General features: G+C 69.3%; 49 protein-coding genes, 1 tRNA gene and 2 pseudogenes (1 of these 52 cut by a window edge). 26 read left to right on the forward strand and 26 right to left on the reverse strand.

Translation table 11 applies throughout. The features are described from left to right. From ACVTJA_RS05300 to ACVTJA_RS05335, 8 genes are all read right to left on the reverse strand, one after another. On the reverse strand, window positions 1–206 hold the beginning of the coding sequence (locus tag ACVTJA_RS05300) for a hypothetical protein (protein WP_465834331.1). The gene continues 301 nt to the left of window position 1, outside the view; the window shows 206 of its 507 coding nt (coding positions 1–206); its start codon is at window positions 204–206; the stop codon falls past the left edge of the window. Between the two features lie 99 nt (window positions 207–305). After that, window positions 306–1,649 carry a short-chain fatty acid transporter gene (locus ACVTJA_RS05305; RefSeq protein WP_465834332.1) on the reverse strand — a complete coding sequence of 448 codons (1,344 nt, stop codon included), beginning with the start codon at window positions 1,647–1,649 and terminating at the stop codon, window positions 306–308. Between the two features lie 106 nt (window positions 1,650–1,755). Then, the gene (locus ACVTJA_RS05310) at window positions 1,756–1,941 is read right to left on the reverse strand and encodes a hypothetical protein (RefSeq protein WP_465834334.1); all 186 of its coding nucleotides are present in this window, start codon (window positions 1,939–1,941) and stop codon (window positions 1,756–1,758) included. Window positions 1,942–1,978: 37 nt separating this feature from the next. After that, window positions 1,979–2,051: transfer RNA gene (locus ACVTJA_RS05315), tRNA-OTHER, on the reverse strand. Between the two features lie 33 nt (window positions 2,052–2,084). Continuing rightward, window positions 2,085–3,419, reverse strand: coding sequence for a hypothetical protein (locus ACVTJA_RS05320; RefSeq protein WP_465834335.1), 1,335 nt, complete (start codon window positions 3,417–3,419; stop codon window positions 2,085–2,087). Between the two features lie 94 nt (window positions 3,420–3,513). Continuing rightward, window positions 3,514–4,203, reverse strand: a complete 690-nt coding sequence (locus ACVTJA_RS05325; RefSeq protein WP_465834337.1) for a hypothetical protein — start codon at window positions 4,201–4,203, stop codon at window positions 3,514–3,516. A gap of 144 nt (window positions 4,204–4,347) precedes the next feature. Beyond that, window positions 4,348–5,922 (reverse strand): ATP-binding protein, encoded by a 1,575-nt coding sequence (locus tag ACVTJA_RS05330; RefSeq protein ID WP_465834339.1) that lies wholly within the window; start codon window positions 5,920–5,922, stop codon window positions 4,348–4,350. A gap of 122 nt (window positions 5,923–6,044) precedes the next feature. After that, window positions 6,045–6,710 (reverse strand): hypothetical protein, encoded by a 666-nt coding sequence (locus tag ACVTJA_RS05335; protein WP_465834341.1) that lies wholly within the window; start codon window positions 6,708–6,710, stop codon window positions 6,045–6,047. 84 nt (window positions 6,711–6,794) lie between these two features. On the opposite strand from ACVTJA_RS05335, the gene ACVTJA_RS05340 reads away from it, so the two are divergent. From ACVTJA_RS05340 to ACVTJA_RS05375, 8 genes are all read left to right on the forward strand, one after another. Then, a complete protein-coding gene (locus ACVTJA_RS05340) occupies window positions 6,795–8,267 on the forward strand; it encodes a DUF7125 family protein (RefSeq protein ID WP_465834343.1) in 1,473 nt (490 codons plus the stop codon). Between the two features lie 28 nt (window positions 8,268–8,295). After that, complete coding sequence (locus ACVTJA_RS05345; protein WP_465834345.1) at window positions 8,296–8,661, forward strand: response regulator; 366 nt, start codon at window positions 8,296–8,298, stop codon at window positions 8,659–8,661. A gap of 8 nt (window positions 8,662–8,669) precedes the next feature. Next, window positions 8,670–9,488: a hypothetical protein gene (locus ACVTJA_RS05350; protein ID WP_465834346.1), complete on the forward strand. Its 819-nt coding sequence runs from the start codon at window positions 8,670–8,672 to the stop codon at window positions 9,486–9,488. Between the two features lie 731 nt (window positions 9,489–10,219). Beyond that, the gene (locus ACVTJA_RS05355; RefSeq protein ID WP_465834347.1) at window positions 10,220–11,053 is read left to right on the forward strand and encodes an iron-containing redox enzyme family protein; all 834 of its coding nucleotides are present in this window, start codon (window positions 10,220–10,222) and stop codon (window positions 11,051–11,053) included. A 136-nt stretch (window positions 11,054–11,189) separates the two neighbouring features. Next, entirely contained in the window at window positions 11,190–11,408 is a 219-nt protein-coding gene (locus ACVTJA_RS05360; protein ID WP_465834349.1) for a tautomerase family protein, read from the forward strand. Window positions 11,409–11,498: 90 nt separating this feature from the next. Next, a complete protein-coding gene (locus ACVTJA_RS05365; RefSeq protein ID WP_465834351.1) occupies window positions 11,499–12,572 on the forward strand; it encodes a fatty acid desaturase family protein in 1,074 nt (357 codons plus the stop codon). Between the two features lie 5 nt (window positions 12,573–12,577). Further along, window positions 12,578–13,450 (forward strand): MBL fold metallo-hydrolase, encoded by an 873-nt coding sequence (locus tag ACVTJA_RS05370; RefSeq protein WP_465834353.1) that lies wholly within the window; start codon window positions 12,578–12,580, stop codon window positions 13,448–13,450. Continuing rightward, window positions 13,447–14,988 carry a pyridoxal phosphate-dependent decarboxylase family protein gene (locus ACVTJA_RS05375; protein WP_465834354.1) on the forward strand — a complete coding sequence of 514 codons (1,542 nt, stop codon included), beginning with the start codon at window positions 13,447–13,449 and terminating at the stop codon, window positions 14,986–14,988. Before ACVTJA_RS05370 ends, ACVTJA_RS05375 begins: the two co-directional genes overlap by 4 nt. A gap of 20 nt (window positions 14,989–15,008) precedes the next feature. On the opposite strand, the gene ACVTJA_RS05380 is transcribed toward ACVTJA_RS05375, so the two are convergent. The 6 genes from ACVTJA_RS05380 to ACVTJA_RS05405 form a co-directional block, all read right to left on the reverse strand. Then, window positions 15,009–15,455, reverse strand: a complete 447-nt coding sequence (locus tag ACVTJA_RS05380) for a hypothetical protein (RefSeq protein WP_465834356.1) — start codon at window positions 15,453–15,455, stop codon at window positions 15,009–15,011. A 30-nt stretch (window positions 15,456–15,485) separates the two neighbouring features. Beyond that, window positions 15,486–15,905, reverse strand: a complete 420-nt coding sequence (locus tag ACVTJA_RS05385; RefSeq protein WP_465834358.1) for a hypothetical protein — start codon at window positions 15,903–15,905, stop codon at window positions 15,486–15,488. 58 nt (window positions 15,906–15,963) lie between these two features. Then, window positions 15,964–16,398: a DUF3291 domain-containing protein gene (locus tag ACVTJA_RS05390; protein WP_465834360.1), complete on the reverse strand. Its 435-nt coding sequence runs from the start codon at window positions 16,396–16,398 to the stop codon at window positions 15,964–15,966. A gap of 262 nt (window positions 16,399–16,660) precedes the next feature. Beyond that, window positions 16,661–17,587, reverse strand: coding sequence for a hypothetical protein (locus ACVTJA_RS05395; protein WP_465834362.1), 927 nt, complete (start codon window positions 17,585–17,587; stop codon window positions 16,661–16,663). Continuing rightward, window positions 17,584–18,180: a tetratricopeptide repeat protein gene (locus ACVTJA_RS05400; RefSeq protein ID WP_465834363.1), complete on the reverse strand. Its 597-nt coding sequence runs from the start codon at window positions 18,178–18,180 to the stop codon at window positions 17,584–17,586. The genes ACVTJA_RS05395 and ACVTJA_RS05400 overlap by 4 nt, the downstream gene beginning before the upstream one ends. Further along, entirely contained in the window at window positions 18,152–20,248 is a 2,097-nt protein-coding gene (locus tag ACVTJA_RS05405) for a serine/threonine-protein kinase (RefSeq protein ID WP_465834365.1), read from the reverse strand. The genes ACVTJA_RS05400 and ACVTJA_RS05405 overlap by 29 nt, the downstream gene beginning before the upstream one ends. Window positions 20,249–20,398: 150 nt before the next feature. On the opposite strand from ACVTJA_RS05405, the gene ACVTJA_RS05410 reads away from it, so the two are divergent. The 11 genes from ACVTJA_RS05410 (at window position 20,399) to ACVTJA_RS05460 (ending at window position 35,341) form a co-directional block, all read left to right on the forward strand. After that, window positions 20,399–20,713: a hypothetical protein gene (locus ACVTJA_RS05410; protein ID WP_465834367.1), complete on the forward strand. Its 315-nt coding sequence runs from the start codon at window positions 20,399–20,401 to the stop codon at window positions 20,711–20,713. Window positions 20,714–20,909: 196 nt separating this feature from the next. Next, window positions 20,910–26,804, forward strand: a complete 5,895-nt coding sequence (locus ACVTJA_RS05415) for a HAMP domain-containing protein (RefSeq protein WP_465834369.1) — start codon at window positions 20,910–20,912, stop codon at window positions 26,802–26,804. Next, the gene (locus ACVTJA_RS05420) at window positions 26,801–27,634 is read left to right on the forward strand and encodes a CheR family methyltransferase (RefSeq protein ID WP_465834371.1); all 834 of its coding nucleotides are present in this window, start codon (window positions 26,801–26,803) and stop codon (window positions 27,632–27,634) included. Before ACVTJA_RS05415 ends, ACVTJA_RS05420 begins: the two co-directional genes overlap by 4 nt. Then, window positions 27,631–28,188, forward strand: a complete 558-nt coding sequence (locus tag ACVTJA_RS05425) for a chemotaxis protein CheB (protein WP_465834373.1) — start codon at window positions 27,631–27,633, stop codon at window positions 28,186–28,188. Before ACVTJA_RS05420 ends, ACVTJA_RS05425 begins: the two co-directional genes overlap by 4 nt. Further along, window positions 28,185–29,327: a response regulator gene (locus ACVTJA_RS05430; protein WP_465834375.1), complete on the forward strand. Its 1,143-nt coding sequence runs from the start codon at window positions 28,185–28,187 to the stop codon at window positions 29,325–29,327. Before ACVTJA_RS05425 ends, ACVTJA_RS05430 begins: the two co-directional genes overlap by 4 nt. 30 nt (window positions 29,328–29,357) lie before the next feature. Then, window positions 29,358–29,765 (forward strand): hypothetical protein, encoded by a 408-nt coding sequence (locus tag ACVTJA_RS05435; protein ID WP_465834377.1) that lies wholly within the window; start codon window positions 29,358–29,360, stop codon window positions 29,763–29,765. Then, on the forward strand, window positions 29,758–30,018 hold the full coding sequence (locus tag ACVTJA_RS05440; RefSeq protein WP_465834379.1) for a DUF5985 family protein: 261 nt from the start codon (window positions 29,758–29,760) through the stop codon (window positions 30,016–30,018). Before ACVTJA_RS05435 ends, ACVTJA_RS05440 begins: the two co-directional genes overlap by 8 nt. Window positions 30,019–30,028: 10 nt before the next feature. Next, the gene (locus ACVTJA_RS05445) at window positions 30,029–30,301 is read left to right on the forward strand and encodes a DUF5985 family protein (protein WP_465834381.1); all 273 of its coding nucleotides are present in this window, start codon (window positions 30,029–30,031) and stop codon (window positions 30,299–30,301) included. Window positions 30,302–30,398: 97 nt separating this feature from the next. Continuing rightward, entirely contained in the window at window positions 30,399–31,571 is a 1,173-nt protein-coding gene (locus tag ACVTJA_RS05450) for an alkaline phosphatase PhoX (protein WP_465834383.1), read from the forward strand. A 79-nt stretch (window positions 31,572–31,650) separates the two neighbouring features. Beyond that, window positions 31,651–32,640 (forward strand): aldo/keto reductase, encoded by a 990-nt coding sequence (locus tag ACVTJA_RS05455; protein ID WP_465840315.1) that lies wholly within the window; start codon window positions 31,651–31,653, stop codon window positions 32,638–32,640. Window positions 32,641–32,797: 157 nt separating this feature from the next. Further along, window positions 32,798–35,341, forward strand: coding sequence for a GAF domain-containing protein (locus ACVTJA_RS05460; RefSeq protein WP_465834385.1), 2,544 nt, complete (start codon window positions 32,798–32,800; stop codon window positions 35,339–35,341). Here the strand turns inward: ACVTJA_RS05460 and ACVTJA_RS05465 are convergent. From ACVTJA_RS05465 to ACVTJA_RS05490, 6 genes are all read right to left on the reverse strand, one after another. Then, entirely contained in the window at window positions 35,298–37,532 is a 2,235-nt protein-coding gene (locus tag ACVTJA_RS05465; RefSeq protein WP_465840317.1) for a S41 family peptidase, read from the reverse strand. The two genes, ACVTJA_RS05460 and ACVTJA_RS05465, sit on opposite strands and share 44 nt — an antisense overlap. A 120-nt stretch (window positions 37,533–37,652) precedes the next feature. After that, window positions 37,653–38,471 carry a hypothetical protein gene (locus tag ACVTJA_RS05470; RefSeq protein ID WP_465834386.1) on the reverse strand — a complete coding sequence of 273 codons (819 nt, stop codon included), beginning with the start codon at window positions 38,469–38,471 and terminating at the stop codon, window positions 37,653–37,655. After that, on the reverse strand, window positions 38,468–39,814 hold the full coding sequence (locus tag ACVTJA_RS05475) for an AAA family ATPase (RefSeq protein WP_465834388.1): 1,347 nt from the start codon (window positions 39,812–39,814) through the stop codon (window positions 38,468–38,470). Before ACVTJA_RS05475 ends, ACVTJA_RS05470 begins: the two co-directional genes overlap by 4 nt. A 135-nt stretch (window positions 39,815–39,949) precedes the next feature. Beyond that, on the reverse strand, window positions 39,950–40,351 hold the full coding sequence (locus ACVTJA_RS05480) for a DUF779 domain-containing protein (RefSeq protein WP_465834390.1): 402 nt from the start codon (window positions 40,349–40,351) through the stop codon (window positions 39,950–39,952). A 3-nt stretch (window positions 40,352–40,354) separates the two neighbouring features. Beyond that, on the reverse strand, window positions 40,355–41,881 hold the full coding sequence (gene exaC, locus ACVTJA_RS05485; RefSeq protein WP_465834391.1) for an acetaldehyde dehydrogenase ExaC: 1,527 nt from the start codon (window positions 41,879–41,881) through the stop codon (window positions 40,355–40,357). Between the two features lie 137 nt (window positions 41,882–42,018). Beyond that, a complete protein-coding gene (locus tag ACVTJA_RS05490) occupies window positions 42,019–42,885 on the reverse strand; it encodes a hypothetical protein (RefSeq protein WP_465834392.1) in 867 nt (288 codons plus the stop codon). A 309-nt stretch (window positions 42,886–43,194) separates the two neighbouring features. Here ACVTJA_RS05490 and ACVTJA_RS05495 point away from each other — a divergent pair, with 309 nt between their 5' ends. The 5 genes from ACVTJA_RS05495 to ACVTJA_RS05515 all read left to right on the forward strand — a co-directional run bounded on the left by ACVTJA_RS05495 (window position 43,195) and on the right by ACVTJA_RS05515 (window position 49,320). After that, entirely contained in the window at window positions 43,195–44,232 is a 1,038-nt protein-coding gene (locus ACVTJA_RS05495; RefSeq protein WP_465834393.1) for an alpha-hydroxy acid oxidase, read from the forward strand. Between the two features lie 144 nt (window positions 44,233–44,376). Further along, on the forward strand, window positions 44,377–45,165 hold the full coding sequence (locus tag ACVTJA_RS05500) for an ABC transporter ATP-binding protein (RefSeq protein WP_465834395.1): 789 nt from the start codon (window positions 44,377–44,379) through the stop codon (window positions 45,163–45,165). Between the two features lie 4 nt (window positions 45,166–45,169). Continuing rightward, window positions 45,170–45,973, forward strand: coding sequence for an ABC transporter permease (locus ACVTJA_RS05505; RefSeq protein WP_465834396.1), 804 nt, complete (start codon window positions 45,170–45,172; stop codon window positions 45,971–45,973). Window positions 45,974–46,234: 261 nt separating this feature from the next. Further along, on the forward strand, window positions 46,235–46,780 hold the full coding sequence (locus ACVTJA_RS05510) for a hypothetical protein (RefSeq protein WP_465834397.1): 546 nt from the start codon (window positions 46,235–46,237) through the stop codon (window positions 46,778–46,780). 701 nt (window positions 46,781–47,481) lie between these two features. Continuing rightward, window positions 47,482–49,320, forward strand: coding sequence for a protein kinase domain-containing protein (locus ACVTJA_RS05515; RefSeq protein WP_465834398.1), 1,839 nt, complete (start codon window positions 47,482–47,484; stop codon window positions 49,318–49,320). A 12-nt stretch (window positions 49,321–49,332) separates the two neighbouring features. Here the strand turns inward: ACVTJA_RS05515 and ACVTJA_RS05520 are convergent, their stop codons facing one another. The 4 genes from ACVTJA_RS05520 to ACVTJA_RS05535 all read right to left on the reverse strand — a co-directional run bounded on the left by ACVTJA_RS05520 (window position 49,333) and on the right by ACVTJA_RS05535 (window position 54,954). Next, window positions 49,333–49,740: a response regulator gene (locus ACVTJA_RS05520; protein WP_465834399.1), complete on the reverse strand. Its 408-nt coding sequence runs from the start codon at window positions 49,738–49,740 to the stop codon at window positions 49,333–49,335. A 305-nt stretch (window positions 49,741–50,045) separates the two neighbouring features. Beyond that, the gene (locus tag ACVTJA_RS05525; protein ID WP_465834400.1) at window positions 50,046–51,380 is read right to left on the reverse strand and encodes a hypothetical protein; all 1,335 of its coding nucleotides are present in this window, start codon (window positions 51,378–51,380) and stop codon (window positions 50,046–50,048) included. After that, window positions 51,377–53,206 (reverse strand): hypothetical protein, encoded by a 1,830-nt coding sequence (locus ACVTJA_RS05530; RefSeq protein WP_465834402.1) that lies wholly within the window; start codon window positions 53,204–53,206, stop codon window positions 51,377–51,379. Before ACVTJA_RS05530 ends, ACVTJA_RS05525 begins: the two co-directional genes overlap by 4 nt. Window positions 53,207–53,541: 335 nt before the next feature. Then, window positions 53,542–54,954: a hypothetical protein gene (locus ACVTJA_RS05535; RefSeq protein ID WP_465834403.1), complete on the reverse strand. Its 1,413-nt coding sequence runs from the start codon at window positions 54,952–54,954 to the stop codon at window positions 53,542–53,544. A gap of 479 nt (window positions 54,955–55,433) precedes the next feature. Between ACVTJA_RS05535 and ACVTJA_RS05540 the strand changes: the two are divergent. Both ACVTJA_RS05540 and ACVTJA_RS05545 read left to right on the forward strand, forming a co-directional pair. Further along, window positions 55,434–55,547: pseudogene (locus ACVTJA_RS05540) on the forward strand (chemotaxis protein CheB); the annotation flags it as partial. Window positions 55,548–55,563: 16 nt separating this feature from the next. Then, a complete protein-coding gene (locus ACVTJA_RS05545; RefSeq protein ID WP_465840777.1) occupies window positions 55,564–55,947 on the forward strand; it encodes a hypothetical protein in 384 nt (127 codons plus the stop codon). A 200-nt stretch (window positions 55,948–56,147) separates the two neighbouring features. On the opposite strand, the pseudogene ACVTJA_RS05550 reads toward ACVTJA_RS05545, so the two are convergent. Further along, window positions 56,148–56,381, reverse strand: a pseudogene (locus ACVTJA_RS05550) (CheR family methyltransferase); the annotation flags it as partial. 17 nt (window positions 56,382–56,398) lie between these two features. Continuing rightward, window positions 56,399–56,812: a CheR family methyltransferase gene (locus tag ACVTJA_RS05555; protein ID WP_465834405.1), complete on the reverse strand. Its 414-nt coding sequence runs from the start codon at window positions 56,810–56,812 to the stop codon at window positions 56,399–56,401. Window positions 56,813–56,827: the final 15 nt, after the last annotated feature.

Here is a 56,827-nt window from a genome sequence, read left to right on the forward strand (position 1 = left end):
GCCACCTCGGTGCACAGCTTGGCCTCGACCAGCACCGGACCCTGACCCTGGCCCTTGTAGAAGTAGTTCCACGTGTCGCGAACCGCGTCCGCGCTCGGCACCTTCGCGGGCTCCTTGGCCGGAGCCTCGGCGGCGTCCTGCGCCATGGCCAGCGACGACATCCCCAGCACCGCGCACACCACGCTCCGCGTCAGCATCTTCTTCATGATTCGGGGTCCCCTCGTTTTGTTGGTGAAGGCCAGCCCCCAGGGCCCGCCTTGCTGGCCAACTGTCTAGCACGGAACGGGCCAGGTCTGCCCAAGGCCTCACCCGAAGAGGAAGAAGGCCAGTGTCACCAAAGGCAGGTAGGTCAGGAACGCCACCAGGAGGAAGCCGAGGATGTCCTTGAACTCCAGGCGCGCCACGCCGAGCAACGGCAGGGCCCAGAAGGGCTGGATGAGGTCGGTGGCCATGTCACCCCAGGCGTACGCGAGCACCACCTTCTCCGGCGCGACGCCCAGCGTCTTCGCGGCGTCGAGGAGGTAGGGCGCTTCGATGGCCCACTTGGAGCCGCCGGAGGGGACGAAGTAGTTCACCACGCCGCTGTAGAGATAGACGATGGCGGGGAACGTCTCCTTCGTGGAGAGCGAGACGAAGAGCTCGCCGATGCGGTCCGTCAGGCCGGTGACCTTGAAGATGCCGTAGATGCCGGCGTACAGGGGGAATTGGAGGACGATGCCGTGCAGCACGCCGGCGGCCTCCTCGCTGGCCTTGAGCAGCCGCGCGGGCGTGCCGTGCAGCAGCACCGCCGTCACGAGGAAGGTGAAGTTGACCACGTTGAGGTTGAGCGCGCGCCAGCCTCCGTTCATCCACAGGTGGCGTCCCAGCCACAACAGGCCCAGGCCGCCGAAGATGAGGTTGAGCAGGCGCGAGTGGTCCATCCAGAGAGCGGGGCTCTTCTCCGCGGGGCGCTCGGGCGGGACGAAGTCCGCGAGCTTCTCCAGCACGGCGGGGTCCACGCGCACCGTGTTCTCGGGCTTGGGGTGCAGGGCCCAGGCGAGCAGCGTCAGGCCGGCGACGACGACGACGGTGAGGCCGACGTTGAAGGGGGAGAAGAGCGTCCGGTCGATGGGGAGCACGCCGATGCTCTTCTCCAGGAAGTGGCCGGGCGTGGCGACGAGCAGCGGCGCGGAGGCGGACAGGCCCGCGTGCCACGTGGCGCCGAGGCCGAAGTACGCGCACGCGACGAGCAGCCGGTAGTCCACGTCCGGCCGGCGGCGCACCATGAAGCGCACCAGCATGGCGCTGGCGACGAGGGACAGGCCCCAGTTGATGTACGCGAGGCCCATGGAGACGAAGGCCATCAGCGTCACCGCGCCGCGCGGAGACTTCGCGAGCCCGGCTACGCGCTCGAGCAGCGCGCGTACCGGGCGGGTGAGGGCGAGCAGGTAGCCGGTGAACATCACCAGCGCCATCTGCATGGAGAAGGTGAGCAACTCCCAGAAGCCGCTGCCCCACGCGTCGAGGACCTTGGGCGGCGCCGCGCCCGCCCAGCCCATGGCGAGGCCCATGGTGAGCAGGCTGAGCAGCACGGCGATGGCGAAGGCGCTGGGCACGAAGCGCGCGGAGAAACGGCCGAGTCCTTCTGCGATGCGGACGAGGGTCTCCACGCGGCGGACGCTCCTGTGCGGTACCGGCCCTGGAATGGGCAGGGGAGGGCAGTTCTACACTCGGGGGCTTCAGCCGCGAAGAATGGCGACGGGCCTGGCTCGGCGCTCAAGTCAGCTCATCCACGAGCAGGGCGAGGAAGCACGAGCCCACGTCGCCGTGGTCCTCGGGCCCCAGGCCTCTATCGTGGTCGAAGAGACGCAGCTCGCCGGTGACGGGGTGGAAGACGTAGAAACTCGCGAGCCCCACGTCGATGGGCGCGCACAGCTCGGGCGAGTAGTCGAAGACCAGCATGGGCTCGGGGACGCCCGCGTCTGGGGAGGAAGAAGCGCTCCGGAAGCAGGGCTCGAACCTGCGTCCAGCCGGAAATCGAGCCGGCCGCTCTACCACTGAGCTATTCCGGAGCCTTCACATGGTGACGCGCGCGGGCGGGCCGGTCAATCCCTCGGCTTGAGCGGCTTGCCGGAGAACCACCCCGCCTTCCTGAGCGCCAGGGCCAGCTCGGGGTGCGCAACAGTCACTCCGTGCACCAGCTCCGGCGTCAGCGTGAAGGGGACTGCGTGGCGCATCCTGGGCGGCGTCGTCCAGCCCTTCGCCGCCGGGTCCACGCCGTGCTTCCGGCAGGCACGCTCCACGTCGGCGCGCGTGCACGTCGCGTGGCCGGTGAGCACCTCCCACGGTGCCGGTAGCTCGGCCCAGACGGCCGTGTCGGGCTCGAGCGAGCCTCCGGACTCGCGATGCCAGAAGGCGACGTCCGCGGCCATCAGTCGCATGACCTTGCCCAGGCAGAAGGTGTCCACCATCTCCTCCATGCCGAGCACGTGGGCGAGGCCCAGCCAGCCCTGACGGGCCGCGTTCCAGGCCCCGGCCGAGGCATTCCAGGTGCTCGAGTCGTCGCCGCGCTTCACAATCATCGTCTCGCGGTTGAAGTGACTCTTCTCCCACGTCACCCGCAGCAGGTCCGCGATGTCGTGGAGGACGGACAGCCAGGTGGCGAAGAGCGCCAGCTTGTCCGCGTCGTGAAGGTGCCTGACGACAAGAATGTCCGGCATCACGTGGGCAATGGCTCGCCACCCCTCCGCGCGGGGCTGCTGCTTGAAGCGCTTCAGGAGCATCTCGCCAATCTCGTCGAAGGCGCGGTCCTGGCTCGTGTTGGTGAAGACGCTCCGGCGGTTCCGCCGCGCGGTGAAGTACGCGATGAAGCACGCGGCGTCGCGCGAGGCCGAGAAATCCGCCCAGGAAATCTTCGTGGCCAGGCTCGACTTGGAGATGCGCGTGGCCTCGTACTTGCGCTGCTCGAAGCGGTACGTCTCCAGCTTCCGCTCGAAGCGCGCCAGGAAGCGGAAGAGCTTGTTGTAGCGCCGCCGCGAGAGCTCCAGCCCGGCGCGCTTGCGGGCCTCGCGGGTGAGCCGGTCACTCTTGAAGTCGCTCTTCGTGAGCTCCTTGCGGATTTCACCTCCGAGGTGCTGCACGAAGGCGCTCACCTTGTCCACGTCGGCGCAGTCCTCGTCCGAGAGGGGCACGGCTGTGGTGAACAACTCCACGGCCTTGCGCGCCTGGCGGGCGGGAGGAACGGGGCGCTGGAAGTCCCGCGCCATGGAGGTGAACTGGAGCACGTCCTGCTTCAGCGAACCCCGTGTTGCCTTTTGCAGGACGTCCAGCTCCGCCGGGGACAGCTCCGGGCCGAGCTCGGCGAGGACGAGCTCCGCGACATCTTCCGGGCGCAGACGCCTCTGGAGGGAGTCGTACAGGGCTCGCAGTGTCGAGGACATGGGGCCCACTGTAGCCCTGTTCCCCGAGCCGGTGAGCAGCGGTGTGGAGCGAGCGCCGCTCACACCGCCGCCGTACGCCGCGCCGCCGTGATGCTCAGCGCCCGCTGCCTCCGTAGGCGCGCACCTGCGAGTCCAGTTGCTGCCACTTCGCCTGCGACTGGCGCTGCTGTTGGAGCAGGGATTCCACCTCCTGCTGCTGCTGTGCGGCCTCGCTCCGCGCCTTCGACAGCGCGTTGTCGAAGTCCTCGGCCTTGAGCTTCTCGGCCCGGGTGTCTCCGCTGTTGACGAGCGCCTGGTACTCCGTCCTCGACAACTCCGCGTCCGCCACCGCCAGCTCGCGGGTGCGCATCTTCTCCATGGCCTCCCGCGTCTTCACCACCTGCTTGCGGTAGTCGAGCTCAGCCAGGGCCGCCTGGTGCTCCAGCTCCGCCGCCTGCTGCCCCTGCTGCGCCTGGGCAACGCCCTTGTTCTGGCCCATGTTGCTCGCGGCCGCCACCGCTGCCTTCTCCGCGTCCACGCGGGTCTTCGCGGCCTTCTCGTTCTTCTCCGCCACGCTCAGCTCGCGCTTCGCGTCCTCCAGCGACACCCTGGCGCGCGTCGTCTCGTCCTGTGCCTTGTTTTGCGTGAGCCGTGCCACGTGCACCGGCTCCATCTGCTCCGGAGGGACGCGTGCCAACCAGGATTCATCCACCTTCGTGTTGGCACGTCCCGAGCTGCATCCTCCCAGCAGCAGTGTCGCCCCCAGCAGTCCCGCGAGGACCCGATGCCCACCCGCTTGGACCATGTCTTCCTCCCATGCCGTGTGTCCTGTTTCACGGTAGGCATGTGATGGACGCCGGACACCACCTCGCGAGCTCGCACGCTCGTGGGCACCGTGCGCCCGCAGGCCCGCTCCCGTGTGTCCCCGCATGCGCGGCCAGCCGCTCGCTCACACGCGCGCTTCGTGCAGCGGCTGCGCGGCCAGCACCGGCAGCGAGACGTGGAACGTGGAGCCGTGCCCCAGCTCGCTCTCCATCCAGATGTGGCCGCCGTGCCGCTCGACGATGTCGCGGCAGATGTAGAGCCCCAGCCCCAGGCCTCCGAAGCCAGACACCGGCGCGTTGCGCGCGCGGAAGAAGCGCTCGAAGAGGTGCGCCTGCTCCTCCTTCGGAATCCCGATGCCGGAGTCCGCCACCGTGATGACGGCAGCGCCTCCGGCGTGCGTGAGCGACACGCGCACCTCGCCGCCCGTCGGGCTGTACTTCAGCGCGTTCTCCAGCAGGTTCGTCAGCACCTGCGCCAGCCGGCCCCGGTCGCCCAGGACGCGTACGTCCTCGTCGGGGGCGTCATACGTGAGCACATGGGGCTCGCTGACCGTGAGGAAGTCGGAGAACACCTCGCGCACCAGCTCCGGCAGGGACATGGGCATGCGCTGCAGCTCCATCCGCCCCGCGCCCACGCAGGAGGCGTCCAGCAGGTCGTTCACCAGCGCCGACAGCCGGCGCACCTGGCCCAGCGCCTTGTCCACGCGCTGGGGCGTGACGGGCTGGTCCGCCTCCAGGGCTTGCTTCAACATCTGGAGGTTGAGGCGCAGCGGCGTCAGCGGCGTCTTCAGCTCGTGCGAGGCGATGGAGAGGAAGTCGTCGCGCACCTGGATGGCCTCGTGCGCGTCTCGCAGCAGTTGCTCGCGCTCCTGCTCCGCTTGTACGCGCGGGGAGATGTCCCGGAAGCTCCAGACGCGGCCGGTGACGACGCCGCGCTGCCGCTGGGGCAGCGAATAACGCTCCATGATGCGCCCGTCGCGCAGCTCGATGACGTCGAAGCTCTCCGCATCCGGCGTGGAATACACCTCGCGCACGCGCGCCATGAAGGCGTCCGGGTCCTTCACCTTGGCACGCACTGAATCGAGGAGGGGGGCGTCCGGCGAGCCCACCCGCGTCCCGTCCAGCCCCCATATCTGGTGGAACCGCTTGTTGGACGCGAGCACGCGCCCATCGAGTGCCACCACCAGCAGCCCATCCGCCGTCGAGTCGAGCGTGGCCTCCAGCAGTGACACCGCCTGCTCCAGGTGCTCCTGCGTCCGGCGCTGCGCGGTGACGTCCACCATGATGCCGCGCAGCCGCCGGGGCCTGCCGTCCTCGCCGGGCAATACCGTGACGATGTCCCGCAGCCAGACGACACGCCCGTCCGCCGCGAGCATCCGGTACTCCAGCTCGTGGGGCAGGCACTGCTCCGCCGCCTCGCGGCAGTGGCTGGCCGCCCACTCCCGGTCGTCCGGATGCAGGTGCTTCAGCCAGAAGCCCTGCTCGTACCAGCACCGCACCGGATACCCGAGCAACCGCTCCGCCTGCCTGCTCACGAGCGTGAAGCAGAAGGAGGGGTCGGCCTCCCAGACGATGCCGTCGACGCTGTCGATGAGCGCCTCGTGCTCACGCCAGGCGCGCGACAGCTCCCGCGCCGTCTCCTGGAGGTCCGGGGCTCCAGCCGAAGGCGTGCTCGCCGGGTCTGGCTGGATGTCTGCCATCGCGCTCCTCCATGAACCAACATTTCATCGGTCCGGGGAACGCCGCAGGGCCCGGCTTCACGGGCGGCGCCCCGAGGCCCAGGCGGCCAGCGGGGCGCGTGCGCCCGTGCGCGTGCACCGCGCTACGGACACTCGTCGGTCAGCGTCAGGTCCTCCACCCACGTCCAGGCGGCGCCCTCCAGGCGGCGGAAGATGCGGAACGTCTCGTTGAGGTCGTCCACGCAGCTGCTGTAGGCGAGCTGCTCGCCCGCCTTCGTGAAGACGCGTGTGTTGGCCATGCAACCGTCCACCAGCGTCTTCAGCGACGCGTCGTCCATGTCCCCGCCCTGGGTGAGGCGCTGCTTCAGCGCCTCGGTCAGCTCCGCGGGCGGCGCGCCGGTGGCGGGCGTGAAGCCCGCGGGCACCTCCACGAAGAGGGTGCCCTTCGGCGTCTTCTTCTTGAGCTTCCCCACCACGGTGGACTTCGACAGCCACGCCATGGGGTGGCTGCCGCAGCCCTCCAGCTTCGGCACCGCCGGCTTCGTGGGCTTCTTCGCGAGTGCGAAGGAGGGGAGCGCCTCCGGCCCCTGGAGGAAGAAGAAGGAGTGGCCCTGCGCGCCCTTCCAGTCGCGCTCCAGCTTCAGGAAGGTGGCGGCGGCGAGCCGGGGCTGCGTCACCTTGCCGGTGGGAAAGAGGGCGGCGGCGCCAGGCACCGCGTGGAGCTTTCCGTCCACGACGATGACGAGCTCGGCGTGGGAGGGAAGCGACGGGAGGCAGAGGGCGGCTGCGGCGAGGAGGGCTCTTCTCATGGAGGGGCCGCGCCCACCTGGGGGCGACGTTTCGGGTTCAATAGGGCGGCGCGGCAGGGGCGTTTTACGGTATGAGCGGCCATCATGTCCTCTTCCGAGCAGCCCGCGCGAACGGACGCGCGTGTCTCCACGGGTGTGCCAGGGCTCGACTCCGTGCTGGGCGGCGGCCTCGTGCCGTCCGCCGTCTACATCGTCGTGGGTGAGCCCGGCGCGGGGAAGACGCTCCTCGCCAACCAGCTCTGCTACCACCAGGCGCGCGGAGGTGCGCGCTGCCTCTACGTCACGCTGCTGGCCGAGTCGCACTCCCGCATGCTGTCCAACATGCGCGACATGGCGTTCTTCGACTCCGCGCTGCTGCCCGAGGGCGTCTACTACGTCAGCGGCTTCCGCACCCTGGAGGAGCAGGGGCTGCCGGGCCTGCTGGAGCTCCTGCGGCGCGAGGTGCGCAACCACAACGCGAGCATCCTCGTGCTGGACGGGCTGGTGCAGGCGCAGGAGGCGGCCGGCAGCAACCGCGACTTCAAGAAGTTCATCCACGAGCTGCAGGTCGCCGCGGGCCTGGCGCGCTTCACCTCGCTGATGCTCACCAGCGATGGCCCCACCGTGCACCCGGAGTACACCATGGTGGACGGCATCCTGGAGCTGCGCGAGCGCACCGCGGGCGTGCGCTCGTGGCGCGAGCTGCAGGTGCGCAAGTTCCGCGGCAGCCCCACGCTGGCCGGCGTCCACAGCTTCCGGATTACAAGCGCGGGCCTGGAGGTGTTCCCCCGCCTGGAGGCGCGCGTGCGCCGCGCGCCGCCGCCGGACCCGGGCGCCCACCGCGTCCACTTCGGCATCCACTCGCTGGACGCGCTCTTCCCGGAGGGGCTGGCCGCGGGCTCCACCTCGCTCGTGCTCGGTCCTCCCGGGGTCGGCAAGACGATGATGGGCAGCAGCCTGCTCGCCGAGGGACTGAAGCAGGGCGAGCCCTGCCTCCTCATGGGCTTCTACGAGCCACCCAACCGGCTGCTCAACAAGGCGGCGTCCGCGGGAATCGACCTGAGGAGCGCGGTGGACGACGGGCGGCTGAACATCATCTGGCAGCCCCCCGCCGAGTGCATCCTCGACGTGCTCGCGGACCAGCTCCTGTCGGACGTGCGCAAGCGCAAGGTGAAGCGCGTCTTCGTGGACGGCCTGAGCGCCATGAGCCAGTCCACGCCGGAGACGTCGCGCATGGCGTCCTTCTTCGCGGCGCTCACCCAGGAGCTGCGCTGCGAGGGCACCACCACCCTCTTCGGCCTGGAGACGCCGCGGCTCTTCGGCCCGGTGCTGGACGTGCCGCTGGAGACGGGCCCGTCCGCGGTGGCGGAGAACCTCTTCTTCCTGCGCCACGTCGAGCTCGAGGGCCGCCTGCGCAGGCTGCTGTCCATCTTCAAGCTCCGGGACACCGACTACGACCCCACCCTGCGCGAGTTCGTCATCTCGCGTCAGGGTATCGAGGTATTGCCTCCCTTCAGCGTCGCCGTGGACACCCTGCTGACTGGCCTTGCCCGGCATCCGGGCGGTGGCCATTCCTGAACGAACCGCGAGGAGCAACCCCGCCCGTATGGAGACGGTCCTGGTGGTGGATGACGAGCAGGGCATCCTGGAAGCCCTGGCGGACCTTCTCCGTGAGGAGGGCTACCGCGTCGTGGCGGCCTCTCATGGCCGTGAAGCGCTGGAGCGCATGGCGGAGCTCCGCCCCGACCTCGTCCTCACCGACTGGATGATGCCGGTGCTGGACGGGCCGGCCCTCATCGCGCGCATCCGCGCCGAGCCGGCGTACCAGCGCGTGTCCCTGCTGGGGATGAGCGCCGTGGACGTGACGGTGCTGCGCCGGCAGTACCCGGACGTGCCCTTCCTGCAGAAACCCTTCGACATCGGCACGCTGCTGAAGCAGGTCCGCAAGGCCCTGGATTCGAAGCAGCGCTGAGAGGTCCCATGTTCCACCTGCTCAAGCTCGGCCCCGTGCCCCTCAGCCAGGGCACCACCCAGGTGTACCTGCGCATCTCCGACACGGGCGAGCCGTCCGCGCCCGTCTTCGAGGCGGACGACGAGGCGGGTGTGCGGGCCCTGCTGGAGGGCGTGGACGTGGAGGACGTGCGCTGCGAGCCGGACCTGGCGGAGGCCGGGGCGGCGCTCGGGGTGCAGGTGGCGGAGCCTCCGCAGGCGGCGCTCTCGTCGCGCGCGGCGATTGCGACGTTCCTCGCGTGGGGGCAGCGGGGGTTGTCCGGGCTCGGCTCGGACAAGGCGCTGCTCTTCGTGCAGGCGGCCACGGAGTACTGGGATGCGCGGCCGTGGACGCACTGGGATGACAGCCAGGCCTTCGAGATAGTGGTCTCCGGGCCGCTGACGCACACCTTCGAGGGCTGCGTGTTCCACACCGGGGACGGGCGCGCGGGACTGGCGCTGTACTTCAAGCCGGGCGCGCTGCAGATGCTGATGGAGATGCAGGCGCGAGGGCAGGGGGATGCGGCCACGCAGCTTCCCGCCATCGCCGTCACGCTGGACACGACTCCCGCGTACGCGGTGGAGGCGCTGTCCGCCGCCGGCCGCGTGCCCCGCCTGCCCATGCCGCTGAAGACGGGGCCGGACGGCATCAGCGTGCCCAACCCCACCGAGGCGGTGCTGCTGGTGGCCACGCTGCGCGCCGTGGCGCGGTTGTCACCGGCGCAGCAGGAGGTGCTGAGCACGGTGGTGGCCGGTGAGGCCCAGATGGAGGTTCGTGTTCGCGCCCCCGCCCCGCGTGTTCGTCACTGAGGGTGGCTGAGCCGCGGCTCGCGTGGAGCGCGACGTGGGCGGGCTTCTCCGCGGGGGCATGGTGTGCGCGGAGAAGAAGACGGCCGGCGTTGCCCGCGAGATTGCGCGCTGGGAGAAGTGCCCTTCGAGGTTGATGACGCATCGCAGATGACGCTCTGCGTATGCGGGAGCACGTCCTCGCGCGTCATCCCCCGCCCGCGGTGCACGTCAGCGCATGGCCGCGGTACCCGGTGACGAGGGTGAACGGCTGCGGGAATTAGTTGTCACCGTCGTTGTTGCTTTCAGAATCACGGCGGCCGTTGCAACCTGCGAGTCGGTGACCGCTTGCGCCATGACATAGCGCGGCAGATTTCACTCGGATTGTAGTGTTTTCAAGCTTTCCAAGGCTGAGTCTCGCATGGTAGAGCCTGTGCGCCGCGACCGAAACTTAGGAGGGGGGGCGGTGCGTCATGCAAACAATTAACTTCGGGCCTCCTCCTCGCGAGGGAAGTCGAATGTCGACGCAAAGCAATCCTCAAGGCCTCCATGCGCAAGTGAAGGCATGGCTTTACTCCCGAGATTTTGATGGTACGCCCGTGGGCGCGCGTAATCAGCTTCGGGAGCAGGTGGAGCTCCTGGGGCGGAATGCCTTTCAGGGGGGCGACGAGGCCGCGCTGACGGAGGCGCACCGTGTTCTGTATGCCATCAACATGGCGCAGCTCACCGCGCCCTGGGAGGTGGAGCGCCTCAATGTGGGGGACCTGCTATTTACCCAGCTCAAGGGAATCCTGGAGAAGTGTTGGCACCAGGCATCCCTGAAGAAGTACGAGCCCATCCTCAAGTCGTTGCCGCCGGCCTCTGAGTTCCGGGAGTGGGTGACGAAGACGGTCCGCTCCCACCCGTCCAACGTCACGCACCCCATGTTCGCGTTCCTGCGCGACAAGGCCACCTTCGAGCAGATGCGTGAGTTCTTCCTCCAGGAGACGCCGCTCGAGGTGCTCTTCGGTGACATCATCGCGTTGATGCTGCCGGGCGTGTATGGCGGCATCAAGCTGGAGCTGGCGAAGAACTTCTGGGATGAGGTCGGCCACGCGCAGGACCCCCGGGTCCACCGCAACATGCGCTTCAACCTCATGGACTTCCTGGACCTGCCCAAGGATGTCTATACGGAGCGGATGGATCTGCTGGTGCGCGAGGAGTTGGCGCTCGTCAACATGTACATGAGCATGGCGACGAACCGCTCCCGGCTCACGGAAATCCTCGGGGCGCTCCTGGCGACCGAGACGATGATTCCCGGCCGCTTCGAGTGGCAGATTGAAGGCTGGCGCCGGCTGGGGGTGGACGACAAGCCGCTGGCGTACCTCCTGGAGCACACCACCGTCGACGTGGAGCATGCCAACGCCTGGATGGGCGAAATCATCGTCCCGCTGCTGGCTCGCAACCCGGGAGCCATGCCGGAGCTCGTCCTGGGCATCATGCTCCGGCTGGATACCGCGGGCGCCGTCGTCGACAAGCTCTATTCCCGGATTCAGGGCATCAAGGAGGCCTCTGTCGGTCCCTACCGGGGTGCCCACAAGGTCCCCTGATGGTAGGGGGATGACCCAGCCACCGTTGTCTCACGCGGGATGACGCGGCGGCCAGGTCTGTCATGGGCCTGGCCGTCCGTTCCCGCCATTCTCAGGCGAGCCCTGCTCGCATCTTGTTTTGTCCGAGGATTAGAAATTGCCATACGTCAACATCCAGCTCACCGGGGACAAGCTCGCCACGGAGCAGAAGCTGGAGCTCATCCAGCGCATCACCCAGGTCTTCGTGGACGTGTTGCAGAAGGACCCCGGGACTACGTTTATTGTCATTCAAGAAATCGAGCCGGAGAACTGGGGCGTCCACGGAACGAGTGTGGCGTTGCGGCGCGCGGCCCGGGCCCGTGGTGAGAAGCTCTAGGCGTCCGCCTTCCCGGGCGTGAGGTGGGGAATGACACAACCAGAATCCAGAGCGGTTGAGCTCGCGGCCGAGGGCGGTCGCGAATGGCCTGTGCTCGGCTCCCAGGCCAGCCATCTGCTTCCCAAGGAGGCCTGGCAGCAGGTGCGTGCGCTGCACAAGGCCCGGCCCTGGCGCAGCGTGTTGCTCTACGCGACAGTCTATGCGGCCATCGGGCTTGCCATCGCGGCGGAGGCCTACTTCCGCCATCCCCTGGTGACGCTCCTCGCCATCGTCTTCATCGCGGGGCGGCAGCACTCGCTGTACATCCTGAACCACGATGCCAGCCACTACGGCCTCTTTCTCTCCCACAAGGCCAACGTCGGCATCGGCACCGTGCTGTCGAACCTGGTGATGTTCCATCACCCGGAGGCCTGGTCCTTCGTCCAGTGGAGACGGGTGCACCTGCTGCATCACCGCAACCTGTTCACCCCGGAGGACCCCAACTGGCTCGGGCGGCAGCTTCGCGGGGACACCACGCGCCCGTACTCGCCGGGACGTCTGGTGTGGACCTGCGTCAGGGCGGGGCTCTTGAGCGTGCTCGAGTTCTTCCGGGGGCGTCAGGACTACGTACCGCCCAAGGGGGACGTCACCATCAAGTGGCGGGACAACCACCTGCGGGCCTTGTTCCTCCCGTTCCGGGATGACCCGGAGATGGAGCGGGAGCGGCGCATCAAGCTGGTCTTCTTCGCTGTCGCGCTTGGCGCCGTGGCGTACTTCGACCTGTGGCGCCCCTTCCTGCTGCTGTGGATACTCCCGATGTACACCGTCTACCCCATGATTCTCACGCTCATGGACCTGACCGAGCACCGGTGGACGCTGGAGTCGGACGACCTCAATGTCAACGCGCGGTCGACCCGGCTGGGACTGCTCCCGCGCCTGTTCATCAGCTACCTGCCGCGCACGCTGCACCGGGAGCACCACGTGTTCCCGGGCGTCGTCGCGGTGGACCTCCCCCTCCTGAGCGCGCTCCTGTGCAAGGCGGGACTGTCCCCCGAGCCCGCCAGGGGCCTGCGAGCCCTCTACCGTGAGCTCGCGCGAATGGCCGCGGACGCGGGCGAGGCCGCTCGGCCCGGCGCTCCTTCCGGGCCCTCTTCCGTCGTCCCAGAGCCTTCCTCCACCCGGTGAACCCCATGCCACTCGAGAGCAAGTCCTCCGCCCCCGCCGCGTTCAAGGTCCACGTCGTCAACTCGGGATGTGAGGGGTTGTTCACCAATGCCTTCGCCGTCGAGACGCCGCGCTCGGTCGTCGCCATCGACGCGATGATGCGGGTCTCCGACGCGCGGGCGTTCCGGGCGATGATTGACTCCATCGGCAAGCCGCTCGTCGCCCTGCTCATCACCCACGGGCACCCGGACCACTACAACGGCGCGCACGAGGTCACCGCGGGCCTGGATGTGCCCATGATTGCCACGAAGGGCGTGGACCAGGTCATCCGGCGCATCGACGACGCCAAGGAGAAGCAGTGGAAGCCCGTGTTCGGCGCCGACTGGCCGGCGAAGCGGCGGTTTCCCAACCGGTTCGTCAAGGACGGCGAGACGCTCTCCTTCGATGGCGTCCCCTTCACCGTGGGGGAGGTGGGCGAGGGCGAGTCCCACTGGGACAGCTACTGGGTGGTGGGCTCGGACGCGCCCGTGGCCTTCCTGGGAGACATCATCTTCAACGGCGTCCACTCGTTCATGAACGACGGGCACTCGGCCCTGTGGTTGAAGAACCTGGACATCCTCGAGAAGAAGCTCGCCGCGTGCCGCACCCTCTATTCGGGACATGGCGAGGGCGCCGCTCCGAAGGAGCGCCTGGAGACCCAGCGCCGCTACCTGCACGCCTACCGCGAGGCGGTGCGCAAGCTCGCCAAGGGACGCCCCACCCTGGATGACGAGGCGAAGGCGGAGCTCACCCGGGTCATGAAGGCGCACCTGCCCACGGACTACCTGGAGTCGTTCATCACCGCCGGTGCCAACGCGGTCGCGGCCGAGCTGGCCAAGGCCGACGAGGCGCATCCATGACGGAGTCCGGCGACTCGCGAGGCCGCTCGGACAGCGCTGCCATGTCCGCCGCCGAGTTTCGTGCCCTGGGGCATCAGCTCGTGGACCAGCTGGGGGACTACCTCGCGGGGCTGCGCGAGCAGCCCATCCGCTCGGAACAGGCCGCCCCCCGGATTCGGGAGTTGCTGGACGCCGACCCATTTCCCGAGGACGGGACGGCGTCCGCGCAGGTGCTGGAGCGGGCCTTCTCCCTCCTCAGCCAGAACGCCGTCTCCACGGCCCACCCTCGCTTCTGGGCCTACATCATGGGGGCCCCCAGCCCGCTGGGGGCGCTGGCGGACCTGCTTGCCTCGGTCGTCAATCCGCCCGTCACCAGCTACCCCACCTGCGCCATCACCGTGGCCATGGAGGCGCAGACGGTGCGCTGGCTCGCGCGGCTGGTGGGCTTTCCCACCGACTGCGGCGGGGTGTTCCTGGGCGGTGGTTCCCTGGCCAACCTGGTCGCGGTGCGCGCGGCGCTGCACGCCAGGGCCGGCTGGGACGTACGGAGCCAGGGCGTGACGGGCAGCGCGGGGGAGCAGCTGTGTCTCTACGCGAGCGGAGAGTCACACACGAGCATCCAGTCCGCCGTCAACATCTGTGGGCTCGGCGCCAGGGCGCTCCGCAAGGTGGACACGGAGCGTGACGGGCGCATGCGCGTCGCGGAGCTGGAGCAGCGAATCCAGGCGGACGTGCGAGCCGGCCTCAAGCCGTTCATGGTCGTCGCGACGGCGGGCACCACGGGCACCGGTGCGGTGGACCCGCTGCCCGAGATTGCCGCCGTCTGTCAGCGGTACGGGCTCTGGTTCCACGTGGATGGCGCCTACGGCGGGTTCGCGGTGCTGTCGCCGGACGCGCCCCCGGAGCTGCAGGCCCTCCGCCTGGCGGATTCGCTGGTCATCGACCCTCACAAGTGGATGTACATCCCCGCCGACGTCGGGTGCCTGCTGACCAGGGACCGGCGCGTGCTGTACGACACGTTCCACCAGGGGGCGGCCTACTACGCGAGCAGCGAGGAGCAGGCCCTCCTGGGGGGCCCGGAGACTCTCCAGCTCCGGGACCTGGGCCCGCAGACGACGCGCAGCCTGCGCGCGCTCAAGGTCCGCCTGTGTCTGCAACGCGAGGGCAGGTCCGGCTATGCGCGGATGATTGGAGATGACATCCGGCTCGCCCGCCACCTTCATGCCCGCGTCCAGGAGGAGCCGGAGCTCCAGGCCATGACGCAGGGGCTGAGCATCACCACGTTCCGCTATGTGCCCGCGGACCTCGCGGCGGGCGCGGCGGAGCACCGCGACTACCTCAACACGCTGAACAAGAAGCTCCTCCAGCGGTTGCAGCGCAGTGGCGCCGCCTATCCCTCGCATACCGAGGTGGACGGGATGGCCGTCCTTCGGGTCTGCATCGTGAACAACAGCACCACCCTCGCCGACATCGAAAGCCTCCCGGCGATGGTGAGGCAGCTGGGGGCCGAGCTCGATGCGGAGCTGCGGCCCGGACGGCCCCGGCGCGAGGTCGCCTGAGTGGGCGGCGCTCCGCGCCGCTATCGGCCGGGTGCCGGGGCCTCGTCGTCCAGGCCCACGGTGTTCTCACACAGATAGATGCGGCCTCGCGCCCGGTTGGAGGCGTCCAGGACGCCTTCCATGAGGCCGAAGGCGTTGTTCAGCCAGGCGTAGTCCGGGTCGGCGCTGCGGAACATGACGGAGGCGGTGCAGACGCGCGCCGCGTCGGCGGCTCTCAGGAGCGAGACGCCATTCATTTCCACGAAGACCTTGGTGTCCGCCCGGGTGGTGAGCACGCCCTTGAGCGCGGGGAGGTTCACATTGTCGGGCCGCTTCACCGGCGCGTTCAAGAACCGCACGGCGCCCGCGAGCCGCTCGCCGGTGAAGGCACCCTCGACAATCGAGAGGTATTGGCCGCCCGAGCCAAAGTCCAGGTACTCCAACCACGTGTAGCTCAGCTCGAACTCGGCGAGCGCAGTGAGTCGCACAGGTGCTCCTTGACGGATGGGGAGACAGTCCTACCGGGGGCCGTGGTTCGCCATCCACGTCTCGTGGATGTGCAGCCAATGGACTCCGCCAGGCGCCTCCGCCGCGCGGAACAACACGGAGGCATACCTGCCCGTCGTCTGCCCACCGGACTTCCGCCACTCGATGTAGCTCACCAGTGCGACATCGTCGCGAGACCACACCGGGGCGAAATTGTCGATGGTGATTTCCATGTCTGGTTTGGAGCCGTGGGCCTGGAGGAGCCGGCCCAGCAGCACGGCCTTCTCCTCGGCCACACCGCCGGGGGCGACGAGGACGCACTGGGGACCGAGTGCGTCCCCCATGCGCGAGGCCTCCGCGGTGGAGCGGGGATTCGCCCCCCGCAGCCACGCTTCGAGCACGCGGTGGAATTCAATGACCTCCCGCTGGCTGAGTTCGACGATGCCTGACATGGCTTGATGCGCTCCGCTGGCTGACGTGTTGCGTCGGGTGGGACTGCGCTGAGCCGGCTCAGGCGGCGTCTGTCTTGCGCGGCTTGGGGGCCGCCGTGGGCACCAGTTCCTGGCCCGGCGGAGGGAAGCGGTGCCGGAAGTCGAAGGCCTCGGCGGATGGCCCCTCGCGCTGGAGCTGCTCCAGCCGCTCCTTGGCCTCCGCGACCGTGGGCTGGTGCCCGGCGGGGACCCACCAGAGCACGTAGGGCGGCCCCTCGACCGGGAGGAACCACTTGCGGCGCTCACGGAAGGGCACGACGTGCTCGCTCCGGTAGACGAAGTCGAAGAGCGTCTCGATGGACGTCCACGTGGACATGTTCAGCAGGATGAGCGGGTTGTCGAACCCGCGCACGCCCGTGGCATTGCCTTCGCCCGTCTGGAGGCGCCAGACGAACCCGGGCGAGCGGTCCGCCAGCTCATTCACCGGGCGGAGCTGCGCGACAAAGTCTTGCATCAATGGATGATCAAGAGGCTCGCGGGCGAGCGAAATCGCTAGCTGAGCAAGGTGGTAATTGCCAGTCGTCATCGAAAATTTCCTGATGCCTCAAAAGGGGCCGCGACTATATCCAGCTGATACTTCGGGGCAATGCTTTCAATGACGCTGCGTGTGGTGTTGCGTCATTGTCTTTCTTGAGGTCGCACGCAAGACCGACGCGGGCCGTCATGCCCCGGGTCTGGCGGTGGAGTGCGCCTGCCCGGATTCGGTGGCGCTCCCGTCACAACAGCACGCACTGTCCGCTTCGACAGCTGAGCAGTCCGGGGCAGAGCTCGCCGGTGCCGCAGCGGCAGCCCCCGTTGCCGCAGTTGTCGGCCTTGTTCGTCTGGGTGCAGTCGGTGCAGTCGGCCCCGTTGATGCCGCAGGCGCCCACCGTGTTGCCGTTGCGGCAGGAGGCGCCGTCGCAGCAGCCGGCGCAGGTGTCCGGGTCGCAGACGCAGGTGTCCCCCTCGCAGCGCTCACCCTCGCCGCATGGCGTGCCCCGGGTGCCGCACGAGCAGGCCCCGCCCGCGGTGCACTGGTTGGCGCGGCCGTCGGCGACGCAGTCGACACACGCCACGCCGCTGCCTCCGCAGGCGCGCGCCGACGTGGCGGGCACGCACCCGCCACCCGGCTGGACGCAGGTGGTGCAGGTGCCGCCGCCCGCGTCCGGGAGCCCCGCGTCCGGCGTTCCCCCGTCGTCGCCTCCAGCGTCCGGCAGTCCCGCGTCGTCTCCGCCGTCCGACGTGCCTCCGTCCGACGTGCCCCCGTCGGAGGTGCCACCGTCAGGCAGGGGGCCGGGGTCGTCAGGCAGGCGGGACAGTGTCACCCGGAGCTCCACCTCTTCGCCCTTGCGCGGCGTGGCCTCCACGCGGGCGCGGGCGAAGGGCACGCCCTGGGCGAGCGCGTCGACCTGGAGCTCGAAGGGAACGTCGGACGGAGTGTTGAAGCGCAGGCGCAGCGTCTGCTCTCCAGTGAAGGGCGTGCCCTCCTGCTCGGGGCGGCGCTCGGGGCCGAAGAAGGGCTCGCCGTCGCGCAGGCCGAGGACTTCCAGCTGCGTGGCACCGTCCGCGCCTTCGACGCGCAGGAAGAGGGATGTGTCGCCGTCGCTGCACGACACAGCGGCGGTGAGGAGCAGCGCGAAGAGGACCCGGCTGGCGCGGCTCATGGCACCGTCACCGTGCCCAGGTTGGCGCGCGGCTCACTGGAGCGCGTGAGCAGCACCGCGGTGGTGGCGCCGACGGCGACGACGCCCACGCCCGCCCAGAACCAGCGGCTGCGCAGGAAGGCGGGGCCGGAAGGCCTGGGCTCCGTGGACTGCTGCTCGGGCGTCAGGGGCACGGCGAGCGGCGTGGTGGGGCGGGACTTCTGCTCCAGCTCGGCCTGCTTCGCCTCCATCTGCTGGATGAGCTGGTTGACGAGCGGCGCGTCCGGCGACCCCGGGTCCAGCGCGAGATAGCGGCGGTAGAAGAACGCGGCGCGCTCGTACTGGCCGAGCTGCCGGTGGCACTGGCCGATGTTGAAGAGCAGCGCGGGCTCCGGCACGAGGCGGTACGCCTCCGAGTAGCCGCTCAGCGCGTCGTTGAAGTTGCCGAGGTCGTACTCGCGCTGCGCACTGTCGAAGAGCGCTCGCGCCTGGGCCCTGAGGTCCTCCTTCTTGCCCGGGGGGCCCGGCTTCGGCGGCTCGGCGGATGCAGTGGCGGCGAGCAGGAGCAGGGCGACGGGCAGCCAGCTACTTCTGGAACGGATTGAGGAGGCCATCGGTGGACTGGAGTCTAGCGCCTCGCTTCGGTGGCTTGCCTCCTGTCGTGGCCTTGTTCGGAGCCAATGTCACGTCGACGTGGGCGCCCGGCTCGGGCCTCGCCGTGGCCTGCGCCGGACGGTAGCCGCGCAGCTCGAAGCGCAGGTCGCGTGGCGCGGACACGGAGAGCTGGAGCGGGGTGACGCCGAGTGTCTCGCCCGTGTCGTCTTGAATCACCTTCGCACCGGAGGGCGTCGAGCGGACTTCGAGGACGACCTCGGTTGGCGTGGGCGCTTCGAGCGGTGTCGCGACGGGCTGCGCCACCTCCACGAGTGGCTCCACCTGCTTCCTGTCCCCGGTGGTGACCACCGGTGAGGTCACCGGAACGCTCGGTGCTTCCCCGCGCGACCACACCATGGCGCCCGGAATGGCGAGCAGTGCCGCGCCCGCGACCGCGAGCCACGGCCACCGGCGCTTGCGCGACGCGGGCTCCATCACCCGAGCCAGCACGGGCAGCGGAGTCGGCGTTGTCACCTCCACCGACGACTGCGCGGGCACGAGCGCCGGAGCTGAAGCACCCACCGCCAGCTGCGTCGAGCCCGCCACCGGCGTGACGACCGCCGGTACCACGAGCGGAATGGGCCCGTGCGCGAACGGCCGCAGTGCTGCCGCGAGCGCGTCCATCGAAGCGAAGCGGTCCTCCGGCGCCTTCTCCAGACAGCGCAGCACCACGGCCGCGAGCTCGGGCGGAATCGGCTCTCCCGCGGGCGTCGTCTCCGGCAGCGGCGGAGGAGGCTTCACGATGAGGTCCACCGCCCACGTGCCCAGGTTCGTCGGCTCGAAGGGACGCTTCCCGGTGAGCAATTCGTACAGCACCGTGCCCACCGCGTAGAGGTCCGCGCGCCCATCCACCTCCAGGCCCGATGCCTGCTCCGGCGCCATGTAGCCCGGCGTGCCAATCACCGCGCCCGCGAACGTCTCAGGATTCTTCGCCAGCCGCCCGCTCGTCAGCTTCGCCACGCCGAAGTCGAGCACCTTCACGAAGTCCGGCTCATTGCCTCGCGCCGTGATGAAGACGTTGTCCGGCTTGATGTCCCGGTGCACGACGCCCGTCCGGTGCGCCGCCCCGAGCGCCGCGCAGAGCTGCTCGACGATGCGCACCGACCGCCGCACGGAGAGCGCCTCTCGCTCCAGTAGCGCGCGCAGGCTGACGCCCTGGAGCAACTCCAGCACGCAGTAGATGCGCGGAATCGCCTGCGCGGGAGCGGGCTCCTCCACGAAGTCGAAAATCTCCACGATGTTCTCGTGGTTGATGGCGTTGACCGCCCGCGCCTCCTGGAAGAAGCGCTGCACCAGCGAGTGGTCCACCACGTGCTGCGGCTTCAGAATCTTCAGCGCCACCCGCTTGTCCAGCCGCACGTGCCGGGCCTCGTACACCACGCCCATGGCGCCTTCGCCGAGGACGCGCTCGAGCTGGTAGTTGCCGAGCACCTCACCCAGGTTGGCCACCGGGCTCGTACCGGCCGGCCGTGGCGGAGGCACCGGTGTCTCCGGAGGAGGCGGCGTGCGGAACCACGTCGCCTCCATTCCACCGGACTCCACCGCCGAGCGCAGCGCCTTCCGCGCCTCTTCCAGATCCGCGAACCGCGCCTCCGGCTCCGCGTCCAGGCAGCGGAAGAGCGGCGCGTTCAGGGACGCCAGCTCACCCTCCAGTGGCTGCGGCGGTGTCCCCGGAGGCTGTCCCGACGCGGCCTCGTAGAGCAGCGCCCCGAGCTGCCGGACGCGCTCTCTCGGGGCCGCGGGCGCGACGCCCGCACCGGGCACCAGGGACGCGGACAGCCGCGCCAGCCCCTCCTCCAGCACCACCCGGTCCGCCGTCAGCGCGCTGCCCGCGGGCGCAGCCGCCTGCTCCAGGAAGACGCTCAGCGGCTCGACGAGCTCCAGCACCTCGCGCGCGGAGAGCCGGCCGATACCTCGCAGGTATGCACCCAGCGTGTGAGCCGGCTGCGGCGTGGGGGGCTCGGTGGGCGCGTCTTGGGGCGTGGGCCCATCGCGCCGGGCACCCGATGCGTCTTCGGTCGATGCCATGTGCTGACAACGTCATTGTGAAGCCGCGCTGCCCCGTCGTGCAAGCCGCTGTCATCTGGCGGACGGTGCACATGCGGGGGGTGGGTAGCCAACCCGACGAGCGAGGTCCTAGCTTGGGGGCCGCGTGGGCCGGTGGCGCCTGGAGGCAACATGGAGACCCTTTCCCGCTCCGTCTACGACAGCGCCCTGAACCGCCAGCTCACGCTCCTGCGCGAGGTGCTGGCCTCACGGACACTGGACGCGGAGGCGGTGGAGGCCCTGGAGTCGCTGGCGCGACGGCTCGTGGATCGCAGCCAGCGCCTGCGCACGCTCGGGCAGATGCTGAAGGGGACGCCTCCGCCGATGCACGCCCCCGTCGAGCCCGTCACGCCCGCGTACATCAAGGCCACCGTGGAGCGCTCCGACGAGGAGCTTCTTCAGGAGCTGCCCCGCCTCATTGAGCGGCTGCGCGCGAAGGGGTCCTGAAGACCCTCCCTCCGCTGAATCGCGCCGATGTCCGCTGCCGGACATTGAGGCTCCGCACTGTCGGCTGGTGACCAGGCGGCACTGTCCGGGGGGCTGGCTCAAGTCCGCGTCAGTGCGAGAGAACTCGCCACGCCAGGAGATTCCCGTCCCACGGCAGCCGAAGGCTCCGCCGTTCCCGGACCGACCAGGGGCTCACATGACCACCAAGAAGGTTCCCTCCCGCCGCACTCGTGCGGTGGCCCCTCCACCCCCATCACGGACACGCGAAGAAGACGACGCCAACACGCTGGACTCACGCCAGTTGCTGCGCGTGCTCACCGCCGTGCGCAAGGGCGACTTCTCCCAGCGCATGCCCATGGACAAGGTGGGCAGTGCCGGCAAGGTGGCCGACACGCTGAACGAAATCATCGAGCTCAACGAGCGCATGGCGCGCGAGTTCGAGCGCATTGGCACCGTGGTCGGCAAGGAGGGCCGCATCACCCACCGCGGCAACGTGGTGGGCGCGGTGGGCTCCTGGGCGGACTGCGTGGAGTCCGTCAACACGCTCGTCGCGGACCTGGTGCAGCCCACCACCGAAATGGGCCGCGTCATCGGCGCGGTGGCCAAGGGCGACCTGTCCCAGACGATGGCGCTGGAGGTGGACGGCCGTCCGCTGAAGGGCGAGTTCCTCCGCACCGCCCGCCTGGTGAACGGCATGGTGGAGCAGCTCGGCGCGTTCGCCTCGGAAGTGACGCGCGTGGCCCGCGAGGTGGGCACCGACGGAAAGCTCGGGGGTCAGGCCAAGGTGAAGGGCGTGGCCGGCACGTGGAAGGACCTCACGGACAACGTGAACTCCATGGCCTCCAACCTCACCGCGCAGGTGCGCAGCATCGCCGAAGTCACTACGGCCGTGGCCCGCGGTGACCTGTCGAAGAAAATCACGGTCGACGTGCGCGGCGAGATTCTGGAGCTGAAGAACACCATCAACACGATGGTGGACCAGCTCTCGTCGTTCGCCTCGGAAGTGACGCGCGTGGCGCGTGAAGTGGGTACGGAAGGAAAGCTGGGCGGCCAGGCCGTCGTGAAGGGCGTGGGCGGTACGTGGAAGGACCTCACGGACAACGTGAACTCCATGGCCTCCAACCTCACCGCGCAGGTGCGCAACATCGCCGAGGTGACGACGGCGGTGGCCAACGGTGACCTCTCCAAGAAGATCACCGTGGATGCGAAGGGCGAGGTGCTGGAGCTGAAGAACACCATCAACACGATGGTGGACCAGCTCAACAGCTTCGCGTCGGAGGTGACGCGCGTGGCCCGCGAGGTGGGTACGGAGGGGAAGCTCGGCGGTCAGGCCATGGTGAAGGGCGTTGCCGGTACGTGGAAGGACCTCACCGACAACGTGAACAGCATGGCCTCCAACCTCACCTCGCAGGTGCGCAACATCGCCGAGGTGACGACGGCCGTCGCGAACGGTGACCTGTCCAAGAAGATCACCGTGGACGTGCGCGGTGAGATTCTCGAGCTGAAGAACACCATCAACACGATGGTGGACCAGCTCAACAGCTTCGCTTCGGAAGTGACTCGTGTGGCGCGCGAGGTGGGCACCGAAGGAAAGCTGGGCGGCCAGGCCGTGGTGCGCGGTGTCGGTGGAACGTGGAAGGACCTCACCGACAACGTGAACAGCATGGCGTCCAACCTGACGTCGCAGGTGCGCAACATCGCCGAGGTGACGACGGCGGTGGCCAACGGTGACCTCTCCAAGAAGATCACCGTGGACGTGAAGGGCGAGGTGCTGGAGCTGAAGAACACCATCAATACGATGGTGGACCAGCTCCGCGCGTTCGCCTCGGAAGTGACTCGCGTCGCGAAGGAAGTGGGCACCGACGGAAAGCTCGGGGGGCAGGCCGACGTGAAGGGCGTTGCCGGCGTGTGGAAGGACCTCACCGACAACGTGAACAGCATGGCGTCCAACCTCACCTCGCAGGTGCGCAACATCGCCGAGGTGACGATGGCGGTGGCCCGTGGCGACCTGTCGAAGAAGATTACGGTCGACGTGCGCGGCGAGATTCTGGAGCTGAAGAACACCATCAACACGATGGTGGACCAGCTCAACTCGTTCGCCTCGGAAGTGACGCGTGTGGCGCGCGAGGTGGGTACGGAAGGAAAGCTGGGCGGCCAGGCCGTGGTGCGCGGTGTCGGTGGCACGTGGAAGGACCTCACCGACAACGTGAACAGCATGGCGTCCAACCTGACGGCCCAGGTGCGCAACATCGCCGAGGTGACCACGGCCGTCGCGAACGGTGACCTGTCGAAGAAAATCACCGTGGACGTACGCGGCGAAATCCTGGAGCTGAAGAACACCATCAACACGATGGTGGACCAGCTCAACAGCTTCGCGTCGGAAGTGACGCGCGTGGCCCGCGAGGTGGGCACCGAAGGAAAGCTGGGTGGTCAGGCCGTCGTGAAGGGCGTTGCCGGTACGTGGAAGGACCTCACCGACAACGTGAACTCGATGGCGTCCAACCTGACGTCGCAGGTGCGCAACATCGCGGAAGTCACCACGGCGGTGGCTCGCGGTGACCTGTCGAAGAAAATCACGGTCGACGTGCAGGGCGAAATCCTGGAGCTGAAGAACACCATCAACACGATGGTGGACCAGCTCTCGTCCTTCGCCTCGGAGGTGACTCGCGTTGCCCGCGAGGTGGGTACGGAAGGAAAGCTGGGCGGTCAGGCCGAGGTGAAGGGCGTCGCGGGTACGTGGAAGGACCTCACGGACAACGTGAACAGCATGGCCTCCAACCTCACCACCCAGGTGCGCGGCATCGCCAAGGTGGTGACGGCGGTGGCCAACGGAGACTTGAAGCGCAAGCTGGTGGTGGACGCGAAGGGCGAAATCGCCGAGCTGGCGGACACCATCAACGGCATGATTGACACGCTCGCGGTGTTCGCCGACCAGGTGACCACGGTGGCCCGCGAGGTGGGTATCGAAGGAAAGCTGGGCGGCCAGGCCCGCGTGCCCGGCACCGCCGGCATCTGGCGCGACCTCACGGACAACGTGAACCAGCTCGCCGCCAACCTCACCACCCAGGTGCGCGCCATCGCCGAAGTCGCCACGGCGGTGACGAAGGGTGACCTCACGCGGTTCATCACCGTGTCCGCGCAGGGCGAAGTGGCCGCCCTCAAGGACAACATCAACGAGATGATCCGCAACCTGAAGGACACCACGCGGAAGAACACGGAGCAGGACTGGCTCAAGACGAACCTGGCCAAGTTCACCCGCGTCCTCCAGGGACAGCGTGATTTGCTCACGGTGTCCAAGGTCATCCTGTCCGAGCTGGCGCCGCTGGTGGACGCGCAGCACGGCGTCTTCTACATCTCCGAGCGCGCCGAGGGCGGCGAGGCCGTCCTCAAGCTGCTCGCCTCGTACGCGTACCGCGAGCGCAAGGGGCTCTCCAACACCTTCAAGTACGGCGAAGGGCTCGTGGGCCAGTGCGCCCTGGAGAAGGAGCCCATCCTCCTGTCGGACGTGCCGGACTCGTACATCCGCATCTCCTCCGGCCTGGGCGAGGAGGTGCCGCGCAACATCGTCGTGCTGCCGGTGCTCTTCGAGGGTGAAATCAAGGCCGTCATCGAGCTGGCCTCGTTCCACCGCTTCAGCGAGGTGCACCTCGGCTTCCTGGAGCAGCTCACCGAGTCCATCGGAATCGTGCTCAACACGATTGCCGCCAACATGCGCACGGAGGCCCTGCTGAAGCAGTCGCAGGCCCTCACCGACGAGCTCCGCAAGCAGCAGGAGGAGCTCACGGAGACGAACAAGCGCCTGGAGCAGCAGGCCACGTCGCTCCAGCAGTCCGAGGAATTGCTCAAGCGGCAGCAGGAGGAATTGCGCCGCACCAACGAGGAGCTGCAGGAGAAGGCGAAGCTGCTCTCCGAGCAGAAGACGGAGGTGGAGCGCAAGAATGGCGAAGTGGAGCAGGCCAAGCGCGCGCTCGAGGAGAAGGCCGAGCAGCTCAGCCTCACGTCCAAGTACAAGTCCGAGTTCCTCGCCAACATGAGCCACGAGCTGCGCACGCCGCTCAACTCGCTGCTCATCCTCAGCCAGACGCTCAGCGACAACGTCGACGGCAACCTCACCACGCGGCAGGTGGAGTTCGCCAAGACGATTCACGCGTCCGGCGCGGACCTGCTGGAGCTCATCAACGACATCCTCGACCTGTCCAAGATTGAGTCCGGCACCATGGCCGTGGACGTGGGGCCGCTGCGCTTCAGCGACCTGCGCGAGTTCGTGGACCGCACCTTCCGGCAGGTGGCGGACAAGAAGGGGCTGGAGTTCACCATCGGCCTGGCGGACGCGCTGCCCGGCGAGCTGGAGACGGACGCCAAGCGCCTCCAGCAGGTGCTCAAGAACCTGCTGTCCAACGCCTTCAAGTTCACCGAGTCCGGCTCGGTGTCGCTGCGTATCGGCATGGGGAAGGCGGGCTGGTCGGCGGACCACCCGGTGCTGTCCAAGGCCCCGTCGGTGGTGTCCTTCTCCGTGGTGGACACCGGCATCGGCATCCCCAAGGACAAGCACCAAATCATCTTCGAGGCCTTCCAGCAGGCGGACGGCTCCACCGCGCGCAAGTACGGGGGCACCGGCCTGGGTCTCTCCATCAGCCGCGAAATCGCGCGCCTGCTGGGCGGCGAAATCCGGCTGGAGAGCGAGGTGGGCAAGGGCAGCATGTTCACCCTGTACCTGCCGCTGGACTTCGTGGCGGAGCAGCGGCCCTCGCCGGAGGCGAAGGCCCGCGAGTCGCTGCCGCCGCCGCTGCCCGCGCGGCTTCCCACGGAGCCGGAGCCCTTCCCGTCGGTCCGCATCGACATCGAGGACGACCGCGGCGACATCCACCCGGGGGACCGGGTGCTGCTGGCGGTGACGCAGGTGGCGGACCACGCGGCGCGGCTGCGGGCCGCGGCGCAGGGCTCGGGCTTCAAGGTGCTCGTCTCCACCGAGGTGGAGGGAGCGCTGGACGCCGTGCGCAACGCGCGCCCGGTGGCGGTGGCCGTGGACCTGGACCTGCCGGAGATGGCGGGCTGGGTGGTGCTCGACAGGCTCAAGCACGACGCCGCCACGCGCGCCCTGCCGGTGTACACGGTGTCGGACGGCGACCACCGCGAGCGCGCGCTCAACCTGGGCGCCATCGGCCACCTCCAGGCGGCGGCGGACCCGGAGCTTGCCCAGCAGGCGCTGGAGTCGCTGAAGAGCTTCGTGGAGCGCAAGGGCCGCTCGCTGCTCCTCGTCGAGGACGACGACGTGCACCGTCAGTCCCTGGTGGAGTTGTTGGGCAGCGAGGACGTGCGCACGGTGGCGGTGGGCACCGGCGCGGACGCGCTGGGCGCCCTGGCCGAGCGGCGGTTCGACTGCATGGTGTTGGACCTGGGCCTGCCGGACATGACGGGCACGGAGCTCATCCGCCGCATCCGCGAGCTGCACGGTGCGGGCGGGCCGCCCATCATCGTCTACACGGGCCGCGAGCTGACGCGCACCCAGGAGACGGAGCTGCGGCGCGTGGCGGAGGCGATTGTCGTCAAGGACGCGCAGAGCCCCGAGCGACTGCTGGAGGAGACGAGCCTCTTCCTGCACCGCGCGCCCGCGCAGCTCACCGAGCCCAAGCGCCGCATGCTGGAGAAGGCGCGCGAGCGAGACCCGCTCCTCGTCGGCCGCAAGGTGCTGGTGGTGGACGACGACGTGCGCAACATCTTCGCCCTCAACACCGTGCTGGAGCGCTACGGCATGCGGGTGGCCTTCGCGGAGAGCGCGCGCGAAGGGCTCACGCTGCTGGAGAAGGACATCGACATCGAGCTGGTGCTGATGGACGTGATGATGCCGGAGATGGACGGCTACCAGGCCATGCGCGCCATCCGCCGCATGGAGCGCGTCAGCCACCTGCCGATTCTGGCCCTCACCGCCAAGGCGATGAAGGGTGACCGCGAGAAGTGTCTGGAGGCCGGCGCGTCCGACTACATCACCAAGCCGGTGGATATTGAAAAGCTGCTCAGTCTGCTGCGCGTGTGGCTGCACGCGCCGCGCGGCGCCCTGCCCAAGGGGCCGCGCACGGAGGTCTCCAGTTGAGCGCTGGGATTCCAGGCGCGGAGCTGGAGTCCATCGAGGTGGACCTGCTCCTCGAGGGCGTGGCCCGGCAGTGGGGCTTCGACCTGCGCAGCCATGCCCGGCCGCTGTTGCTCCGGCGGCTGCGGCGGCACCTGCGCGAGGAGCGGCTGGGCACCTTCTCCGAGCTCCAGGCCCGCGTGCTGCACGACGGCGAGGCGCTGGAAGGCCTGTTGCGCACGCTGTCCTGCACGCCGACGTCGCTGTTTTCGGACCCGGCCTTCTTCCGCGACTTCCGCGCGCGGGTGGTGCCGGTGCTGCGCACGTGGCCCTCCGTGCGCGTGTGGCACGCGGGCTGCGGCACGGGCGAGGACACCTATGCCCTGGCCATCCTCCTTCAAGAGGAAGGGCTGTGGGGCCGGTGTCGGCTGTACGCGTCCGACTTCAGCGAGGGGCTGCTGGCGGACGCGCGCACCGGCGTGCTGCCGCTGCCCACGGAGGACGACGCGCGCCGCTACGTGGAGGCGGGAGGGAAGGGCGCCCTTTCGGACTACTACACGCGCGACGGCAACTGGGCGCTCCTCCAGCCCAGGCTGCGCGACGGCATCTTCTTCACCCAGCACAACCTCGCGACGGACGGCTCGTTCAACGAGTTCCACGTCATCGTCTGCCGCGACACGCTGCTGACGTTCAACCGCACGTTGCACAACCGCGTGCACGGGCGCCTCTTCGAGAGCCTCGCGCGCTTCGGCTTCCTGTGCCTGGGGCGCAAGGAGTCGCTGGCGCGCACGCCGCACGCCGCGGCGTACGAGGAGCTGGAGGGCTCGGGCCGCATCTTCCGGAGGTTGGCGTGAGCTCCATCGGCATCCTGGTGGTGGGTGCGCCTCGCGCCGCGGCGGCGGACGTGGAGGCGCTGCTGACGATGCTGCCCCGCGAGCTGGCCGCGCCGGTGGTGCTGGCGCTGCACCGTGGGCCGCATGACGCGCTGGCCGCGCCGCTGGGGCGCCGCTGCGCGCTGCCGGTGGTGGAGCCGGACGACAAGGATGATTTGACGCCCGGCCGCGTGTACCTGGCTCCCTCGGGCTACCACCTGCTGGTGGACAGGGGCAGCGTGGCCCTGTCCGTGGAGCCTCCCGAGCACGGGCAGCGGCCCTGCCTGGACGCTCTCTTCGAATCCGCCGCGGACAGCTACGGCCCGCGCGCCGCGGGGCTGCTCTTCACCGGGCACGAGGACGGCGCGGCGGGACTGGCGCTGCTCCAGGCGCGAGGCGGCCGCGTGGCGGTGGTGGGCGAGGACTGGGAGGGCGGCGGCGGACAGGACGGCCCGATGGAGCGGCTGTCGATGGCCTCCATAGGCCCCTGGCTGGCGCGGCTGGCGTACGTGCCTCGCGCGCGGGGGCTGCCGTGAGCTCCACGCCCTCGCGCGAGCGGCTGCCGGCGGTGATGGTGGAGCCCGCCTCGGTTCTCCTCGTGGATGACCAGGCGGAAGGGCTGCTGGCGCTGGAGGCCACGCTGGCGCCGCTGGGGCAGCGGCTGGTCACCGCGCGCAGCGGCCGCGAGGCGCTGCGCCACCTGCTCACCCGCGACTTCGCCGTCGTCCTCCTGGACGTCGTCATGCCGGAGATGGACGGCTTCGAGACGGCGCAGCTCATCCGCGAGCGCGAGCGCAGCCGTGACACGCCCATCGTCTTCCTCACCGCGCTGTCGCAGGGGCAATTGCCGGAGCTGCGCGCCTACGCGGTGGGCGCGGTGGACTACCTCCTCAAGCCCTACGAGCCGGAAATCCTCCGCTCGAAGGTGAGCGTCTTCGTGGAGCTGTACCGCAAGACGGAGATGGTGCGGCGGCAGGCGGAGGCGCTGCGCGAGGCGCAGAAGCGCGAGCACGAGCGCGAGCTGGCCGAGGCCAATCGTCGCGCGGAGTCCGAGCGCGCCCGCGTGCGCGAGGAGCTGCTGCGGCGGGAGATGGAGACGAGCCGCAGCCAGTACCGCTGGCTGGAGGCCGTGCTGGCTTCACTGCCCACGCCGTTGGCGCTGGTGGAGCCCGACAGCGGCCGCACGCTGCTGGCCAACCGGGCGGCACAGAGTCTGGCCGGAGGGTGTCTGGCGTACCGCGAGGCGAGGGACCTCTACCCCGACGCCGTCTTCCGGGGCGCGGACGGACAGCCCCTGCCCGAGGCCGCACTGCCGCTGATGCGCGCCGCGCGGGGTGAAGCCCTTCAGGGACTCCAGGTGGAATGGGAACTGGGAGGCCAGCACGGAGCGGCGCTCGCCTTCAGCGCGATGCTGCCGCAGATGCACGGCCGCCCGGAGACGGTGCTGCTCGCGCTCCTGGACGTGTCCGCGCTGCGCTCCACCGAGCGTGAATTGCGGCGGGCCCTGCTGGCGGCGCGGGACACCCCCCTCGACGCGACCCGGCTGGTGGAGGGCCTGCGCAACCTGCCGGCCCCGGAGGCTTCAGAGGGCGGCTCTCCCCCAGCGGCGGACACCGGGCAGGCGTCCATGTCCGCCATCCCCACCGCTGAACATCCGAATGAGGGAAATGGTTGACGCCCCAAAGAACATGGGCAAGGTGGGCGTGTGAGCGATGCCGGACTTCCACCGCGGGTCCAGCGCTTCATCACGACGCATATCGACTCCCTGGAGAAGCTGGAGGTGCTCCTCCTGCTTCGCGCGCGAGCGGACCGGGAGTGGACGGCGTCAGCGGTGAGCCTGGAGCTGCGAATCACAGAACTCTCGGCGACGGCGCGGCTGGCGGACCTGGCCGCGCACGGTCTGCTGGTGGGCAACGCGGAGAGTCCGCCCACGTACCGCTACAGTCCCTCGAGCTCGGAGGACGTACAGGCGGTGACGGAATTGGCGGCGGTGTATGGAGCGAAGCGGGTGAGCGTCATCACCTTCATCTTCTCCCGGCCCCTGGACAAGGTCCGGGGCTTCGCGGACGCCTTCGTGTTCAAGAAGGACAAGGACGGAGGGGGCCATGGCTGAGGCCGTCTACATCCTCTGTGCCCTGACCAGCGTGGCCTGCGCGGTGCTGCTGCTGCGCGCGTACAAACGCACGCAGTCGCGGTTGCTGTTGTGGAGCGGCCTGTGCTTCGCGGGGCTGGCTCTCAACAACGTGCTGCTCTTCGTGGACCTGGTGCTGCTGCCCACGGCGGTGGACCTGTACGTGCCCCGCCTCATCACCGGCGTGGCCAGCGCGGCCATCCTGCTCTACGGCCTCATCTGGGATGCCTCGTGAAGGTGGACGCATGAATCCCCTGCTCAATGGCATGACGGCGATGGCGTGGCTGGCGTCCTCGCTGTTCTTCCTCCGCTTCTGGCGGCAGTCGCGAGACAGGCTCTTCGCCTTCTTCTCGCTGACCTTCTTCCTGCTCGCGGGCAACGCGGTGGCGGCCGGGCTGCTCGACGTGGACGACGAGCGGCGCTACTACATCTACGTCGTCCGCCTCTTCGCGTTCCTCCTCATCCTCTACGCCATCTGGGACAAGAACCGCGCCGTGCGCCGCGGCTCCGGCGGGTAGATTGACCCGGCCGTCAGCGGCTCCTTACGGGGTCGTCACGATTGTCACAGTGAATCCATGAAATACGGTTGCTCCTTCTTTTTCTGGAGGAGCATAGATGCATCTGCACCGTCGTGACTTCCTTCGTCTTTCCGCGCTGGGGGGTGGAGCGCTGGCTCTGGGGCCGGGCTTCTGGAAGGCGGCCTATGCCGCGCCGGCGCAGCCAGGGGCGAGCCCGTATGGCGCCATGTCCGGCTCGCCGGACGCGAATGGCGTGCGGCTGCCAGCGGGCTTCACGTCGCGCATCATCGCCCGCTCGGGGCAGGTGGTGGCGGGGACGGGCTACACGTGGCACGGCGCTCCGGACGGTGGCGCGTGCTTCGCGCTGTCCACGGGCGGCTGGGTGTACACGTCCAACAGCGAGCTGTCGTCCGGCGGCGGCGTGAGCGCGGTGCGCTTCGACGGCGGCGGCGCGGTGGTGGGCGCGTACCGAATCCTCTCCAACACGCGGAGCAACTGCGCGGGCGGGCCGACGCCGTGGGGCACGTGGCTGTCGTGCGAGGAGTACAGCGGCGGGCGCGTCTGGGAGTGTGACCCGACGAAGTCCTCGCAGGGCGTGGCGCGCGGCACGCTGGGCACCTTCGCGCACGAGGCGGTGGCGGTGGACCCGGTGGGCAAGGCGCTGTACCTCACCGAGGACAGCACCAGCGGGCGCTTCTACCGTTTCGTCCCCTCGGCATACCCGTCGCTGACGGCGGGCCAGCTGCAGGCGGCGAAGGTGAATGGAGACCCGCTGGCGGGCACGGCCACGCTGACGTGGGTGAACTGCTCGGCGTCCAGCCCGGCGTCGTCGCAGTCGTCGGTGGCGTCGAAGACGACGGTGTTCAACGGCGGCGAGGGGTGCTGGTACGACAGCGGCGTCATCTACTTCACGACGAAGGGAGACAACCGCGTGTGGGCGCACACGCCGGCCACCGGAGCGCTGGAGGTCATCTACGACGACAACCTCTACGCCAACTCGCCGCTCACCGGCGTGGACAACGTCACGGTGTCGCGCTCGGGCGACCTCTACGTCGCCGAGGACGGCGGCAACCTGGAAATCTGCATCATCACCCCGGGCCCCAACCGCGTGGTGGCGCCGTTCATCAAGCTGGAGGGGCACTCCGCCTCGGAAATCACCGGGCCGGCATTCAGCCCGGACGGGCGGCGGCTGTACTTCAGCTCGCAGCGCGGCACCTCGGGCACCAACGGCGGCGGCATGACGTTCGAGGTGAGCGGGCCGTTCCGGTGAGGAGTCGTTGACGTAGGACGGGGACGCCGTGGCCAGCAGCGCACGGTGTCCCCGGGTGGAGCCTCGTGCCCGCTTGACGGTGGTGCGAGGCATCCGCAACAACGAGCGGTATATGGACGCCTCTCCACTTCCCCGCTTCACGCCGCGCCGTCACCTGGGCGGCACCGGCTTCAACGCCACGGCCGTGGGCATCGGCGACATCGCCGACCGTTCAACTCATCGCGAGACGCTCGTCCGCACATTGCGCCGCGCGCTCGACACCGGGCTCAACGTCATCGACACCGCGCCCAACTATGAAGAGGGCCTGAGCGAAGAGACGGTGGGCGAGGCGCTGCGGGGCCGGCGCTACGGGGTCTTCCTCATCGACAAGGTGGACGTGCTGGACGCGCCGGTGGCCCCGCAGGTGGAGGGCAGCCTGAAGCGGCTGGGACACGACACGGTGGACCTGTTCGTCTTCCACGCGGTGTCGGAGCTGGCGGCGTGGGAGAAGCTCGCCGCGCCGGGCGGAGGCATGGAGCAGCTCGGCCAGTGCGTGCGCGAGGGCAAGGCGCGCTTCCGGGGCATCTCCAGCCACCATCCGGACGTGCTGCGCGCGGCGCTGCGCTCCGGGCTGTGCGACGTGGTGATGTTCCCGCTGGGGCCCTTCGTGGACTCGCGCTACGTGGACGACGTGCTGCCGCTGGCGCGCTCGCTGGGCGTGGGCGTGGTGTCGTTCAAGACGTTCGGCGCGGGCAAGCTGCTCGGTGACACGGAGGGCTACGGCCGGCCGCTGGAGGCGAGGCCTCGCGGCAAGGTGGGCTCGGGCGGGCGCGAGGACCGGGGCGAGCCCTCGCTGCCGCACCTCCCGGTGGACGCGTGCGTGCGCTACACGATGACGCTGGACCCGGACGTCATGCTGATGGGCATGAGCCACCCCAACGAGCAGGACGCGGCGCTGCGCGCGGCCGCCGCCTTCCAGCCGATGTCCACCGAGGAGATGGCCCACGTGCGCGAGCGCGCCCGCGAGGCCATCCAGGGCAAGGGCGCCATCTGGTGGGACCCGCCGGCCGCGGTCACCGGAGCGGGGTGACGCACGCACTCGCGGTGTGCCCGCATGGGGCCTCGGGGTCCACCACCTGACACTCGTCTCGTACCCGGGGGAGGGCCCGGTTGGCTGTTTCGCGGGTGCGTCATTATCTCGGCCCGCCATGTCGCGCCGCCCCACGTCCCTGTCGCGGCCCGCATCCGTGGCCGAACCCTCCGCGCCCGAGTCCACCGAGGCAGAGGCGCATGCGCGCGAGGGCTCCGGGGTGAACACCCTCATCGGCGTGGATGACGAGCAAGCACGCTCCGATGCCGACGCTGCGCGCTCACGTTCCGGTGCATCCGGTCCTGGCGGTGAGCACGCGGGCACTCGCTTCGATGCCTCTGTCCGGCTTCGCGGCAGCGACGCGGAGGAGCGCCTCGCCTTCCTCTCCAGCGCGGGTGAGCTGCTGTCCTCGTCGCTGGAGTGGCGCACGGTGCTGCGGCGGCTGGCCGAGCTGACGGTGCCGGTGCTGGCGGACTGGTGCGTGGTGGACTTCCTCGCCGACGACGGCCAGGTGGAGCGCGTGGCCGCGGCGCACCGCGAGCCGGAGAAGGTGGCCCTGGTCCACGAGCTGTGGCGCCTGCGTCCCCCGGACCTGTCCACTCCCGGCGATGTCTCCGAGGTGCTGCGCACCGGCGCGCCCGTGTTCCTGCCCGAAGTCTCGGACGCGATGCTGCCGGGAATGCTGCGTGTCCCCGAGCAGCTCGAGGTCGCGAGGCGGCTCGGCGTCCGCGCCGGCATCTTCGTTCCGCTGCGGGCCCGGGGCCGCACGCTCGGCGCCGTCGCGCTGATTCGGAGCGAGGAGGGCGATGGCTTCCACGAGACGGAGCTGGAGCTCGTCCTGGAGCTGGCCCGCCGCGCCAGCCTCTCGGTGGACAACGCGCTCCTCTACGCCGAGGCCCGCGAGGCGCAGCTTCGCACCGAGCGGCTCCAGGCCGTCACCGCGGCCCTGTCCCGGTCCGTCAGCGCGGAAGAGGTGGCCGAGGTGGTGATGCGCGAGGGGCTCGGCGCGAGCGGCGCGGTGCGAGGCGCCGTGCTGGAGATTCGGGAGGATGACGGCATCACCGTGCGAGGCTCCTTCGGCTACACGCCGGCGCACCTCGAGCACCTCCGCGCGCTGAAGGCCTCCGAGGCGACGCTGCTGCGCCAGACGCGCGAGCGCCGCGAGCCGCACTGGTTCACGCACCTGGAGCCGATGTTGCCCGTCTCGGACCATGCGCGGCCCGAGGCGGAGCGCCTGGGCGAGGGCGCACGGGCCCTGCTGCCGCTGCTGGTGGAGAGGGGCGTGCGCGGCTTCCTGGCCCTGGCCTGGGATGCGCCGCGCGCCTTCGTCCCCGCCGAGCGCGCCTTCCTGGAGGCCCTGGCGTACCAGTGCGCGCAGGCCCTGGAGCGGGCCGCGCTGTACGAGACACTGCGGGAGCGCGGCGAGCGGTTGCACCACGCGCTGGAGATGGGGAAGGAGGCCGAGGAGCGGCTGTTCTTCCTCCTCGACGCGAGCCGCGCGCTGGCCGAGCACCTGGACGACGTGGAGTGGACGCTGGAGCACGTGGCCCGGGCAGCGGCGCGAGGCGTGGCCACCTGCTGCCTCGTGGAGCTCGCGGGGCCGGACGGAGCCCTGCGCTGCGTGGCCGCCGCCCACAGGGATTCGGCACGCGACGCCGTCGTGCTGTCCACGCTGTCGCCGATGATGAGCGAGGGCACGCTGCACCTGTCGTACGAGTGCTTCCACACGGGGGAGACGCGCTACCTGCCGGAGGTGGGCGAGGACCTGCGCGAGCGCATGTGGCAGGGGCCGGAGCACCGCGCGCTGCTGGAGGTGCTCAACCCGCACTCGCTGCTCTCCGTGCCGATTCGCACGCGTGGGCGCACGCTGGGCGTGATTACGCTGGGGACCGCGCCGCCGCAGCGGAGGCTGGTCACCTCGGACGTCACGATGGCGGAGGAGCTGGCGCGGCGGGTGGCGGTGGCGCTGGAGAACGCGTCGCTCTATCGCGACGCCCAGGCGGCGGTGCGGCTGCGCGATGAGTTCCTCTCCGTGGCGAGCCACGAATTGAAGACACCGCTGACCAGTCTCAAGCTGCAGCACGGGCTCATCGACCGTGCGCTGAGCACCGAGGCGCGCGAGAAGGTGGCTCCGAAGTTGTCCACGGCGATGCGCCAGGTGCACCGGCTCACGACGTTGGTGGACAGCCTGCTGGACGTGAGCCGTATTTCTTTGGGGCGTCTGGCGTTGGAGCCCTCGGACGTGGACCTGGGGCAGGCGGTGCGGGACGCGGTGGACCGGATGGAGGAGGTGTTCGCCCAGGCCGGGTGCACGGTGCGCGTGGACGTGCCGGGCCCGCTGCCGGGGCGGTGGGACTCGCTGCGGCTGGACCAGGTGTTGGTGAACCTGCTGACCAACGCGGCGAAGTACGGCGCGGGGCGGCCCGTGGTGGTGGAGGCCGCGCCCGAGGGCGACACGGAGGTGCGGCTGTCGGTGCGCGACGAGGGCATCGGCATCGCGGCGGAGGACTTGTCGCGCGTGTTCGGCCGCTTCGAGCGCGCCGTGTCGGAGCGGCACTACGGCGGGCTTGGGTTGGGGCTCTACATCAGCCGGCAGATTGTGGACGCGATGGGAGGCCGCATCGAGGTGGAGAGCCGCCCCGGAGCGGGCTCCATCTTCACCGTGAGGCTGCCGCGCGGGACTCCTCGCGCAGGAGGGTGAGCGCCCTTTCCAGTACTTCGTCACGGCCGGAGCGCAGGCCGCGCACGGTGGGCCGTACCTCCACGTCGGGACGCAGGCCCACGCCCTGCACGGCGCGGCCGTCGGGCGTCTCGAAGCGCTGGCCGGTGAAGAGGACGCAGACGGCACCGGGCAGGCACACGTTGGTGGTGTCACCCACGGCGCCCGCGGTGGAGCTACCCACCAGCGTCGCGCCCGAGGCGGCTTGAATCATCATCGCCGTGTACTCGCCCTGGCTCAGCGTGCGCTCGTCGACGAGCACCACCACACGTCCCCGGTAGAGCGGCTTGTCGGTGGTGGGCATCGGTTCCGGGTGGCGCACCTCGCGCCGCTCGCCAGCGGACAGCAGCGGCCGGGAGATGAGGGCGGACGTGGTGGCACTCCGTGTGTTGAGTCGGGGCGCTAGTGCCCAGGCGCTACCCTGCGGATACCCACGCAGGTCGAGCACGAGCGCGCGCGTGTCCTTCATCACGTCGAGCATCGCGTCCACACTCTCCGCGCGCAGGAGTCGTAGGTCCACGTAGCCCACGCCACCGTCCAGCTTCTTCCACGGCGTGGGGCTCTCCGGGGGCGGACGAAGGAAGGGGAGGAAGTCCTTCGAGCGGAGCAGCTTCGACTCCTTCATCCGGCCGTCGGGGGACTGGAGCATCATCACCACTGGCGAGCCCTCCGCGCCCGCGAGCAGCAGGCTCGCCACGCGCTCCATCCGCGCGGCGGCATGCGAAGCTCCGAGCAGCGCACCGAGGTGCTCAACCCGGGTGGCCACGGGCTCGCCGTTCACGGACAGCACCTCGTCACCCACGGAGATTCCGGCGGCGCGAGCGGCCTCGGGCACGGGAAGCTCCGTCACCAGGAAGTGGCCGTCCACGGCGCGGAGCACGAGCGGCGCGCTGGCCTCCGCGAGCGAGCGCATCGGCACGCCGCCCTCCGCGACGAAGATGTGTCCGTCATTCACCCGGGCCGTGAGCGCGTAGAGGACGCGCGTGTACGCGGCGGCATCCACCGCCTCGCGAGCTCGTGAGAGGAACGTAGGCAACACCGAGTCCCAGTCACCGAGCGCCTTCGGGTCCGGATGGAAGAAGCGCATCACGTTCCAGAAGCGGATGACGGCGAGCATGCGGTAGGGCTCGGCCGGGTAGGGCATGGCCTCATAGGCATTGTCCGGGCCGCCGATGGGCAGGGCCGCGTTCTGCACGGAGGTATGTGAGGGCCCCTTCGACGTGCCCGAGCGCAACAGCCGCAGCGCCGCCTGGAACGCGGGGCCGGAATCCCGTTCATCCGAAGTCTCGGGAACGGTGACGTCCGCGCGAAGGCCCGCGGAGCCCGGAGGGAAGGCGAGCTCCGAGGCGCGCACCACCGCGCGGTATCCGCCGGGGAGGGGAACCTGCTGGACCTGAACCGCGGACGATTCATCGAGCGGCCCCTGCGACACGAGGAACGTGCGAGGCGAGCCACGCATCGCCAGCAGCAGCGGTGACAGCGGCGTACGGCCATTGACGAGGAACGCAACGGAGCGCTTCGGCGTGCCGGGAGCGGGAGCGAAGGTGCGAGCCAGCCGCGTCTCCACCGAAGCGGAGTAGCCGCCCGAGCTGGGACCGAGCTGCACCGGAAAGCCGGAGTACACACGGAAGCGTTCGGCCGGAGCCGTCACCTTCTCCGAGGGAAGTGAGCGCTCCAGGAAGCCGAGCGCCATTCCCATCCAGTTGGCTTCGTTGGGACCACTGGCGCGAAGGTCCACGATGACACGGCGAGCCTTCGCCAGCTCGGGAGCCAGCGCGGTGACGAGCGGAAAGAGCTCATTCAGGTTGGCATAGGTGCGGTCCAGGTCGATGACGAGCACGTCACCGGACCAACGAGAGAACGGGCCCGGGGCCTCACGGGTGGCCTCTCGAACGGGCGCGGATGGCGCCTCACGCTCCACGCGGGTGAGCGGGTCGTCGAGACGGCGGAGCATCGAGCCCACCGCCTCGGCCAGAGCATCGGGTGTCTTCGCGGCGGTGGCCTTCGGCAGCGCCTCGACGAGGGCGGCATCCCAGTCCACCTCGCGGAACGCGAGCGCGGGATGCACATACTTCACCGTGCCCCAGACACGCCCCATCGCGGCGGCGTTCTCCATCGCGGGCTCGGGCTTGCTGTCCTCTGCGGCCCAGACGGGGGCAGCCCCGAGCACCACCGCCAACACAACGGCACACCACGGCCATGCCGGCGCACGCCAGCTCCTCACGCTTTCCAAGGACACCTCCTGGTGGCGGGCCCAGACACCGCCACCCGGAGAAAGGTTCCGCGGAAGACTTCAGACGGGAGGAATGGGCAGGTCGAGCTGGTGGGCTACGCGGACCACGGGCGGGACGAGGTGGTTCATCGCGTCGTAGGACAGCCCCGCGAACTCCTGGCGCGCATTGAGGAGGCTTCTGACCGCTCGCTTCCATTCTGTCTGCGCGTCGGCGGTTCGGTCGTCGCGAATGGCCAGGAGGACGCCTTCGAGCTTCGGTTTGACGTGCTCCTCGACGTGCTGGCCATACAGGTCGAGCATGTCCGGTCGGTCGAGGCGACAGACCTTGATGGTTTGCGCTCCCTTGCGGCTCCCGTTGCGTGGCCGGGGCATCCATCTCCCCGTGCCTGCCGCGCCCAGCGCGGTCCAGACGAACTGGATGTGCTCGATGCCTGATTCCGAGGCTGGATCGATGAGCAGTGGCCGCTCTCCGCCCGGAGGCATCTGCTCGGGCATGAGCGGCTCGCTACCGGGAGCGAGCGGAAACTTGTCCAGCTTCGCGGGCGACTGATTGCAGTTGCGGCAGGAGAACAGCAGGTTCTCCCAGGTCCACGCGAGCCACCAGTAGCCGTGTTGCTCCGCGCAGCCCGGAGTGCGTACGGCGCGAGTCTTGGGGCGGAAGTGCTCGACGTCGTTCCGCTTCATCTGCTCGCGGTGCTCGCAGTAACAGCACTTGGCGTGTTGGGCCCGCCAGAGCGCCTCCTGGACGACCTGATACTTCGTGCCGATTTCCTTGGACGAAGGCGCTCGCGTAGCGGTGATGGCCCGGACGCGCGGCAGCTCGGCTTGTCGGACTTGTGCGAGCGCGGTGGGCTCCACGCCTCGATTCACACGAATCATGGAGTCTTCTTGCCCGGCTCCGTGTCAGAGGGAGGCGTCTGCTCGCGGGGAATGGGTTCCCAGCCGGGGTCCACGCCCGCGTCGGCCAGCTTCTTCTGAAGCTCGCGCATCTCCTGGTCCTCGGCGTCGCTGCGCATCGGGTCCGCGATGAGGAAGCTGTACCGGCGGAGGTCCTCACCGAGTTGGGTCGGGTAGAGCCGGTCGATGCCGAAGAAGGTCCGATAGATCTCGCTCCCGGTCAGCAGCGCGGGTTCCTCTGGGCTCTGCTCCGCTACGACGTTGCCCTCGTCATCCATCTTCAGCAGGACGACCTCCTCCCGCTTCAGTCCTGGCAGGACCATGGGGGAGTGCGTCGTCACGATGAATTGGAGCCGGGGGAAGACGCGCTTGAGCGTGGGAATCAGCCGGAGCTGCCACTTCGGATGGAGGTGCAGGTCGATTTCGTCGATGAGGACGAGACCTTCCATCTCATCAAGAGGCACTGGGCCTCCAGCCTCCCAGAAGAATTGGCCGATGATGTCGGCAATCCACGCGATGGTGCTCTGGTAGCCCTGCGAGAGCCAGGTGGCGGGGAGTTGCACCGTCTGTCCGCCGAGCTTCAGGCCAAAGCGGTGTTTCTCCACGAGGTCTGCCGCGGACTTCGCGCTCCCTCGTCCGCGCATCTCCACATCCATGGCGTGGGGCAGCAACTGACTTTCGACAAGTGCAGCGCGCAGGGCTCGTGTGAATTCGCTGGGGTCTTCGAGGAGATCCGCGAAGCCCGTCCCAATCAGCCGCCCTCGGTCGAATAGCGGGTTCAGTCGGCTCAGGACGGGGTCATCGGACTGCTCGCTACCGAGTGGTCGCGGTAGGAGTCGCGAGGTTCCGTAACCCGCGACGAACCAGTGCGAAAGGTTTCGGGCTCGCGCCTCTTCAATAGGAGGTGCTTTGACAGCAACTTCGTCACCCGGCAGATCGTAGTGCGAGAGCCCGTTGATGATGCTGTGCCCGGGTGAAATGAAGAGACCCGAGTAGATGAAGGGGGGAGCCACCGGGCGCGAGGCAACAAGCCCCGGGTACTCCCGTACGGCATGCCTCACTCGGCCAAAGGTGAAGGTCGCACCAATCTCGACCTTCTCGTTGACGGCCCTCCGGTCTGGAAGAGAAGGAACATCCGCCAGTTGGTTGGCGCGAACGTAGCCGCTCGCCGCCATGGCGATGGCTTGCAAGATGCTCGTCTTGCAAAGACCGTTCTCCCCAAGGAGTACCGTCCACATCCGGGGGCTTCCATCCTCATTCGTGCAGGACAGGTGGAAGCTGCTCAGGAGCTTGAGCTTCTGCAGTGTGATGCCGGCGAGGTACATGAGAGGCGGTGCCGGAGCAGACGTGCTCCGAGCCCGGCGCATCATAGTGCCACCGCGCCAAACCCCGCCGATTACTTCGCTCCACCGTGCCCGCCAGACCCACGGAAGTGGGCCCGGCGGGCCACGGTTCCACGCTCACCCGCGCTGCTCGTGCTGGGGCCCTCGGGGTGGCGGGCCCTGCTCCTTCAGCGCGTGGTACTCCGCGTCTTCGAACACCCGTGAGCGGATGAGGAACCGCACGCCCTCGGGGGCTTCCACGGAGAAGCCGCTGCCTCGTCCCGGCACCACGTCCACCGTCAGGTGCGTGTGCTGCCAGTACTCGAACTGCGGCCCCGAGATGTAGAACGGCGTGTCCACCACCGTGCCCAGGTACACGTCCTGCTGTCCCACGCGGAACTCGCCGCGTGGGAAGCACATGGGGGCGCTGCCGTCACAGCAGCCCCCCGACTGGTGGAACAGCAGCGGCCCGTGCACCCCCTGCAACTTCCGCAGGAGGCTCTCGGCCGCCGGTGTCACCGTGACTCGCTCGACGCGCATCTCTCAGAACAGGCCCGTCGGCTTCGGGTCGTAGCTCACCAGCATGTTCTTCGTGTGCTGGTAGTGCGACAGCATCATGCTGTGGTTCTCGCGCCCGATGCCCGACTGCTTGTACCCGCCGAAAGCCGCGTGCGCCGGATACTGGTGGTAGCAGTTCACCCAGACGCGGCCCGCCTGAATCGCCCGGCCCATCCGGTACGCCGTGTTCTGATCGCGCGTCCACACGCCCGCGCCCAGGCCGTACAGCGTGTCGTTCGCCACCGCGAGCGCGTCGTCCGTGTCCCGGAACTTCGTCACCGACACCACCGGCCCGAAGATTTCCTCCTGGAAGATGCGCATCCGGTTGTGGCCCTCGAACACCGTCGGCTCCACGTAGTAGCCCTCGGCCAGCGCGCCGGGCATCGCCTTGCGGCCGCCGCCCGTGAGCACCTTCGCGCCCTCCTTCTTGCCGATGTCGATGTACGAGAGAATCTTCTCCAGTTGGTCGTTCGACGCCTGCGCGCCCACCTGCGTCATCGTGTCCAGCGGGTTGCCCTGCACCAGCTTGCGCGTGCGCTCCAGCGCGTGGTGCATGAACTCCTCGTAGATGCGTTCGGCCACCAGCGCGCGGGACGGGCAGGTGCACACCTCGCCCTGGTTGAGGGCGAACATGGTGAAGCCCTCAACCGCCTTGCGCGCGAAGTCGTCGTCCTTCGCGAACACGTCCTCGAAGAAGATGTTGGGCGACTTGCCGCCCAGCTCGAGCGTCACCGGAATCAGGTTCTCCGACGCGTACTGCATGATGAGCCGGCCCGTCGTCGTCTCACCCGTGAAGGCCACCTTCGACACGCGCTTGCTGCTCGCCAGCGGCTTGCCCGCCTCGATTCCGTACCCGTTCACCACGTTGACCACGCCGGGTGGCAGCAAATCGCCGACCAGCTCCATCAGCAGCAGGATGGTGGAGGGCGTCTGCTCGGCGGGCTTGAGCACCACGCAGTTGCCCGCGGCCAGCGCCGGAGCGAGCTTCCACGTGGCCATCAGCAGCGGGAAGTTCCACGGGATGATTTGCCCCACCACGCCGAGCGGCTCGTGGAAGTGGTACGCCACGGTGTGGTCGTCGAGCTGGCTGATGGCGCCCTCTTGCGCGCGGATGGCGCCGGCGAAGTAGCGATAGTGGTCCACCGCCAGCGGCAGGTCCGCCGCGAGCGTCTCGCGCACGGGCTTGCCGTTCTCCCAGCACTCCGCCACCGCGAGCGTCTCCAGGTTCTGGACGATTCGGTCGGCAATCTTGTTGAGGATGTCCGCGCGCTCGGCGACGGAGGTGCGGCCCCACGCGTCCTTCGCGCGGTGCGCGGCGTCCAGGGCCTTCTCCACGTCCTCGTGGTTGGAGCGCGGGACTTCACAGAACGGCTTCCCATTCACCGGGCTGATGTTTTCGAAGTACTGGCCCCGGACGGGCGGGACGAACTCACCACCGATGTAGTTGCCGTACCGGTTCTTGAACTTCACCAGGCTGCCCTGCTGCCCCGGAGCTTCATAGACCTTCGACATGCGCAACCTCCTGCGTCGGCGGTGAGGGTGAGGACTGCGGAGGATGGGCCTCCCCGCAGTCGCACGTCCCTGACCCCACGGGGCCGGTTCGCGTTCGGAAGTGGTCAGCCGCGCCGCGTCAGCGAGGGGCGCGTGCTTCACGGCCGCTGCTGTGCGTGCAGGGCGCGGATGCGCTCCCAGCGCGCACGGACGCAGGGGAGGACGGATTCCGCATCCTCGTCCCGCGGCTCGCCCAGGTCGCACCGCTCCGTGCCGGGCCGCCCGTCCACCCCGAACCGGATGCTCAAGAGGTCCAGGGCATCCTGGGTGAACGAGAGTGGGTGGCGCCGGATGTCCCCGAGCCGCTCTTCCACGAGCGACGCGGCGATTCGGTCGATGTCCGGGTCCGCGTAGCCGTTCAACAGCAGGAGCAGCTCGGGCAGGGCCGCCATCCACCGCGAGTCCGAGCCGCGGGGGTCCGCGATGACGCTGGAGGCGATGCGCCGCTGCGTCACGGGGCTCACGAGCGGCGTCGCTGGCACGGAGAGGGGCTCGTCGGGGCTGTTCCTCCACGGAATGTCCCTGTCGTAGACCTCCCCCAGTGCATCCGTGCGCGTGGCCCGGTGCAGGAGCCCGAGCGCATTCCACTCGCGCCAGGCCTGCTCGTGCTCGGGGTGTTGGGCATGTAGCGTGAGTGCCTCCTTCACGCGCTCCCGCCAGGCCGGCACGTCCTCTCGCGCGAGCGCCCGTTCGGAGAGATAGCCCGCCGTCCGCCAGCCCTCGTCGCTGGAGCTGAGGAAGAGGAGCAGGGTGTGGTCCCTTCCGAGGCGCTCCGGGGCGTGGCGCAGGCCATCCCAGTCCACTCCCGAGGCGACGGTGAGGCGCTTCACGGGCGCTCCCTTCCAGACCTCGAGCACCTCGACCTCCACCCAGTCCCGGGGCGCGAGAAACTGGAGGGCTTCGCGGATGGCGCGGTCGCTCTCCGTCTCTGAAGGAGGCGCGACGTCGTAGGGGGTGCCTTCCACGTGCCAGGTCCGCACCACCCGGCCGAGGACGATGCGCTCGGCCTCCGCGGTGAGCTCCCAGGTCGACCTGGGCCTTTGGATACAAGCGTGTCCCGCTCCAGGGGGCAGCGCCACCAGGACCGCGACCAGTGCCACTCCGAGCTGCTTCCATGCCGTCATGCGTGCCTCCCGAGGAGTCGACGGCGGGGACGGTACGGAGGCGTGGCGTCGCAATCCTCACGGAACCCTCATGGTTCCGGCATGGAGCGGGGCGTGCCGTGGAGGCTCCGGCTTCAAGCGCCCGCGGCGCCGTGGTAGCCCTTCAGGGGCATGCTCCCGTACGAAGCGCTGGAGGCCGAGGCCCGCGCTCGGCTGCCCGAGGCGGTGTTCGACTACTACGCCGGTGGCGCTGGCGAGGAGTCCACGCTCGCGGACAACATCGCCGCGTGGACGCGCGTGCGCCTCCGTCCGCGCGTGCTGCGCGACGTGTCCTCCGTGCGCACCGCCATCGAGCTGCTCGGCACTCCGCTCGCCTCGCCCGTGCTCGTCGCGCCCACCGCGTTCCACTCGCTCGGGCACCCGGAAGGGGAGCTGGCCACCGCGCGCGGGACTCGCGAGGCGGGCTCGCTGCTGGTGCTCTCCTCGCGCGCCTCGCGCAAGGTGGAGGACGTGGCCGCCGTGGCGGGACCCTGGTGGCTCCAGGTCTATGTCTTCAAGGACCGGGGCCTCACCCGCGCGCTCGTGCAGCGCGCAGTGGCCTCGGGGGCCCGTGCGCTGGTGCTCACCGGGGACACGCCGGTGGTGGGCCGCAAGCGCCGCGACCGGGGCGACGCCGCGCTGCCTCTTCCCGAGGAGGACTTCCTCGCCAACCTCGAGGGCCTCACCCGCCGCGAGCTCGCCGAGCAGGCCACCGACGCCACCTTCGTGGACATCCACTGGCTGCGGGATTTGTCCGGCCTACCGGTGCTCGTGAAGGGCGTGCTGCGCGCCGACGACGCGCGCGAGTGCCTGCGCCATGGTGCGTCCGGCCTCATCGTCTCCAACCACGGCGGACGTCAGCTCGACGGCGCGGTGTCCACGGCGGACGCCCTGCCCGAGGTGGTGGAGGCCGTCGACAACACCGTCCCCGTCCTCGTTGACGGCGGCGTGCGCACCGGGCGGGACGTGCTGCGCGCCCTGGCGCTCGGTGCCCGGGCGGTGCTCGTGGGCCGGCCCGTGCTGTGGGGCCTCGCCACCGGCGGCGCGGATGGCGTGCGCGGCGTGCTGGACGCGCTGCGCGAGGACACCGTGCGTGCGCTCGCGCTCGCCGGTGTGTCGGACGTCTCCGCCGTGGGGCCGGACCTCGTCGCGCCGAACCGCCTCCGTTGACCCCAGGTCCACCGTCAGTGACGTGAACCCCTCAACCGGCGTCCTCCCAGGATGCGCTACTCCACGGTTCCACGGCGGCGATTGCCAGGCGCCACGGATTGCGGCATGCGAATGCGCCGAGCTGGGGAACAATGCCGCCCCCATATGGCAACTCCAGTGACGACATCGGGCCCCTCGCGGGGGCTCCCCGCGTCGAAGGTGCTCTCCGTCTCCGCCCTGCGAAAGGCCTACGGCGCCACCGTCGCCGTGGACGGCGTCTCCTTCGACGTGGGCCGCGGCGAAATCGTCGGCCTGCTCGGGCCCAACGGCGCCGGCAAGACGACCACCATCAACATGCTCCTCGGCGTGCTCGAGCCCACCTCCGGCTCCATCCGCATCGAGGACATCGACCTGGAGCGCCAGCGCTCGCAGGCCCTGGAGCGCACCAACTTCGCCGCCGTGTACTCACCGCTGCCGGGCAACCTCACCGTCGCCCAGAATCTGCGCGTCTTCGGCCTCATCTACGGCGTGAAGTCCCTCGCCGCGCGCATCGCCGAGTTGCTGGAGCAGTTCGACCTGGTGCGCTTCCGCGACACCCGCTGCGGCGTGCTCTCCTCCGGCGAGCAGACGCGCGTCGCCCTGGCCAAGGCCATGCTCAACCGCCCGCACCTCTTGCTCCTCGACGAGCCCACCGCGTCCCTGGACCCGTCCACCGCGCGAGACATCCGCGGCCGCATCCGCGACTTCGCCGCCGAGGGCGCGGGCGGCGTGCTGTGGACGTCCCACAACATGTACGAGGTGGAGGAGGTGTGTCACCGCGTGCTCTTCCTCGCGCGCGGCAGGGTGCTGCTCGAAGGCGACCCGAGGACGCTGCCCCGCGAGCACGGCAAGGCCTCCCTGGAGGAGCTCTTCATCGCCGTGGCGCGCGAGCCGCTCTCGCTGGAGAGGGCCTGACACCATGCGCCTGTCCCGTGCCTATGCCATCGCCCTGCGCCACTACTACCTGATGCGCGGCAGCGTGGCCCGCTTCCTCCCGCTCTTCGCGTGGGTGGCCATCGACATGGTGCTGTGGGGCTTCATGAGCCGCTACCTCAACAGCGTGGCCGCCCCCGGCTTCAACTTCGTCCACACGCTGCTGGGCGCCGTGCTCCTCTGGGACTTCTTCACCCGCGTCATGCAGGGCGTGACGATGGTGTTCTTCGAGGACGTCTGGTCCCGCAACTTCCTCAACGTCTTCGCCACGCCGCTCTCCATCTCCGAGTACGTCGGCGGGCTCGTGCTCTCCAGCATCGCCACCAGCGCGGTGGGCCTGGGCGTCATGCTCCTGCTCGCCACCACCGTGTTCGGCCTGTCCTTCGCCGCGTACGGCGCGCTCTTCGTGCCCTTCCTCCTCGTGCTGTTCCTCTTCGGCATCGCCATCGGCATCTTCGGGTGCGCGCTGGTGCTGCGGCTGGGGCCGGCCTCGGAGTGGTTCGTCTGGCCCATCCCCGCGCTGATTTCCCCCTTCGCCGGCGTCTTCTACCCGCTGGCCACGCTGCCCGAGTGGATGCGCGCCGTGTCGCGGGTGCTGCCGCCGTCGTACGTGTTCGAGGGCATGCGCACGCTCGCCTCCGGCGGCCACTTCGACGCCACCGCGCTGCTGTGGGGCGCGGGCCTCGCCGTGGTGCAGATTCTCCTCGCCAGTGCCTTCTTCGCGCGTGTCCACCGACACGCCGTGCGCACCGGCCTCATCGCCCGCTACAGCGCCGAAAGCGTGAGCTAAAGGTTCATTTTTCCAGCACATCTGTCCGGTTCAGAAGTGACTCAGCAGCGTGGCCGGTGGCCGTGCTGGCGGGTCTTTTCGCAGCAGTGGCTGTACCGGCGGGGGGCTGGCACCTGGATGGACCGCTCATGGCGGCTCCGGACGCGATGCTCGACCCGCTGCCCTCCCCGGGCATCCGGACGTGGCTCTCGGAAGGAACGCCTGACGGTGGGTGGCCCCGCCGCCGTTGCAGCGCCCGAACACCTGTCACTGGAGAACGTGATGCGACGCCTCAACCTCGTTTCCTCGTCCGCCCTGATGGTGGCCCTGTGCACGCTGCTGGCGTGCGGCGGCTCCCCGAAGCAGAACGAGGAGCCCACCTCCCCGAACGACCCCCAGAGCGGCGGGCTGGAGAGCGCGCCCGCGCCTTCCGAGGACCCGTCTGCTCCGGCGGAGGAGGGCGGTAACGCCGCTCCGAACAATCCGGTGGGCAACGGCAAGGTCACCATCTGCCACATCCCTCCGGGCAATCCGGCCAACGCGCACACCATCATCGTGGGCTTCCCCGCGGTGGCGGCCCACCTGCGGCACGGCGACACGGCGGGCGCCTGCGGCAGCGACGGCGGCACCGGCGGCGAGGTGGACGCGGGCACCGGTGGTGAGACGGACGCGGGCACCGGCGGCGAGACGGACGCGGGCACCGGCGGTGAGCCGGACGCCGGCGCTCCGGTGTGCGCGCCCGAGGGCGCGTTCTGCGAGAGCAGCGGGGACTGCTGCGAGGGCCTGACCTGCACCTCTGAAGGCGTCTGCGAAATCGACATCGGCTGACACGCCCGCCTCACCTCGGGATGCCTTCCTGACACGTCAAGTCAGGGAGGCCCCACCACACGCGTACACCCTGGACGCGTGCGCGTAGCCCCCGGACGCCGCCCTCACCGGCGTCCGCCGGGCCCTCTTCCGATTCGAGGGATGACCTCTCGGAAGCGGCCCTCCTCCCCGCGGCCCGGAAGCACGCGCGAGGCGCGCCCGCCCGCGTCACCGGCCCCGTCAGCTCCGCGACACTCCGTCATCCATCCACGCACCCGGGCACACCCTGCTCCGGGTTTTTCGCGCTTTCAGGCCCGAAAACTTCGGAAGCCCCGCGCGCGGTGCAGGGCTGTGGCGTGTTCCGCACAACAATGTGCGCGCACTGCGTTTATGAGAGGTGGGTGGAACATCGCGCTGGGGTGAGGGCGGCGGTAATGTTTTCAACCGGCTGGCTGTAGTTTCTCCAGCACGGGAGTGGGGGCCCATGAGACTCACCGAGCTGAGGTCCTGGCGGCACTGTCCGAAATCCGAAGCAGATCAACGCCTTGCTGTGGAAGCCCCGTAAGGAGGCGGTTGAATCCTCCCTGGCACGTGTCTCGCAGTGGTCCCCGCCGCCTCGCCTCACACGGCTGTTCCCACCCCCGACTGTGTACGCTCCATCCGCCATCGCCCTCTGCTCCTGCGTCCCCGCGCACGCCGACCTCAGCGAGTGCCCCACCTGGGTGCGCGCGCATCGAGACACGCCCGTGGACGGAGGCACGATGTTGTTCGCCGGCGGTACGCCCGCGGGCTCGGTGGTGACGCACACGCCGGTGCCCGCGCCGTTCCAGCTCGTGGGCAAGCAGCTTGGCCACTTCCGGCTGCTGAAGGAGTTGGGCCGCGGCGGCATGGGCACGGTGCTGCTCGCGGAGCACGCGCTCATCCAGAAGCGCGTGGCCATCAAGGTGCTGCACGCGCACCTCGCGCAGGACCCGGACCTCGTCCAGCGCTTCCTCTCCGAGGCGCGCACGCTGACGCTCGTCCAGCACGAGAATGTCGTCACGCTCTATGACCTGGACACGCGCGACGGGCGCCCCTACCTCGTCATGGAGTACCTGGAGGGGCAGAGCCTCGCATCCTTCGCGCAGGGGGCGCTGACGCCCGCCGTCGCGGTGGACCTGCTCACCCAGGTGTGTGACGCGCTGGGCGCCGCGCACGTGCACGGCATCGTCCACCGCGACTTGAAGCCGGCCAACGTCTTCCTCGTGCCGCTGCCCAATGGGCGCCAGCGGGTGAAGCTGTTGGACTTCGGCATCGCCAAGCTGCTGTCGCGGCCGGCGGGCCAGCTCACCACGGAAGCCGGCATGCTGCTGGGCACGCCGGAGTTCATGGCGCCCGAGCAATGCGGCGACGCGACGGTGGACGCGCGCACGGACATCTACGCGGCGGGCGTGCTGGGCTACTTCCTCGTCACCGGGCAGGTGCCCTTCGCGGGCCGCACGGCGGCGGAGGTGCTCATCGGTCACCTGCAGAAGACGCCGGTGCCGCCGCACCAGGTGAACCCGGCGGTGCCTCCGGCGCTCTCGCGCGTGCTCCTGCGCGCGCTGGCCAAGCACCCCGCGGACCGCTACGCCACCGCCGCCGAGCTGCGCGCGGCCCTCGTCGCGTCGCTCACCGCCGCGCCCGAGCCCGCCGCGCCCGTCACCTTCAGCGCCCGCGTGAAGCTGGCCGGCGCGCCGCAGTCCCAGGAGCTGCGCTGCGAGTGGATGGGCCGCGCGGGCCTCTTCCTCCACTCCGAAAGCGTGCCTCCGCCGCTCCTGTCCGACGTGGGGCTGCTCCTGCGGCTGCCCGGCGGCGAGCTGGCCTGCACGGGCCAGGTGGTGCGCCACGTCACCGCGGAGCAGGCCCGCGCCTGGCGCATGGTGCCCGGCTTCGGCGTGCAGCTTCGCGACACGTCGCCCGAGTTCCAGGAGGCGCTGGCGCGCATGAAGTCCGGCGCGCGCCTGGAGCCGCCCACTCCGGTGCCCTTCTCCGGCCAGGAGGACGCCGTCGCGGAGCGCACCCTCAAGGGCTTCCGCTCGCGGCTGACGGGGGACCACTACACGGCGCTGGAGCTGCCGCGCGACGCTTCCTCCGAGGCCGTGCGCACCGCCGTGCAGAAGGCGCGCGCGGCGCTGGAGCCGCTGAAGTCGCGCACCCTCTCCCTGGCGCAGCGCGCGCAGTTGGAGCGGGCCGAGGAGCGCATCCAGGCCGCCTCCCAGGTGCTGGGTCACGTGGAGCGGCGCGCGGAGTACGACGCGAGCCTGGGCAACGTGGAGGGCGTTGAGCGCTGCCTCGCCGCGGGCCTCACCGTCACCGCGCTGGAGAACTGCCGCCGCCGCTTCCTCACCGCGAATCCCGGCCGTGACGGCCGCGCCGCCGTGCACCGTCTGTCCGGCGATGCGCTCGCGTCCGTGTCCCGCTTCGAGGAGGCGCTCGCCGCCTACGAGGCCGCCGTGCGGTTGGACCCGTTGGATTTGGAAGGCCTCAAGCGCTGGCGCTCGCTCCGCACGCGGATGCGCAACACGCCGGTGCCGCGGTAGTTGAGTTGACTGCTACCGGGCGGCCGGGGTGGCCTCGGCGGTGCGCTCCTTCTGGTGCAGCGCCGTCAGCCTCCGGGCCAGCTCCTCGCCCTGCACGCTCTTGGTGATGTAGCCGTCCGCGCCGGACGCGCGGGCCAGCGCGCGCAGCTTGGACTCGTCCGAGGCGGAGTAGAGGATGAACTTCGTCGCCGCCGGGGCCTGCGAGCGCGCCAGCGCCAGCACCTTGTCTCCGGTGAGCGCGGGGATGTTCACGTCCAGCAACACCAGGTCCGGCGTGGACGTGCGCACGAGGTTGGACACGCCCAGCGACGAGCGATGGGTGCGGACCTCGAAGCCATAGGCGGACAGCGTCCGCTCGGCGAGGGTGAGTTGGTCCTGGTCGTCGTCCACCACGAGGACGCGAATCTTGGTTTCCGGCATGGCCCCTCCCCCTTGAGCGTGCGGATTGGATGCAGGAGCGAAGTATCCCGCAATCCCCACCCGCGTGTCGCCACCCCCCTCGGGTAACCCCGGGCTGGGTGGACAGCACCCCGGACTCACTCCCGCAAAGCCTGCTTTCCCAGGGGGCTTGGATGGGACGGCAGGAGAGCAGGGGTGCTCAGGCCTCCTCGTCAGGACAGATGGTCAGCCATCTCCATGAAGCCGCGCGGCTCGAACCGCTCGCGGAGCAGGTCAGCTTCACGCGACGGCTGCGTTGATGCGCACGGCCAGGGCAATGCCTCCAATCAGGAGCGGTGCCGCGCCGCCTCGCGGAAGAATTGAGTGAGAGAATAGTCCAGCAGCGACTGACGAGACTCCATGTACCGGCGGGCACGGAGGAAGGGCAGCCAGACGCGGGGGCCAACGTGTACCTGCGATTCCTCCAGTTTCTTGCGCGGTATCCACCGCCCGCCAAGGCGCCTCACCAATACTCCGCCAAGGTAGGCGCCCACGGCAGGCACCGTGTGCTCGTCGATGAGCTTCCGCTCGTACCTCTCTGGGAAACGCTCTCGCCAGAAGTGGAAATCGAGGTCGGTCAGTGACTCCGGCTTCGCTTCGAAGAGGGAGGCCACCGAGGTGTGCAGCGCAGCGACCAGGCTCTCCGCCAGACTGCCGTAGTAGCCGAGGGAGCGCTCCAGGCTGTCTACGTCGGGTGGAAGGGCAACTGGAAGCCACTCCTCCGGCTCGGGGGGGTGGTACGCGTTGAATTCGGCAATCTTCCGCTGCCGCTCGCTGATGGCGAACTCGTCCGGCAGGCGCGAGAGGAGCGGTGCCACGTCCGGATGGAAGCGGGGCTCTACCGGAACAAGCGCGGCGCTGCGCTCACGCAGGGTGCGCAGCACGGTGTCGAAGTTGAGGTCCGGCCACAGGTGGGCCTGGGCGTGGGCCTGGGCCACTCGCGCTTCGTCGCTCGCGAAGTCCGCAACAGTGGGGCGCAGTACAAGGAGCACGGCGCCATTGGGAAGTTCCTCAAGCCGGTGCGCAGGTGTCGACAGAACTCGCTTTCGGCCAACTGTCTCCACCAGTCCTGGACCGAAGATGTTGAGCCAGCATACCTCATGAGTCTTGTCGTCGCCCGCTCGCCGAGCCGCTTCGACTTCGCGTTCGAAATAGGGAGCATGCGACAACTGCTCTTCGGAGAGACTGGTCGCAGTGGAGTGCGTGGTTGGATAGTCACGGGCCCATGCACGGACCAGTTCGATGAAGCCATGACACCTTTCCACGTCCAAGAAGAAGGAGAGCGGTTTCAAGGTGAGGGTAACGGAGAGCTCAGGAACGCCTGGCGGAAGCTTGAGCCAGACCGCCATATCCAAGGCGGGGCTCTTTGTTCGATAGAGTCCGACGGTGGAGCTCTTTACTCCACGCACTTCTTCCACGGCTTTGAGGAATGAGTCGCGCGAATACTTTCGTTGCCGTTTCCCCTCAACGAGGTCAGGCATCCAGTCCCCCGCCCAGGACTCAAGAGCTCGCAGAAATGGGAGCAACCCATTCTCAAGCGAAGACATCTCGCCAAGTCCAGCCTTGAAGCTGAACACAAACTGGTCATCCGGCCTCAGTTCGTAGATTCCCAACGGCTTCATTGAAACATCACCTCCACACCTTCAACCTCGTCTGCAACTCTCCCCATTGCCCGAGCCACAACGTCTTGCCGGTCGGGTTTGAGTGCACCACCCTCGTATACAACACGCACTCTTTGGACGCGCGCCGACTGCTGTAGGCCTGGCCGTCGTATTTCGAGGGTATCGCCGTAATACTCCAACGTTGCACTCGCGTCCGCCACCATCTGTGCACTCACCTCGGTCGCGCGCATCTGCGAGAAGTCCCGGCTCTTGAAGCTGAATGTCTCCACACGGGGCGGCTGACCAGCAGGCGGGCGTTCCTCGATGACAAGCGCGTCCGCGAAGCGGAGGTCCGCCTTCGCCACACCCACGTGCGTCAAGACTCGAGGTTGGTTGAAGTCCTTCAACCACTGGCGCTGGGCCCGTGGAAGTGCTGCGTCCTTTTCCAGGATGGAGAACATGAGACGCTCGAAGGCCAGGCCCCGGGCGTACCGCGTCCGCATGACCTGGTAGCTCGCCCACTCCAAGGGGCCCTTGGCCGCAGTGCCCTGCTCGACTTCAGCGGTCCTCTTCTCCAGGTACGACACGTAGTCGGGCCAGAGCGGATGGGCTTCAGTTCCGGGAGGAGCGGCAGCCTGTAGCGCCTTGCGATGCTGATTCAGGACCTTCACGTCCATCGGTAAGCGCGGCCCTCCGGCCTCAGCCTCCGCCTGCTGGAACCTGGCCTCCGCCACCTCTGCCACGATTCCGGCCGACTCTTGCGACAGGGCGGGGGGGCGGCTGCTTCTCGTGCCAGTGCCGCCGCTCGTTGACATGGCCGTCGGGCGCTCGCGATACGCCTCCGCCAGCAGGGCCTGAGCCTTCGACACATTGCCTCGGGCTTCATGGATGGCCATCGCGCCCTCCCGTCCCTCGGCCGCCACGAAATAGCCGACGGAACGTTCGCCCCGGATGAGCGCGGAGAGCTCGCGAGCCGCATCACCACCGAGCCTCTCTTCCAAGTGCTTCACGACGGTCTTCAGCGATTCCGCATCAAGCGCTGCGAGGCGCAGTCCCCCGCCTCGTCCGGCGCCGCTGGACTCCGCATGGGCCCGAGCCCCCTTTCCTCCGGCGTACAGCGCCACCGCCAACGCAGCCGGCGCCAACTCCCGCGCGGCCTGCTCGTACCTGCCCTGGTACAGCGACTGCGCCCCGTGTCCTGCGCCAGCCACGAGGTGGTAGAAACCCAGCGGCACGCCGAACGTCAGGTGGTCGAAGGCCCCAAGCGCCGTGCTTCCAGGCGCGTAGTGCCGCTCCATCAGCGCCCGCTCCACCTCGTCGAGGGCGGACTGGTAGGGCGGCGGCAGCTGCCCTCGCTTCGCGGTGAAGCCCTGGTACCGGGCCCCGTCGCTCACCAAAGAGCTGGAGAGTGCATCCTGGCTCGCGCGCCCCAGTCCTCGGAGCACATCCGCCGCGCGCTCTTCTCGGTCAGGGTACTCGGAGAGCTCCAGCCCACGCCGCTGTAGCTCCTCACGGACAGCAGCCATCTGCCCCAACGTGTCCCCCAGCTGCTTGCCGTCCCTCAGCAGGTGCAGGAGCTGGCGTAGCTCGTCGTCGAAGGAGGCGTGGAGGACGAAGAGAGCAAAGACTTCCGCTCGGGGGAGTCCGTATCTCTCGGTGGCGTTGACGAGGAATGCAGCCCGCTTGTGAGTGAGAGTTTCCGAGGACTTCTCATCCATCGGGCCGAGGGCGCCCAGCCGGACGGCATTCCAGTCGGAGAGGGCCTCCACCAGGCGCGGCATGTCCACCGTGCGCTGCAGGGCCACGAAGGCCGCGGGGCTGGTACACCCGAGGAAGGGGGCCAGCACCGCTTCTTCCGAGTCCAGGTGGGGCCAGCCGGAGGGCACCTCACCGCATACGGCGGCAGTGGCATGAGGCGTCCGTAGCGGCGCCGTCTCCCCCCCAGCCCGCGCCCTGCGGCTGGGTGGGAAGGCGGCGGTACAGCGGCCCCTCGTCCTCCATTCCAGAGGATTCCTCCGGGAGGCTGGCGGTGGCGGCGGCACTCAACCCGCGCGCAGGGGATAGGCCCGGGGCGTATGACAGGGTCGCGGCGTGCCCGCTCGAGGACGACGGCAGCGAGGCGCAACCCGTGGCGAAGAGGGCAGCGGCCAACCCCAGGCCCACGCCACGAAGCAGCCGAGTCTCAGCGCGCATTGTCCACTCCCATGCCCACCGAGACGAAGCCACCCGGGCGCAGTGCACCCTCCGGCGTCGGGTACAGCAGGGTGCCGCTCTGCCCCAGCGCGTACAGCCCTCCGCCAAACACGCGCCATTGCACCTCACCTGCAGCCAGGTAGCGCGTGCCCGGCTGGCCCGCGCCCACCGCGACGCCGTGCAGGGCCACTTCCAGGGCGCGGTGGAAGAGTTGCAGCCCCAGGCGCCCGTCCACGTCCACCCGGCCCCAGGTGAAGGCCTCCAGGCCCAGGGTGAGGAGCAGGTGCCGCTGCACCACTTCTCCCAACCCCACCGCGTCCCAGCCCAGCAGCAACTCGCCGTAGGCCGAGTACCCTTCCGGGAAGGAGACGTCCGCCAACGGCTGGCCGGAGGTGCCCGCCGCCTGGAAGCGCGCCAACTCGTAGTCCGGGCCGAAGTAGCCCTGCCGGAAGCCCCCGTGCTGCCTGCGTACCTCCAGCCGCGCGCGCAAGTCCAGCGTCGGTGACAGCGCGTCCACGCCCGCGCCCGCCACCGCTCCCCACGCGCCTCCCTCGCCCGGGCGCCCGCCCCACCCGGCGAATACCTGCGCTTCGAAGCCCCTCTGGCTGTCTCGTCGCGACGCCACGACGACGGTGCCGTCCACGTGCGCCAGCGTCACCGGCTTCGACGCGCCTCCCGCCTGTCCCCAGTCATGCACCGCGGACACCGCCAGCGCATAGCGTCCTGGCCGCCGGGCCCGGCCGAAGAGGACGTGCTGCACGTCCAGCGCGACTTCCGCGCCCAATAGGCGCGCGCCCAGGAGGTCCGAGGTGAAGGCCTCCGTGTACAGCGGCCCCGCGCTGCCCGTCAGCACCACTCCCGCCGGGTGGTAGTCCAGATTGCTCCGGTTGGAGTAGTGCCTCACCAGGTGCCCGGACAGCAGGCTGTACCTGTCCAGCGCGCCTCCCCACAGGGCCACCCGAGACGACTCATTCCCCAACCGGAAGAAGCGCAGCCACTGGCCCCAGTCGGACGGCGTGTCCCAGTCCTCCTTCCGCACCAGGCCTCCGCCCCCACCACCACCCCACAGCCGCAACCGCACCGGGGCCCCCAGGTTGAGGCCCAGCTTCGGACCTCCGTCCACCACGGCCTGTGGCTCCACCAGAAGGAAGCCTGCCTCCTCGCCGGCACCATGCCGTGGCAGCAGCGTCAGTGCTGTCGCCTCCATCCGCAGCAGGTACTTCCACCGACGGGTGGCAGGCTCCTCCCGTTCCAGCTCCGGTACACGAGGTGGCTCTTCCCGGGGGGCCGTCATGGACGCCTCCTGCTCACCGGTGAGCGGAGGCTCCGTGGCGTTCTGTGCCCATGTGAGTCCAGGCGACAACAGCAGTGTCAGCGCGGCCCAGCATCGCTCCAATTGCATACACGTCTCCTGTGAGCGTCCAGGCAGGTGACGTAACGACGTACGTCTGACATGCGATGCGGCGTGCTGTCGTGGTGCTGCGACAGCGGTGTTGCGAAACCAGGTCGGAAGGCAACGGCAGCGCCTGTGCCACCGATAGCAAGAGCGTGAAGCTCTCGATGCTCTCCACCACGAGGTACAGCCCCTGCGTCATGAAGAGACCATGGACGCGGGCCCGAATCTGAATCGGGCTCACAACGGCCGGCAGGACGCCTGGCGTCTGGGCGGAGCGGGGCGTCAAGGGAGCGGCCGGCGGGAGTGCCTCCGCAGGCCTCCCTGCCCCCACTGCTCGGGCTGCATGGGTTGAAGGAGTGGACAGGGAAGGTCGGAGGCGCATGGCCAGGCACGACATCGTCGTCATCGGGGCGTCCATGGGAGGCGTGGAGTCCTTCACGTCCCTCGTGAAGTAGTTCCCAGGAGACTTCCCGGCGGCGGTGTTGATGGTGCTCCACCTGGCGCCGCGGCATCGCAGCGTGCTGCCGGATATCCTCTCGCGTGCGGGGGCCCTGCCGGCGAAGCACCCGAAGCATGGCGAGGCGCTGGAGCCCGGGCGTATCTACGTGGCGCCCAATGACAGGCACCTCGCACTTCGCCTGCCCCGACTGCGGTGGGGTGCTCTTCGAGATGAACGACGAGGGGTTGTTGCGGTTCCGCTGCCGCACGGGGCACGGCTACACCGGGCAGGCGCTCGTGGCCGGACAGCAGAAGGGCGTGGACGCCGCGCTATGGGCCGCGCTGCGTGCCCTGGAGGAGAACGCGGCCCTGGCCTGGCGCATGGCCCTGCGCGCGAGGGAGCGCAACCACCTGCAGTCGGCCAGCCGCTTCGACGAGCGCGCCAGGGCCACCGAGGCCCAGGTGCTGGTGCTGCGCGAACTGGTGCTGGGCTCTCCGCCGAGTGACGCGGAGGACCTGTCGGCGCACGATGAGGACGACGCCCAGCGGCAGCAGGGCTGAACGAGCTCCGATGTCTCGAGAACCTCCGTCGGGTGGGGCTCCGCCTCAGCGCGTGGTGACGACACGCTCCGCCTTGCTCTGGGCGGTGAGGGCCTCGGCCTCCGCGCGCTCTGCTCCATCAGCAAGTCCGCGGCGAGGTCCAGCAGCCCCTCGCGGCGCAGGGCGAAGTGGAAGCGGGCCAGCACGCGCTTCTGCAGGTCCGAGTCCAGGTCGATGAAGACGTTGCGGCAGAGGATGAGGTCGATGCGCGAGACGGGCGCGTCCGACACCAGGTTGTTGACGCCGAACACCACCGGGCGGCGGATTTCCTTGTGCACCGCGTAGCCGCCCGGCGCGGGGACGAACCATCGCGCGAGCCGCTCCTTCGAGACGTTCTCCAGCTGGGCGGCGGAGTAGACGCCCCGGCGCGCGAAGGCGATGGCGGCCTCCTCCACGTCGGTGCCGAAGACCTTCAATTCAGGGCCGGGGAGGCCGGGGCCAGCGCCTCCGCGGCGGCGATGGCCAGCGGGTACGCCTCCTCGCCCGTGGCGCAGCCGGCGCTCCAGATGCGCAGTTCCTGGTCCGGACGGCGCCGCTGCGCCAGCTCCTTCAGCACCCGCTCCAATCCCATCCACACCTCCTTGTCCCGGAAGAAGGTGGTGAGCTTGATGCGCATGGAGGAGATGAGCGTGGTGGCCTCGTTGGCGGCTCTCTCCAGCAGCGCCAGGTAGGCCGACCGGGTGCGGCAGCGCGTGGCGGCCATGTGCCGCTCGATTCGCCGCTGCGGCGTGGCCTGCTTGTAGTTGCGGAAGTCGAAGTGACGCGCCTGCCGGACCTTCTCCAGGATGGCTTCGAGTTCATTGTCGCGCGGAGGGCGAGTGGCCATGAGGGCTCGCTGTAG

It is taken from the genome of Pyxidicoccus sp. M6 (assembly GCF_055568925.1).

What these genes read in the sequence shown, in the direction of transcription:
- ACVTJA_RS05475 (WP_465834388.1), bottom strand. Translation starts at nt 39,814, where the DNA reads ATGTACCTCGCCGGCATCACACTGCAGAAGCTCAAGCTCCTGAGCAGC.
- ACVTJA_RS05495 (WP_465834393.1), top strand. Translation starts at nt 43,195, where the DNA reads ATGCTCCCGTACGAAGCGCTGGAGGCCGAGGCCCGCGCTCGGCTGCCC.
- ACVTJA_RS05330 (WP_465834339.1), bottom strand. Translation starts at nt 5,922, where the DNA reads ATGGCAGACATCCAGCCAGACCCGGCGAGCACGCCTTCGGCTGGAGCC.
- ACVTJA_RS05370 (WP_465834353.1), top strand. Translation starts at nt 12,578, where the DNA reads ATGCCACTCGAGAGCAAGTCCTCCGCCCCCGCCGCGTTCAAGGTCCAC.
- ACVTJA_RS05535 (WP_465834403.1), bottom strand. Translation starts at nt 54,954, where the DNA reads ATGCAATTGGAGCGATGCTGGGCCGCGCTGACACTGCTGTTGTCGCCT.
- ACVTJA_RS05480 (WP_465834390.1), bottom strand. Translation starts at nt 40,351, where the DNA reads ATGCGCGTCGAGCGAGTCACGGTGACACCGGCGGCCGAGAGCCTCCTG.
- ACVTJA_RS05400 (WP_465834363.1), bottom strand. Translation starts at nt 18,180, where the DNA reads ATGGCCTCCTCAATCCGTTCCAGAAGTAGCTGGCTGCCCGTCGCCCTG.
- exaC (WP_465834391.1), bottom strand. Translation starts at nt 41,881, where the DNA reads ATGTCGAAGGTCTATGAAGCTCCGGGGCAGCAGGGCAGCCTGGTGAAG.
- ACVTJA_RS05445 (WP_465834381.1), top strand. Translation starts at nt 30,029, where the DNA reads ATGAATCCCCTGCTCAATGGCATGACGGCGATGGCGTGGCTGGCGTCC.
- ACVTJA_RS05415 (WP_465834369.1), top strand. Translation starts at nt 20,910, where the DNA reads ATGACCACCAAGAAGGTTCCCTCCCGCCGCACTCGTGCGGTGGCCCCT.
- ACVTJA_RS05525 (WP_465834400.1), bottom strand. Translation starts at nt 51,380, where the DNA reads ATGAAGCCGTTGGGAATCTACGAACTGAGGCCGGATGACCAGTTTGTG.
- ACVTJA_RS05440 (WP_465834379.1), top strand. Translation starts at nt 29,758, where the DNA reads ATGGCTGAGGCCGTCTACATCCTCTGTGCCCTGACCAGCGTGGCCTGC.
- ACVTJA_RS05385 (WP_465834358.1), bottom strand. Translation starts at nt 15,905, where the DNA reads ATGTCAGGCATCGTCGAACTCAGCCAGCGGGAGGTCATTGAATTCCAC.
- ACVTJA_RS05310 (WP_465834334.1), bottom strand. Translation starts at nt 1,941, where the DNA reads ATGCTGGTCTTCGACTACTCGCCCGAGCTGTGCGCGCCCATCGACGTG.
- ACVTJA_RS05520 (WP_465834399.1), bottom strand. Translation starts at nt 49,740, where the DNA reads ATGCCGGAAACCAAGATTCGCGTCCTCGTGGTGGACGACGACCAGGAC.
- ACVTJA_RS05505 (WP_465834396.1), top strand. Translation starts at nt 45,170, where the DNA reads ATGCGCCTGTCCCGTGCCTATGCCATCGCCCTGCGCCACTACTACCTG.
- ACVTJA_RS05500 (WP_465834395.1), top strand. Translation starts at nt 44,377, where the DNA reads ATGGCAACTCCAGTGACGACATCGGGCCCCTCGCGGGGGCTCCCCGCG.
- ACVTJA_RS05410 (WP_465834367.1), top strand. Translation starts at nt 20,399, where the DNA reads ATGGAGACCCTTTCCCGCTCCGTCTACGACAGCGCCCTGAACCGCCAG.
- ACVTJA_RS05335 (WP_465834341.1), bottom strand. Translation starts at nt 6,710, where the DNA reads ATGAGAAGAGCCCTCCTCGCCGCAGCCGCCCTCTGCCTCCCGTCGCTT.
- ACVTJA_RS05555 (WP_465834405.1), bottom strand. Translation starts at nt 56,812, where the DNA reads ATGGCCACTCGCCCTCCGCGCGACAATGAACTCGAAGCCATCCTGGAG.
- ACVTJA_RS05470 (WP_465834386.1), bottom strand. Translation starts at nt 38,471, where the DNA reads ATGATTCGTGTGAATCGAGGCGTGGAGCCCACCGCGCTCGCACAAGTC.
- ACVTJA_RS05350 (WP_465834346.1), top strand. Translation starts at nt 8,670, where the DNA reads ATGTTCCACCTGCTCAAGCTCGGCCCCGTGCCCCTCAGCCAGGGCACC.
- ACVTJA_RS05405 (WP_465834365.1), bottom strand. Translation starts at nt 20,248, where the DNA reads ATGGCATCGACCGAAGACGCATCGGGTGCCCGGCGCGATGGGCCCACG.
- ACVTJA_RS05510 (WP_465834397.1), top strand. Translation starts at nt 46,235, where the DNA reads ATGCGACGCCTCAACCTCGTTTCCTCGTCCGCCCTGATGGTGGCCCTG.
- ACVTJA_RS05340 (WP_465834343.1), top strand. Translation starts at nt 6,795, where the DNA reads ATGTCCTCTTCCGAGCAGCCCGCGCGAACGGACGCGCGTGTCTCCACG.
- ACVTJA_RS05450 (WP_465834383.1), top strand. Translation starts at nt 30,399, where the DNA reads ATGCATCTGCACCGTCGTGACTTCCTTCGTCTTTCCGCGCTGGGGGGT.
- ACVTJA_RS05545 (WP_465840777.1), top strand. Translation starts at nt 55,564, where the DNA reads ATGACAGGCACCTCGCACTTCGCCTGCCCCGACTGCGGTGGGGTGCTC.
- ACVTJA_RS05325 (WP_465834337.1), bottom strand. Translation starts at nt 4,203, where the DNA reads ATGGTCCAAGCGGGTGGGCATCGGGTCCTCGCGGGACTGCTGGGGGCG.
- ACVTJA_RS05395 (WP_465834362.1), bottom strand. Translation starts at nt 17,587, where the DNA reads ATGAGCCGCGCCAGCCGGGTCCTCTTCGCGCTGCTCCTCACCGCCGCT.
- ACVTJA_RS05320 (WP_465834335.1), bottom strand. Translation starts at nt 3,419, where the DNA reads ATGTCCTCGACACTGCGAGCCCTGTACGACTCCCTCCAGAGGCGTCTG.
- ACVTJA_RS05375 (WP_465834354.1), top strand. Translation starts at nt 13,447, where the DNA reads ATGACGGAGTCCGGCGACTCGCGAGGCCGCTCGGACAGCGCTGCCATG.
- ACVTJA_RS05390 (WP_465834360.1), bottom strand. Translation starts at nt 16,398, where the DNA reads ATGCAAGACTTTGTCGCGCAGCTCCGCCCGGTGAATGAGCTGGCGGAC.
- ACVTJA_RS05345 (WP_465834345.1), top strand. Translation starts at nt 8,296, where the DNA reads ATGGAGACGGTCCTGGTGGTGGATGACGAGCAGGGCATCCTGGAAGCC.